Genomic DNA, 43,101 nt, shown 5'->3' on the forward strand with positions numbered 1-43,101 from the left:
ACAGATTCTGTCGTTGTCTCTTTTTTTAGAGCAGCAATCTGCTCTTTTAAATCGTTAATTTCATTTTGCATTTGTGTATTTGTTTTTTGAATCAAAGCCCCCAATGCAGAAATGCTGTTTTTTAGTTTGTCAATATTTTCGTTTTGTAGGGCAAAGTTAGAATCCATGTGCTTTTTAATTTCAGTTGATGTGGCATTGTTTTCACCTTGGACAGAATCAATTTTGCTTGTAAGATTTTGGATTCTTTGTATCTGTCCCTCAAAAATACTTTTTAAGCCTTCTTGCGATTCTTCTATCGTTTGGACTTTATTAGAAAGATTAAAAAGTTTTTCGTTAATGATTTGAGATTCACTCTTTGGCGGTGTGCTACCACCAGCATTAAAAGCTGATGGTTCTTGTCCAAGCAATAAACTAGTCGCCAATAAACTTGAAACAATTAATTTTTGCAATATTAAACCTTATGGCAACATTTTAAAAGTTACTTTTCTATTTTCAGCCCAGCATTCTTTAGTTTTAGCAGTACAAGTTGGTTTGCTTTCACCATAGCTTACGAGTATTGTTTTGCTTTCATCAACACCTTGAGCAACTAATGCGTTTTTCACTGCAACAGCTCTTTTGAGCCCTAAAGCATAGTTATACTCATCAGTTCCCCACTCATCAGTATTGCCTTCTACTCTCACATTTAATGTGCCCGCAGAAATAGAGGTTAAGATTCTTGCGTCTCTTTCTACAACAGATTGCATATCTGGACGCACGGTAAATTGATCAAAGTTAAAGAAAATATTGCGTAAGCCATCTTCTACATAGTTAATTCTTTCTTCAAGATTTACAAAATTATCTCTATTGTAATCATAACCGCTTCCATCACTTCCATAATATCTACCACTTTGTTGAACATTTGTGTCAGATTCTACATTGTTTTTGTTACTACAACCTGTTACCAATAATGCGGCTGCTAATGAGCCTAAAACTAGAAATTTTTTCATTTCTACTCCCTAAATTTGATTAAAAACGCGATATTATACCAAAAAAAATGTAATTTAGTATAAAAACTTTCTACCAATCCATAGATTGAATTGTGCCACCACTTAATGGGAAAAGCAAAGTTTTATTATAATTCAAACGAATAATACCAAGCGCGCTTTGATTACCCTCGTGTTTGACATACATAATCGTCTCACCATCTTTTGAGAAACGAGGCAATTGATTCACTCCATTGGCACTCAAACGACGAATAAAATCACTCTTGGTAGAAATCAAATAAAGATTGAAAGTATTGCGATTAAATTCATCACTTGTTTCGCGACTAGAATAGACGATATAGTTACCATATGCACTCGCTGCATTATTATTGCGTCCGTGATAAACCATTTGTTCCACTGTTCCGCTTACTTCCCCGCTTACAGGAATCGCAAAAACATTAGGATAGCCCAAGCGGTCAGAAATAAACATCACCCGACTTTCGTCTTCTATGAAATTCCCGCTTACATCAATGCCACTATAATTTGTAAGCTTCGTAACTTTTTTACTCGGTACATCATAAAGATAAATATCTGCTTGTTCATTAGGAGCCATTGTGAGGAGTAATTTGCTAGAATCACGACTAACATCTGAAGCCACTAACATACCATTACTCTCCAAAATTTTATGGTTTTGTCCATTCGTTAAATCAAATTTAAAAAGTGTGGGTCTATCTAAATATTTTGTATAATAAAAAGCATTTTGTGATTCGTTTGCCCATTTAGGAAAAATATTTAACCCCCCACTAATGATTTTTTGCTTATAAGTTAATGTGTAATCACTTATCAAAATTTCACTTTCGCCCGGAGTTGTATAATGTGAAAGAATCACCATTCTCTCCATCCAATCTACCTTAGGGGCTTTAATGTAATCATTGATGTCAATTGCCATTTTGTGCGCTAAAAAAGGATAAGATTCTACATTTGTGCTTTTATACTCTTTATTGAGAGCTAATAAGCCGGTATTTGCATCATAAAGTTGCAATTTTGCTTCCAAGTTTTCTTTTGTTACTTCCGCATTTACACGCGCAATGAGGTCAATTTTGCTTTTGCGGTATTCATCAAAATTTAATACCATTGCGCTCGAAACAGCTTCTGGAGATTCTTGTGTTGCAAAATGTCCTGTTACCTTTAAATCCGCAATGAGCATTTTAAAGATTCTTTGACTATATTCTCTTTGCGAATAATCTTTACCTGTATTTTGCACTAAAATATTAGGGAGATTCCCAAACTTTTTTACAACTTCTAGTGTCGCATCGATTGGTTCTGCCAATGCAAAACTAATACAAAACAACAAAAGATAAAATTTTTTCATCTTACACCTCGGTTTTAAAAGTTACCATAATATTGGTTTGAGCTCCACCTTCAAAGCGTGGAAATTCTTGCGTGCGCATTATATCCAAAAACTCTTGCAATGCTTTATCAAAATCTAAATTCCCCGATAATTGGATAATGGAATAAGAAAACTGCCCTAGTGCATTAATATTGATTTGCACTTCTGCTTTATGTTCTTGTAAGGTGCGCATAGGATTCCAATTTTGCGCCAAAATCTCTTGTACTTTAGCATAAAATTCATCGTATTCACCCTTTGGAGCAACGAAGCTTAAAGTTTTTTGAGTATCTAAATTTGCCATAATTTTTTCTAATTCACTGCTTAAATTTTCGCTTTGAGAACTTTGACTTGCTTTTTTCTTCTTGGCGATTTTATCGTTTTGACTTTGGGGTTTCAAGGCTTCTTTTTTGACAGGAATTTTAGAATCAATTTGTTTAAAAAGATCATTAATGCCCACACCACTATTTGCAGTTTTTGACACACTTTCTTTCTTGACTGGAATGTTCTCTACTTTTTTCTCTGCTTTCTTTTGGGCAATTTTAATTGTGTTTTTTGGCTGTATTTCCTCAATTAAATTAATGCTAAAAGTCGTTTCTTTATGAGAGGTATAAGCTTTAGGTGTTTTTTGGGCTACACTAAATTGCCAAACCAATAATGCAATCATTGATATATAGCTAAAAATAGCGATTCCGCCGCTTGTAAAAAATAAAATAATTCTAGCCATCAGTAACGAGTGAAACCCTTGTAAAACCTGTTTGCTTTGCAATTTTTAACACATAGATTACATCATCATATTTGAGATTCTTATCTGCTCTAATATAAACCTGCGTATTTTTATCGTAAGCATTCGCAAACATCACAAACACATCAGGAAAACTATCAAAAGTTAAAATATCATCTTTGAGATAAATTTTGCGTTCAATGTCCATACGAATTTCAATTTTAGAATCCTCTTGCATTGCTGCACTCTTTGAGCCTTGCGGGAGAGAAATTTCTTCTTGATAGACTATCACGGGAGCGGTTACCATAAGAATTGCCAACAATACAAGCATAATATCCACTAAGGGTGTGATATTCAAATCTGGCGTTTCGTCCCAATTAAAATGCGTTTTCATTTTATTTCAGATTTATAAATTTTTCGGAGAAATCAAGACATTAATTTGCAGTTGCAAATAAGTATTTAGCTCAAAAACTTTACGCTTGAGAAACAGATTAAAAGAATATGCAGGAACTGCGGTTAGAATCCCTGCCGCTGTTGCAACAAGTGCTTTTGAAATTACTGGGGCTATTACATCTAAAGTGGCTTTAGAATTTGTCCCTAGTTTAGAAAAAGCTTCTAAAATTTCTACCACAGTACCAAATAAACCAATGAAAGGTGCAGTAGAAGCTACGATTCCAAGAAAGGTTAAACCAATGGTTGCATCTTTGATTGCCTTATCTAATGAATATTGCAGCATAGGTTCTGTCAATTTTTTATCAATGCCAATGAGATTAGAACCCAAAAGAGAACTTTTTGGCAAAGTATTGCGTCCGCTTAGTAAAGTTTCAAGACATCTTTTTTCATTCCCTAATGCCATACTCAAAGAAAAATAGCGATAGAAAAAAATCCAAATAACTAAAATAAAATACAAAGAGAGCCAAGCTAGAACGACTATGGCAATTGTTCCATAGTCTCCTAGTAATGTAGCTAAATTCACAAAGAACTCTTTGCAGTATTTTCAATGCGAGAAACCACCATTGAAACTGCAAGATTATTATCTGTGGATTCTTCCAAAAGATTCTTCGCATTTGCAATGGCTTGTGCAATTTCACTTTCACTATCTCCGTTAATATCTACTGCCCCTTCAGCCAAGACATCAACACTTGTTTCATTGACTTTTGCATAGCCCCAATTAATGGCAACGATTTCTTTTTTATTATCTTTTTTCTCAATCTCTATCACACCTGCATTTAAAGTAGTTACAATGCCAATGTGTCCTGGCAAAACACCAAATTCACCCTCACTGCCCGGAAGAGTAACGCTTTTTACATCGTTAGAGAAAATTTTACCCTCTGGGGTAACAATATCTAATTTCAAGGTTTCCATTAAAGCTCCTTAGGCATTAGCTTTCATTTTCTCCGCTTTTTCAAGAACCTCATTAATGTTACCAACCATATAAAACGCATTCTCTGGAATATGGTCATATTTTCCTTCCAAGATACCTTTAAAGCCTTCTAATGTCTCTTGAAGAGTAACATATTTACCCGGACTTCCTGTAAAGACTTCCGCAACAAAGAATGGTTGAGATAAGAATTTCTCAATTTTTCTTGCTCTCTCAACGACTTTTTTATCTTCTTCAGAGAGTTCGTCCATACCCAAGATAGCAATAATATCTTGCAAGTCTTTATATTTTTGAAGTACTTGTTGCACATTAGTTGCTACTCTATAATGCTCTTCACCTACAACTTGTGGGTCAAGAATCCTCGAAGTGGAATCCAATGGATCTACCGCAGGATAAATTCCTTTTTCAGCAATTTTTCTGTTCAATACCGTCGTTGCATCAAGGTGAGCAAATACGGAAGCAGGTGCTGGGTCAGTCAAGTCATCTGCTGGCACATAAACTGCTTGAACTGAAGTAATAGAGCCTTTCTTGGTGGAAGTAATGCGTTCTTGCAATTTGCCCATTTCACTTGCTAATGTTGGTTGGTAACCTACCGCTGATGGGATTCTACCCAAAAGTGCCGACATTTCTGCTCCCGATTGTGCATAACGGAAAATATTATCAATAAACATTAACACATCTAGCCCTTTTTCATCACGGAAATACTCTGCCATTGTTAAACCTGTGAAAGCAATTCTATTTCTTGCGCCCGGTGGTTCATTCATTTGACCATAGCACAAAGCAACTTTATCTAAAACTCCGGATTCTTTCATTTCGTGATAAAGATCATTTCCTTCACGTGTTCTTTCCCCTACGCCTGCAAATACAGAATAACCACTATGCTTGAAAGCAACATTGTGGATAAGCTCCATAATAACAACTGTCTTACCAACTCCAGCACCACCAAATAAGCCAACTTTACCACCTTTAGAATAAGGCGCGAGCAAATCAACTACTTTGATACCTGTTTCAAACATTTCTGTTTTAGTGCTTTGGTCTTCAAAACTTGGAGCAGTTCTATGGATAGACCATTTTTCAGGGCTTTTTAATTCCTCTCCACCATCTACTACTTCACCAATAACATTAAAGATTCTCCCTAAAACTTGCTCACCTACTGGAACAGCGATTGGATTCCCTCTCGCAATAACTTGTTCGCCTCTTGTGAGTCCCTCTGTCATATCCATAGCAATTGCTCGCACTCTATTATCTCCAATATGTGCTGCAACTTCCAAAACCAATTTATGACTTCGCCCATCTACCGAGAAATCAATATCCAATGCTTCATTAATTGCTGGTAGATAAGAATCAAAATCTACATCTACAACAGGACCCATTACTTGAATGATTTTTCCTACCATATTTTCTGACATTTAATATACTCCTTATTTCATTGACTCAACGCCAGTATTAATCTCTACTAATTCTGTCGTGATTGCTTCTTGTCTTGCTTTGTTATAAGCAATTGTGAGAGTTTTTGCTAATTCTCCCGCATTGTTTGTTGCGGCATCCATTGCCTGCATACGTGCGCTGTGTTCTGCCGCTAGAGAATCTACAAGCGCATAATACATACTAAACTCAACATATTTGTTTGCCAATTCGTGCAAAATCTCATTTTCCTGCTCATTGGGTTCTACTTCTAAAACAGAGGTGCATTCTTTTGGCAAAACAATACTTTCAATTGGTAAAAGTTGGGAAACTTTCATCTCTTGTGAAATCATATTTTTGAATCCGTTATGTACCAAAATTACTTTAGAGGTAACTCCGCTCAAATAATCTGCAACTGCTTTGTTAATGAACTCTGCTGCTTGTGCATATTGTGGTGTAGCACTCAAGCCCACTACACTGTCCAATATCTCAATTTCATTAAATTTATAATATTCCACCGCTTTTTTACCAATTACACGCAAGCGCACTTTCATATTTTTGGTTTTATGTTCTGCGATAAGATGATTCACTTCTTTAATGGTATTGATATTGAATCCTCCGCACAAACCCTTATCCGCTGTTACTAGCACAATATCTACAAGCTTAGATTCTTCATTCCCTGCACTAAAATAGGGATTATCTTGCAAATTTTCACCACTTGCGACTTTTGCTTTAATTTCTGACAAGACTTCCACAATTTTATTTGCATACATTTTAGAACGTCTTGCCATTTCATCAGCTTTTTTCAATTTAGAAGTAGAAACAAGTTTCATTGCGCGTGTAGTTTTTTGAGTATTGAGAACGCTTGAAATCTTTTTTCTAATATCTTTTAGGTTGTTTCCCATAACAAACTCCCTATTTTACACTGCAAAACTAGACTTAAATTCCTCTAATGCTTTGCAAAGAGTCTCTTCAATATCTTTATCTAGCATTTTTTTGGAACGAATATCTTCGAAAATTTGCGGATATTTTGCTTCCAAGAATGGATACAAATCAGCTTCAAATTTTGTAATATTAGCTGTCGCCACATCGTCCATATAGCCTCTAGCACCAGCAAAAATAATCACAACTTGACGTTCAATAGGCAAAGGAGAGTAAGGAGGTTGTTTCAAAACCTCTACCATTCTTTGTCCTCTATCCAATTGCTTTCTACTTGATTCATCTAAGTCAGAAGCAAATTGAGCGAAAGCTTGTAATTCACGATATTGCGCTAAATCAAGTCTTAGAGTTCCAGAAACCTGTTTGGTCGCCTTAATTTGTGCAGCACCACCTACGCGAGATACAGACAATCCCACGTTGATTGCAGGACGAATCCCAGAGTTGAATAAATCTGTTTCCAAGAAAATTTGACCATCTGTAATAGAAATAACATTGGTTGGAATATATGCCGCCACATCTCCCGCTTGTGTTTCTATAATTGGCAGTGCTGTAAGCGAGCCAGCTCCAAGCTCATCACTTACTTTTGCTGCACGTTCTAATAATCTTGAGTGTAAATAAAACACATCACCAGGGAACGCCTCACGACCGGGAGGACGTCTAAGTATCAAAGACATTTCACGATAAGCCACCGCATGCTTACTCAAATCATCATAAACAATTAGTGCGTGTCTTCCATTATCTCTAAAATATTCTCCCATTGTTACACCCGCATAAGGAGCAAGATATTGCATCGCAGCAGAATCTGAAGCGGGAGCATTAACGATAATGGTATATTCCATTGCGCCGTGTTCTTCTAGTTTTCTAACTACTTGCGCAACGGTAGATTCTTTTTGACCAATTGCTACATAAATACAAACAACATCTTGTCCCTTTTGATTGATAATGGTATCAATCGCAACGGTTGTCTTACCTGTTTGTCTATCACCGATGATTAATTCCCTTTGTCCTCGTCCGATTGGCACAAGTGCATCAATTGCTTTTAAACCTGTTTGAAGCGGCTCATGCACTGACTTTCTAGCCATAATTCCCGGTGCTTTTTCTTCCATAAAACGATATTCTTTTGCTTCAATTGCGCCTTTTCCATCAATTGGTTCTCCAATAGCATTGACAACACGTCCCATTAGACCATCTCCTACGGGAACACGTAAGAGCTTTCCAAGACGTTTAACAGAAGAACCTTCTTTGATTTCCTTGCCAGCACCCAAAACAACAACACCTACACTGCCCTCTTCAAGACTTGACGCCAAACCTTTATCGCCTGTTTCAAACTCAACCATCTCATAGCTCATTGCGTTTTTAAGTCCATAAACTTTTGCAACACCATCGGCATATGCGATTACTTTGCCTGTTTCGGCAATATTTAAATCAAGTTCAAAATTATCAATTCTTTCTTTGATGATTGAACTAATTTCATCTGCTTGTAACTTTGCTACCACTATTACTCCTTATTTTAAAATTAAAATGCTTTTAAGATATGATTTCTTAAATCATTTGCAAATTTTTCTTGGGAAAAAGAAACTTCCACACCTAAATCTTCCACTACCAATTTAACTCCAGAATTTGCTACAATTTGCTGTTTTAATGAAAGATTTACACCAAGCTTTTTACTGAATTGGCTCTCAATTTCTTTCAACACTGCTTCATTATAGCTTTCACTCACGATAAGCTGTGCAATATATTCTTTATTTAAAGTAGCTAAATGAGACGATAATTCTCTATAAAGTTCTTCAAATAAATCTAAACGTTTGTGTTCTGCCAATGTTTTAATGAAATTAGACAATTTTGCACTTGCAGCATTATCTAAAATGTTTTTCAAAACAAATTCAGTTTTTTGCTCTTGCTCTACATAAGGAGATTCCACAATCTCTTTAAATTTTGCAATTCTATAAGCTCCTGCAAGCTTTCCTAAAGACTCTACAATCTCTTTTAATTCAGCTTCAGAAGTGGCTTTCGCTAATGCTTTAATATATCGTTTTGCAATTAAATCTTTCATCTTATGCAGCCTTTTTCAATAAAGATTGAATTAAAACTTCCTTACTCAAAGCAATGGAATCTTTGTTTAAAAATTCGGACAAAATCTCATCTACAATGATCTTCTCCGCCTTTCTTTGCTCAAAAGCAATATGCTCATTATATTGACGCACCAAATTCTCAAGCTCATTTTTTGTGCTTTCTTCAATCTTTTGCACAATGATAGCAGATTCCTTATGTGCAGCCTCTACAATATCTTTTGCAGTTTTTTTTGCTTCCTCTAATTGATTCATTGCTTTTTGCTTTGCTTTTTTAGAATCTTGCAACTTTTCTTGAATCTTTGCTAAAGAGTTTGCAATATCATCTCTACGCGCCTTAAAAACACCCTTAATTGCATCTGCTGCAAAATAATAAATCAGAGCAAAGAAAATCACAAAATTTATTGTTCTATGAATAATGTCAGTTTCCCCTCCATTGCCTGAAGCCAAAAGAAAACCGGGCACAAACAATAAAACCAAAAGACAAATCTTATTTCTCATCATCTACTCCTTATAGCTTTTCAAGTTTTGCTTTTAAGCTTGCTTTGAAAAGTGGAATTTCAGATTCCAAAGAATCTTTTAATCTAGCCTTTTCCTCTTGCAAACCCGCTACAAATACATTGTATTTTTGGGCTAACTCATCTTTTTTTTGAGAAATTTTCATTTCGGCAGTTTGCTTTGCATTTTCTTGTGCTTTATTTTTTATCAAAGCAGCTTCGGCTCTAGCGGCTTGCAAAATCTCATTAGCTTCTTTCTGCAAAGCCTTAATATCAGCTGTATTACCCTCTATCCCTTCGCTATCTTTTTTGATAGAAGCATCACGCGTATCCATAAACCCCAGCAAAGGTTTATAAAGTATGCGATTTAGCAAATAAATCAAAACAAGAAAAACAACAAAAACCAGTGCCATTACCCAAGGAGTTGGGATAATAGTCATTTGCACTCCTTTCTTTAAATCTAAAATACTTTTTATTTTATCACGACTTTTTCTAAGTTTTTCTTAAAAACTATGATTTGGTAAAAATTTGCTAAACTTTTCCACCTCCTCATCGTTACTAAACTCTACAACTAATTTATTTTTTAACAAATTAGCCTTAATGGATTTGGATTGCAAAATTTTACAAACATTTTTAAGCTTAGCCACAGAATCATAATTAAGGATATTTGATGATTTCAAGTCTTTTTTAATGTCTAAATTTTTAGAATCTTTCGTGTCTTCTTTAAAACTTTTGACAATTTTTTCTGTTTCATGCACGCTTAATTTTTGCCCTATAATAGAGTTTGCAACCAATATCTGCTGCTCTTTTGGTAATGTTACAAGCACTTTTGCGTGTCCTTGCGAAATCTTATTTTCTAAAATCATTGCTTGCACTTCTTGGTTTAGCTCCAAAAGTCTCAAAGTATTTGTAATTTGCGCACGAGACTTTGAAAGTCTTTTTGCAACTTCTTCGTGTGTGATTCCATAATCTTCAATAAGCTCTTTATAAGACTGCGCAAGGTCAATGGGGTTCAAATCTTCTCTTTGAATATTCTCAATCAAAGCCAATTCACGAAGTTTCTCTGCTTGCACATCTACAACAATTGCTTTAATGCTTTCCTTTTTTGCTAGTTTGCTTGCACGCAATCTACGCTCGCCTGCAATCAAAAAATAATGGTCTGCGTGTTTATCATCTTCGTAAATTAAAATAGGTTGGAGTAAGCCATGTTTTTCAATAGAAGTTGCGAGTTCTTGTAAGCTCGCATTGTCAAAGACTTTGCGGGGCTGCAATGGATTAGGTTTGATTTTGTCTAAATCAATTTCTACAACAAGTCCAGAATTGTCATTTAAATCGTTTTGATATGCTTCCTCTACTTCCCCTAGTATCGCACTTAATCCACGTCCTAAACCCACATTCTTTTTTTTTGCCATTAAGCCCTCTTTTCTAAAATCGCTCGTGCTAAATTTTGATATGCAATATTCCCCTGCGAACGCACATCGTATAAGATTACAGGCTTTCCAAAACTTGGAGATTCTGCAAGTTTAATGTTTCTAGGAATCGCAATTGCCTCTTTAGAATCATCTTCTTTAATCAATTGTCCATTGAAATGTTGGAGCAAATCCGCATAAACCTGACGAGAAAGATTATTTTGCGCGCTATACATTGTTGGCAACAATCCCTTAATCTCTAAAGTAGGATTGATTTCTTTTCGCAATAGCTTAATAGTATTGAGTAGCTGCGCTAAACCCTCTAAAGCAAAAAATTCACATTGAATAGGAATAATGACAGAATGCGCGGCACTCAAGGCATTGATTGTTAATGGTCCTAGAGCGGGTGGAGAATCTATAATAATATAATCATACACATCCATCACATCTTCAATTTTTCGTTTTAAAATCAACTCGCGTCCATTACGTTTTTGACTATAAAATTCTTTTTCAATCCCAACTAAGCCAATATTTGAAGGTGCTAAGTATAAAGTAGGAATTGAGGTTTTTTGGATAATTTGCGAAATCTTTTTCGTTCCAATCAGAACATGATAAATATTAAACTCAATGCTATTGCGATGGAATCCCAAACTCGTTGTAGCATTTGCTTGTGGGTCAACATCTACTAACAACACCTTTTTCTCTTCTACCGCAAGTGAGGCAGCAAGATTTACAGCTGTTGTTGTTTTCCCTACTCCTCCCTTTTGATTTGCAATACAAATCACTTCACACATTCTTTGCTCCAGTTATCTTAAACTATAAATCTTTTCGCCCTCCACAAGAATTGCCCCGTCCTCACAAAGCAAAGCATTGCGAAGAGAAATAATCTTCCCATTATGGTGAAAAGTATGATTGAAATTATTTGTAAATTCTAGCGAATATTTACTAAAAATTTGCTTCCAGCTAGATTTTTTTTTGTTATTTTCCAATCTTTCTATAAAAGATTCTAAAATTTTTTCTTTAGGGATTTTTATATCTAATGCTCCGAAATTTTGGCTTTCAATTTCCAAATTTAACCCGATTCCACAAAGGATTATCTCTCCTAATTTGGAACATAGAATCCCACCAACTTTTTGTTTATCAATATATAAATCATTGGGCCACTTTAACCAAATTTGCGAACCATTTTCTTGTAAAACTTCTTTAAATACAAATCCCATATAAATTGAAATAGATTCTAAAGGCAAGTCTTGCGGTAGTGAGTTTATCTGAAGTGCGAAAGAAAAATATAGTCCCTCTTTGACATTCTCCCACGCATTTCCTCTGCTACCGATTCCGCCACTTTGACGCTTTGCTACTACCATTATGGGCGGTTTTAATTCGCCTTTGCGAACCTTTTGAGACAAAAAAACTTGGGTAGATTCTATACAATCAAAATCTAAAATTTGCATTTATTCTAAAATATCTCCTAATTTTAGACGTTTCCCTTGTAAATATTGATAAGCACTAACAACCTTTTTTGAGGGGGCTTGCAAAGATTCTATCCAAACACTCCCCCTTTTGCAGCCTACTTTTATCCGCTCATCTGCAATTTGCAGAATCTCCCCTGAATGATTCTCACCCACAGATTCCGCAACTTTTACCCCTCTTAACTTTAATCCACTTTCCAAATAAATTTCGGGCCACCCCTCATAAGCAAGTGCTTTTCTCGTTAAAGAATCCGCATCATCAAAGGTTACTTTTCCCCATTCTTTTTTGATTTTCTTACAATAACTCGCCTCTGCATTGATTTGTTTTAAAGGCGCAATGGAATCCCATCGCTCCAAATACTCCAATATCAAGTCCGCAGCAGTTTCTGCTAGTTGTGAAAATAACTTTGGCGCATTTTGAAGTGTATTTTGGAATACTTTAAAGCCCAAAATATCCCCGCAATCTAATCCCTCATTCATTTGCATTGCAGTAACTCCAAAATACTTTTCATTATTTAAAATGCTTTGTTGGATTGGGCTTGCACCACGAAATTGAGGCAAAATAGAGGCGTGAAGGTTGATACAAGGAGCAAGATTCAATAGACTTTTGGGGAGGATTTTACCATAAGCCGCAACGATAATTTTGTCGCAAGAAAAATTTTTTAACTCCTTTGCAAAATTCTCATCTAATTTTTGGGGTTGCAAGATTGGAATCTTAGAGTCTTTTTCTAATAATAATTTTTTGGTCGCAGGAATTTGTAAGCGCATATTCCTCCCCGCTTTTTTATCCTCTTGACACACCAATGCACAAACTTGATGATGAGCCAATAAAGATTCTAAAATCGCCGCCGCATAATCTGGCGTTCCCATAAAAATCACTCGCATTGATTTCTTCCTTTTTAAATTATGGGATAATAGCAAATTTATATTTAACTTTAATTGGATTTTTACGGATTTTCAAACAATTTAGAATCCCAAATCGATTTTTATTTTCTTGTATTTACTCTTTGCATTAGTAAATTTCTATCAAATCAAATTCTTTGATAATTGTCTTTTTGGGTTTAAAAGGTGCGGCGAACTCATTGCCCACTTGATAAATCGGCAAAAGACTAGAATCATAATCAATAGAATTTTCCCCATAGGCGTAATAGTCTTTAGATTTGGATTGAGAATCTTTTGCGGGATTGGTCTGTACGAAATCTCTTGATTCTGCTAGAGTTTTTTCCTGATAGACTTTAGGAGTATTTTGAGAGATTCTAATACTTTCTTGAATCTCTTTTGATTTGAAATAAGATTCCAATTGTTTGACACGCAATGCAACTTCTTGATAATATTTTTCAGCTTGTATGTTGGCTTGCTCATTCTTTTGCCAACTATATCCTTTGTTATAAGACTTGATGATATTTTTCCAATTTCCTTTATGCTCTCTCTGCCAATATTTCAGCTCTGTAATCGCAATTTGTTCGGCAAAAGCATCGTTTTCAACGAGCATAGCTCCTACCATATTTTGCGTAAAACCATTTTGCTTTAATTGTGGATAACGATTAATGACGCCGGGAATATAAGCGTGAAAATTCCCCGCACTTGGGTCTTGAAAATTCATTTTGTATTCTCCTGCGCAGGATTCTTGCCAAGCAATAGCCGCAAGCGTTAAACCAAATCCATCTTGTTCCCCTGCGAGATAAGAGTGTAATAAAACCCTTTTTTGAGATTCTGAAAACTGATTCAAAGGAACACAAGAATTTTTAAATTCTACTTGCGGTAATGCAAAACTGATACTCACCAAAGCACATAAAATAAAAACAATGCGTTGCATAAAACTCCTTTTTAGAGATTCAGCAATTTTTGTTCCTTTATTTATGGTTTGCGATTCTTAGTTCAAAAGTTGCAATCGTGCCGTGAGTATCCAAACGATTTTGCAATGAAATACTTCCTCCTAGCGCATTTGCGGCATTTTTGGCAAGAAACAATCCAAGCCCTGCTCCGCTTTTGTTACCTGCGCGTTTAAAAGGAGCATAAATATCTTCTAATTCCGAATCAATCCCGCAACCCTCGTCCATTACAACAATGCGGAGTGTTTCTTGGTTGATGATTTGACTCGTCAATAAAACACTTTTGCCCTCGGGAGTAAATTTAAAGGCATTTTGTAAAAAGTTTTGTACAATTTGAGTTAGAAGCGTAGGCTTGATTGTAATTAAAAGCTCATTAGCGTCAAGATTGCAAACGAAATGTTTATTTTCTTTTTTGCTAAGAATCCGAAAATTATCCGCAATATTTTGCAAAATCTTATGCACATCTACAAGGCTGGATTTTTCAAATTGCGCACTCTCTTGTCTTCCCAAATCAAGCAAGGTTTTAATGATTGCATTCATCTCATTGATACTTTGGATATTTTCCTTTAATGCATTGACATATACTTCTTTTTCTCTCTCTTTAATTAGCGTTACTTCACACTTAGTTTTAATCACTGCCAATGGAGTTTTAAGCTCGTGTGCAATCCCAATGAATAATTGCTTCTGCCCTCCAAAATAGCTTTTAATCCGCTCTAAAAGATTGTTGATAGACGCAACTAATGGGTGAAATTCTAAGGGCAAACCCGCACTATTTAAGGATTCCAAATCGTGCTCTTTAAGCTTTCCAAGCGTGGTAGAAAGATTCTGAATTGGCTTATAGAGAATATTTGAAAAGGCAAGCGCAAAAAGTTGTATCAAAATCAATGCAAAAAAAACAACTAAAAGAATGCCTTTCAAGAGAGAATCTAAAAATACAACTTCTTGCGTAATGTCTTTTGTGATTTTCAGTGTCTTATTGGTTTGATAAGGGGAGGAGAGAGAATAATAAATGCGATTTTGAGATTTTGTTTTGGCATAGAGATTTTGCTGCATTTGCGTATCCAAAACCTCAATTTTCCAAACATCTCCTCCAAAAGGATTGGGGCTTTGGACAAAAAAACTTTGTCCGACATTATAATGAATGCTGCTTTTAAAAATATGATTTAACTGGCTTTGGAGGCTGTGTTTAATACGACCATAAGTATCAAAATAAAGATAGGTGTAAAGCGTGCTAGAGAATATCGCCAAAAGGGCGATAAAAGAAATCGTAATTTGCTTAGTATAATCTCCTCTTATACTCCTTTTGGATAGCAAAATCTGTAACCTCTGCGTCTAACTGTTTCAATCGTAGCAATGTTAAGGGGCTTGTCCATTTTTTGACGAATTTGATTAATAGCTACTTCAATAACATTAGGGGTTACAAGCTCTGGCTCTTCCCAAATCGCGTCTAATAATTGCTCTTTTGAGACAATTTGGTCTCTATGACGTGCAAGATGCGTAAGCACCTCAAAAGGCTTGCCTTTGAGTTCAATTTCTTGGTTTTTATAGGTGATTTTTTCTTCATCTGGATTAATGACTAAATCTTCAATCTCAATCAAATTTGTCCCACCAAAGCGCAAACGTGCCTCAATTCTTGCGACTAATACATTGAAGTCAAAAGGTTTGGCTAAAAAATCATCTGCCCCTGCTCTAAGTGCTTCTACTTCACTTTCTGCATCATCTCGCGCAGAAATAATAACGACTGCGGTGCGAGGGGATTTATTTTTAACCTGATTAATGATTTCAAGTCCGCTACCATCTGGCAACATCCAATCTGCAAGCACTAAATCGTAATTGCGAATACTAATATAATATTCCCCATCTTTTAAATTTTCTGCCACATCGGTTTGATAATTAAACTCGTTCAAACCCTCAGTGATTGTCTTATTAAGACTGATTTCATCTTCAACGATTAAGATTCGCATTCGTTTTCCTTATTTCTAATTTAAAAATTAGCGGAATTGTAGCATAGTTTTAGCTATTTTTAAACAAATTTTATAAAAGATTAAAAAGATTTGTTTTAACCACTTTTTTATATAAATTTCGCCCGAGTTTTCCCTTGAACAACCCTTATTCCATTTCACAAAACCCATTAAGGAGGGATAAATTTTAATGCAAGAGCTATTTTAATAAAACAATATTCTTGAGAATCTTGAGTCTTTCTCGCAAAACTCTTCGCAAAACCACAAGAAAATATCCAAAATCCTTCTTTGTATTTGGAATCCCCAAACGATTCTCCATATTAATCCTATCTTCTGCCTTGCGATAGCAATTAGGAGACTTTCCGGAGCAATCAATCATTCTTATTTTATCGCAAGACAAGATAAAATTACTATCCCAAATATCCCCCATAACCATATTATGCGAGTGCAACTCTTCTACTGCTTCTTTGATTTTTTGCTTTAGTGGTGCATCTAAGGTATTGATTTGCTCCCCCTTGATATATTCTACAATCATTACGAAAATCTTAGAATAGTTTATAAATTTTTTCTCCGCCAAAAAATAAAAATCATTGACTCTAAGACAACCCTCCTCTCTTACGCGTTTCGTTTCTAAAAAGAGATTCAAATAATAATCTCCTTTAAAAAACGACTTAAGAAATCGTTCGTTTTTTTTATCCTGTGGAGTGAATACTTTTAAAATATACTCCCCCCCCCGCTACTAACTAGAAAAACTTGCGTTTCTTTAGTGTTTTTAAATGTTTTTATAATTTTGAGAGAATGATGAATATAGTCCAAAAAGATTTTTTCTAAAAATTCATAGTCTTTTCGGACATATACTTGATAGGATTCTATTCTTTTGGCAATCATCAATTTCCTAAAATATCATCCAATATTCTTTTTGCCTTGCGTTGCTATATTTTGCGATTCTTTAAAACATCTGCAATCAAAAACGAAAGTTCTACTGCTTGGCTTGCATTTAGACGCGGGTCGCATTGTGTATTATAATTGCAACCCAAATTCTCTTCTGTAATCGCCTGCATACCTCCTACACACTCTGTTACATCTTCACCTGTCATTTCCAAATGCACGCCTCCAGCATAAGTGCCTACACTTTTATGGATTTCAAAAAATGCTTTTACTTCATCTAAAATACTATCGAAAGAACGTGTTTTATACCCACTACTCGCCTTGATGGTATTTCCGTGCATAGGGTCTATGCTCCAGACAATTTCTTTTCCTTCGTCTTTGACGGATTCCAATAATTTGGGTAATTTTTCTTTGATAGTTTTCGCACCCATACGAATAATAAGATTTAAACGTCCAGCTTCATTTTGCGGATTGAGAATCTCACAAATTCCTAGAACATCCTCTCTTGTGGCATTAGGTCCGATTTTCACACCCAATGGATTTCCTACACCGCGTAAAAATTCTAAATGCGCTCCATCAAGATTCCTTGTGCGCTCGCCAATCCACAGCATATGAGCCGAACAATCATACCATTGATTCGTTAAATGGTCTTTGCGCGTTAGAGCTTCCTCGTAATTCAAAAGTAAAGCTTCGTGTGAAGTAAAAAATTCTGTTTCGTGTAAGGTCGGGGTATTCTGTGCAGTGATTCCACAAGCTTCCATAAAAGCTAGGGCTTGCGTAATCTTATCCGCCATACTCTTAAAACATTCGCTTTGCGCATTGCTTGCGAAATTAAGATTCCATTTTTGCACTTGGTTAAGGTCAGCCAAACCACCTTGAGCAAAGGCACGGATTAAATTCAATGTAGCGGCTGATTGATGATAAGCTTGTAAGATTCGTTTAGGGTCTGCTTCTCTAGCCGCTTTGTCAAATTCAATACCATTGATAATATCTCCACGATAACTTGGTAGTGTAACACCATTAAAAGTTTCTGTGTCGCTAGAACGTGGCTTAGCAAATTGTCCCGCCAAGCGTCCGACTTTAACGATTGGACAAGAACCCGCATAAGTAAGCACAACTGCCATTTGTAAAATTACTTTGAACAAATCCCGAATCCGAATTGCATTAAAGTCTGCGAAACTTTCGGCACAATCGCCACCTTGAAGCAGGAATGCCTCTCCTTTGGAAACTTTTGCCAAATGAGTTTTAAGAGTTCTTGCCTCGCCTGCAAAAATAAGGGGGGGATATTTACTAATCTCTTTTTCAACCGCTTCTAGTGCGTTTAAATCTTTATAAGTGGGTTGCTGAAGGGCAATTTTACTTCTCCAGCTTTTGGGATTCCAATTTATATCTTGCATTGATTTTCCTAATAAATCTAAAATAAATTGGAAATTTTACCCAACAAATGATAAAACAACCCTTACCCGCTTATTTGCCCAAATACACTTGTCTTGGACGCGTAATTCTAGCATGTGGATTTTTCATATGTTCCATTACTTGCGCACACCAACCCGGCATTCTACCAATCACAAAAATAGGCGTAAAGAGCTGCACAGGAATCTTTAATGCAGTTAAGATGATTCCACTATAAAAATCTACATTGGGATAAAGGTTTCTTTCTTTGAAATAATCATCATTCAAAGCAACTTCCTCTAATTTCTCCGCAATCTCACTTAGACGCGCATTCATCGTAATCCCTTTTTGATTCAATTCATCTTTCAATGCCTTGATTGCTTTCGCGCGAGGGTCATAACTTTTATAAACGCGATGTCCAAATCCCATAAGTCTAAAAGGGTCGCTCTTATCTTTTGCCTTGGCGACAAATTTATCAACATTTTTTACATCGCCAATTTGTTCTAATTGCACCAAAACCTTTTCATTCGCCCCTCCGTGTGCTGGTCCCCAAAGCGCATTAATGCCCGCTGAAATTGCTGCATAAGGATGCACACCTGTGGAAGCAACATTACGCACAGTTGTCGTAGAAGCATTTTGTCCGTGGTCTGCGTGTAGAGTAAAGATTTTGTCTAAAGCCTCTACTTCAAGGGCTGAAATTTCTTCCTCTCCTTTAAGTGTGTGTTTAAGTTTTCCATTAGGATAAGCACGCAACATATAAAGGAAATTTTCTACATAACTACGGCTTACATCGGGATAAATAAAGGGCGTGCCGATTGAATTACGATAAGAAAACGCAACAAGCGTTGTAATCTTGGCGATAATCCTACGTGCCATTGTCTGATAGTCGCCCTCATCATTCATTTCTTTGTGGTCAAAATGAAAAGTAGAAAGTGCCGCAACAGCAGAACTTAAGTTTGCCATTGGGTGTCCGCCATCGGGAAATGCGTTAAAAATATTAATCAAACTTTCGTGCAAAAAAGCTCTATGACGCAATTCTAAATCAAATTCTTTGGATTCTTGCTCATTTTTGGGAGCTTCACCTGTGATAAGCAGCTTTGCCACATCGGTAAATTTATATTTTTCTACAATTTCTTCAACAGGGATTCCTTTATAAAGCAATTGTCCATTTTTACCATCTATGTAACTAATCGTGGATTCGCAACCTGCGGTTGAACCATAGCCTGGGTCATAAGAAAAAATATTTGCACGCTCAAACAATTTACTAAAATCTACAGCCTTAGGTCCTCGTGTGCAATCAATGAGATTAAAGTCAAACTTCTCACCTGTTTCATTGTTAATTAATGTTATTGTTCCCATACTTAACTCCTTGTAAAATCAAAATTTATCTATTTTAACCAACTTTTTAAAAAAAGTGTAAAAAATTTTTAAATTTCTACTAAAATTTTTCAAGCTGCTATTTTTTTACACATTATTAATTATAAATAATGTCTATTTCGCTACTTGGCTTAAAATCAAAAATCTTGGAATCTACTGCAATATTAACTTTCACATCAGAAAATATAATTTCAATTTTATTCCCTAATGCGTCATTAAAACTGATTTGTTTAGGGATTCCATTTTCTAAAAACAAATCATATTTTTGTTCCGAAATTATTGTTTCATAGTGATTTTCTGTTATTTTTTTAGCGTTTTTCAATAAATACAACAGATTCATATTTTCTTGCAATCGTGTAAAAATTGCTTGCTTTAGCTTTGGTTCATAAACAATCATTGTGCCTTCTTCTATAAAAATTTCTTTGGGGATTGGCATAACATAATCCCAACGCAATCTTGAGGGCGCAAGTGCTACAACTTTCCCTTTATAAACAATTTGATTTTGTGTATCTTCTTCACTAGAATATAAGGTTTGTGTGAAATCTGCACTGAAAGTTTTTATATCCTTTAAAGATTGTGCGTTACTAAAATCAGTCAAAAAAAACATTACGATTCCACATTTCAATAGAATCTTTAGCCAAGATTGAAATTTTTTGCACATTAAAATGCCTTTAATGTTTAGAATCTTTATGCAAGAAATACAATCCTATTGCGAGTGCTAAGATGGAAATAGCAAAAAACAGCATATCCTGTGTGCTTTTCATTCCCATATTAAGCACTTTGGAGAAAAACGCTACAATCAGAGCCATTACAATGACTTTTGCAAGCTTATCTTTGAGTTGGTCTAATGTATGGATTTCTAATACCTTAGAATTATTTTCATCTCTAATTTGAATTTTGGCAATAAACAATTCATAAAGCCCAAAAGCAAAAATCAATAAAACAACTGCAATCAAATATAAATCAACCGCCATAATAATGGAATTGAGCAAAAGATTATGAATATCCGCATTCGCCCCCAATGAGCCGATATAATACAAATAAGTTTGTTTCGCTGCCTTTAATATATCTATACTCGCAACGATAAACAACAAAGTAGAGCCAATGAGAGACAAAACAACAGCCAAAATGATAAAAAGCCGCGCATTCCACATTAATTTTTCAAAAATACTTCTCAAAAATATCCTTTAAAATAAAATGTCAAATTATACCAAACTTAATTGAATAAGCTTTTAGAATTTAAACTCATTGATTTTATTTTCCATTTCCACTGCTCTACTCTCTAGCTCATTGGAAACAGAGGAAATCCTATTCATTTCTTCTGCGATTCCTTCTAAATTTTGGTTTAAGGTTTTGTTGTTTTCCAAAAGCATTTCTGTGTCTTTGCTCAATATCAAAGAACTATCAATCGTTTCTTTTGATAAAGTGCTAATAATTTTGATTTTTTCTACCACAGAAGTAATGGCTTCTTGAATCGTTTGAGATTCCTCTACAATATGATAGAAACTTTTTGCATTTTGCGTGATTTGAGTGCTCACTCCATTGATAGATTGCACAATTGTGTTAATAATCGCATCAATTTCGTTAAGAGATTTTTGCGTTCTTTCTGCAAGTTGTCTTACTTCATCGGCAACGACAGCGAATCCTCTCCCGTGTTCTCCAGCTCTTGCCGCTTCAATCGCGGCATTTAAGGCTAAGAGATTCGTTTGGGAAGCAATATCATCAATTGCCCCTAAGATTCCTTTGATATTTTGCGCTTCTTTATCCAATAAAGCGACATTATGGACTAAATCCTCTTGTAATTGTGCATCTTGGGCAATCGTTTGTGTGAAGTTTATAATGGTATTTGAAGCATTGTCTAATTCTTCTTTTGCCGCAAGCACATCTTGCATTGTAGCATTTGTTTTTTGGATATTGTCCTCTAACTCCCTCTCAACTTCCTTTCCTGTCATTTCTGTTTTACTAGAAAGCTCGAATCCCTCTTGCGTGCGGACTAATACTTCTTTCGCACTATCAAGCAAATTTTGTGAAGTTTGTAAATTTTGCTTACTTTGTGGAGCTAGTTGTAAGAAAATCTGCCGAATCGCCTCAAGAAAATCATTCATCGCTTGATTGATGATACCTATTTCATCGGAGCTTTTTCCAATAACCAATTCTTTTCCAATATCTTTTGTGTTTTTTAGCTCTACTAAATATTTTCGCATTAGTCGGATTCTAAAGGTAATACTATGTGCAATCAGATAACCAACTGCTAGAGTAACGATTACGACAATACCTGCAACGCTAAGCATTAACCAAAAACTAAAAAAGTTCGCTTTTTCAATCCTAGAAATTTGCCCTATCAAATCTCCTGCTAATTTGTCTTCCACTTCTTTTAATAAATTGATTTTTTGCGTAATCGTGCTAAACCAATAGGTTGCCTTAACTCCAAATCCTCCCTCCATAAAATGTTCCATTGCTATTTTTCGCATTCTTTCTACTTCGGAGAAACTCTTATCCTCTGTCATTTTGAGATAATATTGATAATTTTCTTGACTAGCATAACGTTTAAAATCCTCCAAAAAGATATTTTGCGCTATGGTAAGAGCAATGAAGCGATTATAAATGCCACTTGCAAATTTATCTGCACTAAAGGTATTAGAAAGCACGGCTCGCTCTTGTCCAGCGTTTTCTTTGGCATTTAAGAAATTCACATAAGCGACTAAATTTCTTGTGATTTGGTCGTTCGTGCTAATATTAATGATTTCAACGATAGATTGAATATTTCGGGCAATCGTGCCGGTATAATACCCCAAAACATCGCCTACTTTGACATTTAAAGAATCCACGCCCTTACGAATCTCATTGATTTTGCCAATCGCATCTAAAGAAACTTGCAAAGAATCTTGCATATTTTTAGGATAAGTATGCAAATCAAACTCTGTTAGAAAACTATGCAATTCTTTGATTTTTTCATCACTTAGATTGCGTTGGTCTTGCAAAGCCTCTTTGAAATCTCTACCTTGTGAGCCGAGAAAACCAGCGGAAGTGCCTCGTTCTTTTTGTAATTCGTGAATCACAAGGGAAATCTTGGTTGCCAAAGTAACGCCGTGCTTTAACAATACGGATTCTTGTGCGATTTGATAACGCTCACTAATTAACACAATAGAAAAAACAATCAGGGTAATTAAGGGAATCAACATCAAACAAATTAATTTTATCCCTACTTTGAGATTATTTAAAATGGACATACTCTCTCCCTTTGCAAAGTCTATTTCATAATTTATTGTCGCAGTTAGAATTATTATACATTATTTTTAAAAAATAAGTAATACTCGGAAGTCAAATTTTTATATTTTTACAATTTTAATTTTAGTAATATTTTCGTTGATAATTTATGTTTGATAAATTTCCTAAGAAGGACTGATTAATGAAAAATTTGCTATCTACTTTGTTTGCTTGTGCGCTTTGTGCATTTTTGAATGCTTGCTCATCTACCGCACTCACAAATCGCCCGCAGCTTATGCTACTAGGTGCTCAAGAAGAGATTGCTTTAGGGGAGCAAAGTGCTCAAGAAGTCTTACAGCAATCAACATTAAGCACTGATATGCAGCAAACACAAATGGTTCAACGTGTCGGACAGAGAATCGCAAATGTTGCAGAGCGTCCAGATTTCACTTGGGAATTTTATCTCTTAGAAGAAGAGCAAGTCAATGCTTTCTGTTTGCCCGGTGGCAAGGTGTTTGTTTATACAGGATTAATGCCCTTAGTGGCTAGTGATGATGAACTTGCTGTGGTATTATCTCACGAAATTGCTCACGCAATTTTGCGACACGGGGCGGAGAGAATGAGTATGCAAACAATCCAATCTATTGGCGGGGGGATATTAGGAATCATCGTCAATGCGCAAGCACCGGGATATGGTAATTTGTTTAGCCAAGCATACAATCTAGGTAGCAATGTAGGCATAATGCTGCCCTTTAGCCGCTCTCACGAACTTGAGGCTGACAAAGCGGGCATTATGCTAATGAAAAAAGCAGGCTACAACCCGCAAGCCGCAATTAGTTTTTGGGAAAAAATGGCAGCCAATAAGGAGAAAAGCTCTTCGGATTTTCTTTCCACGCACCCTAGTGATTCCAAACGCATTAAAGAAATCAAGAAAATACTCATACAATAAAAGCAATGCGTCCTTGTGGGATTCTGCAAGTTTTCATTGCGAGAATGTAGCATTTCGTGGTAATTCTACTCTCGTCATTGCAAGCGGTTTAAAACTGCTTGGGAATCCCGCTTTTTGTCATTGCGAGAGGCTTTGCCTTGTGGCAATCTATAATCTTGTATATTTGCGATTTGCTCTGTCATTGCGAGCGTGATTTATCACGCGTGGCAATCCATAATCGGAATCTCGCCCTTGAATCTGCCTTTTGTTAGATTATAGATTGCTTCGTCTTTCGCTTCGCTCACTTCTCGCAATGACGCAGTGGCTTCAACGCTTCGGTAGTCTTGCAATGACGAATCCCGATTCCCTCACAATGAAAAAATTCCAAATTTAAAGTATATTCCATTGCGCCAATAGCGTCAAAAAGGAATTTTGGAGCGCATCTACTTCGCTTAAACGCACACATTCATTGAGAGAATGAATGCTATCATTACACACTCCACATTCCACGACACTAATCCCATATTCTGCGAAATATCGCGCATCACTCGTGCCGCCACTCGTGCTAAGCTCTGGAGCAAAACCATTTTGCCATTCCAATACTTTGGCGATTTTTTGCACAATCGGACTATCTTTATCCGTCAAAAAAGACTTGGAACTTTGGTTTAACTCCAAAGAATGCGGAACTTGAGCGAGCAAACTCTCCAAATATTCGCGCAAATCCTCTAAACGCGTCTGCGTAGAATTGCGCACATTAAACATAATTTTCAACTCATTAGGCGTAACATTGACGACTTCCAATCCTCCACGAATATCAGTAATTACAAGCTTGCTTGGCTCAAACTCTGCACTTCCCTTATCCAAATCCCACCCTGCAATCTGTGAAAGATAGGGTGCGATGAGCTCCACAGGATTCACGCATTTCTTGGGATATGCTACATGTCCTTGCTTGCCAAATACTTTTAAGATTCCATTGATAGAACCGCGCCTGCCTACTTTAATCATATCCCCGAATCTCTCCGCACTCGTGGGCTCGGCGACAATCGCAAAATCAGGCAACAAATCACGCTCTTTTAGGCATTCTAAGGTATATTTCGTGCCAAAAATCGCCGCACCCTCCTCATCACTCGTCAAAAGCACAGATACGATTCCGCTAAACCTTTGGCTTTGCAAATTTTGGAAATCTTTGAAACCCTGCAAATCCACAAACTCCCGAATCGCACAGACAAAAGCAGCTATCCCCGCTTTCATATCTTGCGCGCCCCTGCCATAGAGGAATCCCTCTTTTATGGTAGGCACGAAAGGATCGCTTGCCCAACCCTCACCCGGTGGCACGACATCAATGTGCCCTGCAAAACACAAATGCGTTTTCTTAGCCCTATGAGATTCCGTCTCCATAGAATCGCCACACTCCTCTCCCTCCGTCATCGCAAGAGGCTGCGTCTCATCGTAATCTTCCGCTTGCGATTCCGCATTGCCTGTATCATCTGTGCCCAAATCTTTATAAAGAAAAAGATTCTTTACGCCCTCTTTTTCAAACTCTAATACTTCAAAATCGTGTAAAATCTCTCTAATATACGCATAGATTCCGCATTCTTGCGGGGTGATAGTTGGATAAGTAATCAGCTGTCTTAAAACTTCTATGCTATGCGTCTGTGCTTTTGTTTGTGGCTGCATTTTAATCCTTTAAATCAATATTTGTAATTTGCGATTCTATCTTTAAGCTTTTATGCAAAGATTGAATCACACGCGTAAAATGAGCATAATCTATCTCCTCTCCTCTATGGGATTTAAGATATTTATCTAAAACCTGATAACCACCGATTTTATATGCCCAAACTTGCGCACTTACTTTTAAAAAATGTAAATTTTCATTGACAAAAAGCTTTTGTTCTTTTGGGTCATAGGCGATTTTTTCAATTTTGAGATTTTTATTTTCTGGGTCTTTGTATTTGGCTTCGCCGATTTGCTCACTCATTTCTTACCCCCTCATTTATATAAAGTGGAAAAACATAGCTCCCACTACCCACCAAATGCAAATCAATAATGTTTTGTGTGATGAAAATATTATTCATCTCTTGCAACTTGCACCCTCTATCACAGACTAAGCCTATATTCATATTTAAGCCTTTTGGTAGAGATAGAGAGGAAAGATTGTTCCTGCACCTGTATTGCCACCACCCATTAGCGATAAATCTACTAGAGTATTCGTTACTATCACACATTGCCAAGAACCGCTCATCTTGTATTGTCTTGCCACATTTAGCCCAATATTGCAAGTCATTCTCATCATTTTCTGCTCTCTCTCTCTCTCTCTCTCTTGTTGCGAATCTTGCATTAAATGCGTAAGCATAAGCTCTTGTCCTAACGCACTTAAGGCTAAAAATTTTTCTTTGGATTCTACAAAAGGAATCTTTGGGAAGTCAATTTTCAAAAAATCAATGTATTTTTCTCTATAATCTTTATGGAATAGCACCGCATAGATATAGCCTAAAATCTGCTCTGGGCTAAAATGTTCGTTGTATTTAGAATCTATAAACTCTCTAAATTCAGGCGTGAAGTTTTCTACCCATTGTCCTTGCTTAGAATCTGCATTTTCTTGTGAATCTTTTTTGTTCTTTTTGGGGCTTTTATCTTTGCTAGATTCTGTATTTTTGAGATAAAGGGGCATTACTTGCTCTCCGCCTCTGCGATAGAAATTAATATCTACCATTTTATCACTTATAGCAATCGTATTAATTTCATCATCACCCACAGCCGAGCTTTGCCTTGAAACAAGCAAGGCTACATTATCATCTTGCAAAAAATGTTGGAATACATCATAAACAGGATATGCCATAAACGCACGAGATTTATTGACATAATAAGTCCAACGCATATCAAAAGGACGATAATGGCATTGCATTATAAATTCATCTAAATTGTCTTTATTCTCTTTAATGCACTCTATTGCGGATTCTAATTTCCAATCCCTAGAATCCTCTCCAATATTATAGATTCTATATAATTCCTCTTTAGGCTTTGTAATAAAGTCTTGCAAAAGCTTTTTTATATTTTCTTTGGAATTTTGAAATACAATCTTATCTCTTTTGGAGCAGATTCCTACCCCTGAAACCTTAAATATATCCTTGACGCTAAAGCCCTTATCATACTCTGCCCTTAAACTTTCATTTTGTGGGATAAAAAGATAAAAGGGGGCTTTGGGCTGTAATGTAGCCCAAGCAATAGAATCTAAGGTGTTTTCATACAAAAAGTTTGTTTTATCGCTTCTTTTGCCATATAAATCATAGTGGTGAATTTGAGCGAGTTTTTGAGGTTTTTCATTAGAATCTTCGCTGTGTTGAGAACGAGAAATTCTAGTATCTTGCGTAAGATTTGAATGTTTTGCAAGGTGAGGCGATGGGAGTTTATCAGGCATAAATGACCGAGCCGAGCCACCGCAATCATTTAAAGATTGCGTAAGAGACGAATTTCTATTTTTCACAAAGATATTAATACTTACACCTTGCATAATGTCAAAGACATTTTCATCTTTGCTTCCATCGGGTGCGGCTTCCTTTTTCCTCGCATTGCCGTGCAAATCTAAAATATAGATTGTATCAAAGGTTTTTAGCAAGTGATAGCGCATACCGCGAAAGGTGGGATTATCTAAAAAGGCATTGTTAGAAATAAAGGCAAAGATTCCGCTATTTTGAGCTTTGATTTTGGATTCTGCAAAGCAGATAAACTTTACATAATCATCAAGTAGCCATTTGGGATTTTTCTCATTTTTGAGTTTTTTCTTTTCCAAAATTCTCTTAAAGGTAGATTTTTGATTTGCATCTTTTTTGGGATTTTGCAGATAAAAGTTGATTGTTTCTTGTTCACTTTTGCTCAAATGCGCCTCGCTTGGCTCTAAACCATAAGTGATACGCACATTATCCTCAAATAAGCCCTTGTTCGCACTTGCCCCACTATAAGGCGGGTTGCCTGTGATAATCAAAATCGCATTTTCTTTGATTCTTTGCGCTTCTTTAAACTCTTGTGCTAACTCTATCATTCCTGCAAAAAGATTACTTTGCTTATTTGCTTCATCTTTTTCTTTATTGGAATAAAGTGTGTTTGTTAGGCGGATATTAAGCGATTCATTTTCTTCCAAAGGTGCGTTAAACTCTTCTTTGAAACTTTGGGAAAGCTTTAAATGTGCGATTGTATAGGGAGCAATGAGAAACTCAAAGCCAAAGAATTGCTTTAAGAGATTTTTAGGCTCATATCTTACGCTATCTTTAGGTGTGGATTCTAAGGCTTTGCGGAAAGCTTCAAGCAAAAATGTCCCTGTGCCTGTGGCAAAGTCTAAAAGCGTGATATTGTCATTCTCTAAACTCGCACCCAAGCCATTTTGTAAGGTAAAATCTTTTTTAAGTGTAGAATCTATGGCATTAATAATAAAACTTACAACACTTGCAGGAGTGTAATACACACCGCGAATCTCACGCAATCTCGGGTCGTATTGAGAAAGAAAAGTTTCATAAAAGTGCAAATAAGGGTCTTTGTGTGTAAATTGTGTGGTGTAATGCCCTAACAAGTCTTTTTCACTTGCTTTGTTTAGCTCTTCTATAATGCTTGTAATGTCAATATGATTGATAATATACAAAATCTCCTCTATAAGCCATTTAATAGAATCCAAATCCTCTAAATTGTCTAAAAAGCCGCTCATCGCGCGGATAAGTGGGAAAGACTTGGGGATAAAGGCTTTGGCATTATAGAGGTCAATCTCCTTGTTGCTTGCGTTATTGAGTCTCGCAAGAAATAGGCTATAAGTGAGCGTTTGTGCGAGACTATCGGCAAATTCTGTGAAATCTAACTCTTTGTAAAGCTGCTCTTTAAAAGTTTCATAAAGGCTTGTAATATGCGTGTTTTCTTGCGCCTCTATTAAAGAATTTTTTAGAATCTGTGTGCGTTGAGCAAGAGCGTTAGCAAATTCTTGTGCAGTGATAATAGGCTTTGGGCTATAAGTAAAAAAGAGACTAAAAAGTTCGGTTAATTCTTTTTCTTTGGATTCTAAAAGTGCTTTGTTTTTAAGGGTAGCTTTAAGTTGGCTTAACTCGCAGATTCTGCATTCTTGCACAATTTGTGCCTTGCCCCCCCCCCCATTATTATTTGCAGAATTTTTGCGCACGAGGCAAAATCGCAAATAATCTGTAAGCATTAGATTATCGCTAAGTCGCAGATATTTTTCAATCTGGGGGCTTTGCGCCACAGAATCCAAATCTGCATTGACGCGTTTGTTTTCAATATAGCCAATGCTTAAGCCTTGATTTTGAATTAAGAAATCAGGCGCACCCCTGCCCTCCTTGTCGTTGTTTGGCTCGTGTTTGATTGTAAGGCTTTGCAGAGTTTTATTCTCTATCGTTAAGGATTCTTTGAGAGATTCTAAAAAATTCTGTAAATACGTGCGGTAGGTGTATTCTTTGTCTTGTGGTGAGATTCCCTGAATCTCGTTTAAATATTTCTTTAGCATTCTTCACCCTTTCACCGCAATAAAACTCGCAAAATTCACCCAGCGGAAAAGCGTCTCCACGCACTCAAATCCCGCCTTTAGAAACATTTCGCGATTCTCCGCCTCACTATAAGGCACAAGCACATTTTCTAATGCCTCGCGTTTGCGCGCAATCTCAAAGTCGCTATATCCTTGTTTCTTTTTGTTTGCCAAATAATAATTTATCATTTTGAAATCTAACTCTTTATGCGCCACCATTACCTTTTCTGAAGCGATAAAAATGCCTTTGGGATTCAGACAATCATAGATTTTTGCGACTAATTTTTCACGTTGGAGCGGGCGGATAAATTGCAAAGTATAATTGGCAATCACCACATCACTTTTAGGAAAATCCACCTCCAAAATATCGCCACAGATGAGGTTTGCGCTCATTTCATACGCACTAAGCTTGTTTTGTGCTTTCTCTAGCATAGATTGCGCATTATCTATCCCATAAAGATGAAGCGGAAACTTCGCTTTAGAAGCGATTTCTACGAGCATTGCTCCTGTGCTTGTGCCTAAATCTAAGAGTGTGGAATCTTTTTTCAAATACATTAACGCAAAATCTGCACAAAGCCCCAAAACTTCCTTGTAATAAGGAATCGAGCGGCTTACCATATCGTCAAACACCCCCGCCACTTTTGCGTCAAACTCAAACTGCTTTTCTTGCGCCTTTGCAAACACTCTATCCATTGATTTCCCCTTGCATTCTAGCGGCATTTTGTGATTCTATGCTTGATTGGGGGTTTTCTAGCTTCAAGACTTTATAAGCCTTTTGTATGTCTTTGTGGATTTGTTCCTTTAAATCACTTAAATTTTCAAAATGCTGATTCTCTCGCAAATATTTAATCAGAAAAAATCCCGCTTCTTGCTGCGTTACCTCTAGCTTAAGCCCTAGCAAATGCCCCTCAATCGCAAAAGCCTTATCTGTGCTCACACGATTCCCGATAAAAATGACTGCGGGATATTTTAGAGATTCTTTAGATTGTGCGCCTAATTGCACAAATCCAGCATAAACGCCTTCTTTGGGCAGTAGAAACTTATCGTTTTGGAGGTTAATGGTCGCCACAAGTTCCCTTGCGCCAATCCCCTGCCCGCGCACGATTCCGCCCCGAATCTCAAAGGGGCGTCCCAAAAGTTTGTTTGCTAGCTTCAAATTCCCATTAATTAGCAGCTCCTTAATCAATCCGCTATGCACGGAGAGTTTTTTATAAAAGACTTCCTCCACGACAACGACTTCACCCTTAAAACACCTCTCCAAATCAAAGGCGTAATAATGTCTATCTTTGCCAAAGCGAAAATCATAACCCACAATCAAACGCTTAAGATTAGGTAAAGATTCCAATAGAAATTCTACAAATTCTTTATCGTTTTTATTGCGCACGCATTCCAAAGGCAAATGAAAGATAGGATAAGAAGCATAAAAATCGCGATATTTCTTAGGTAGTAATTCTCCCTCGTTGTTTTCAACGCACAAAATCGCCCCTTGTGCGTCCAAACGCTCAAAAAGTGCCTTGTGCGCAATGTGCATACCATCAAATTTTCCAAGTGCAAGACTTGTAATTTTACGCGCCAAGCTTGATTCTTTGGCAAGCGATAAAAAATTCAACATTCCCTTCCTTTCCTTTGACTTTGGATTCCTCACAAACTAGGATCTTAAACTGCTCTTCTTCAAGCAAAGCAAGTGTGCTTTCTAATGCCCTCATTATGCTTTGCGATTCCATTAGCACGCCTTTTTTGTTGCGTTTTGCTTCAATTCCTACTTCAAATTGCGGCTTAAAAAGCAGAATCACTAACCCAGCCGCCAAAGTTTTAATTGCTTCTAAAATATCTTTCAAAGAAATAAAAGAAACATCGCAAACGACAAGGGGGAAAGTTTGCGATTCTTGATTGATTTGCTTAGCATACAAGCGAATATCGGTATTTTCATAGAATCGCACACGAGGATTATTCCTTAAGCGTGCGTGTAGCTGATTACTCCCCACATCAACACACACGATAGATTGCACACCTGCTTCCAATAAGACTTCGCTAAAGCCTCCGGTGCTCGCACCAATATCCAAAGCATTTAAAATGCCAAAATCCTGTATCAAATCTGGGTGAGATTCCAAAAAATAATATAATTTTTCCCCCGCACGACTCACAAAACACAAAGAATCCAAAAGCAAGAGGGAATCGGAAGCCAAAACCTCATAAGAGGGTTTTTTGCACACTTGATGATTCACGCAAACTTTACCTTTTTTGATAAGACTTTGCGCTTTGTTACGCGACTCACACAAGCCCAATTTCACACAAGCAATATCTAGGCGCGTTGCTTGTCCCTGCTGCAAATCTTGCAATTACTTCCCTTTAAGATCTTGTTTGCTCAAACCCTTAAAACCAAATTTCAAGGAATTTTTGCCAAATTTTGGGTGGCTTAGAATGAGTGTCAAACTATCTTGTATGCGTTTGTCTTGTGGCGCAAACTCAATCAAATAATATTCTCCCCAACGCATAGCATTTTGCTGCATAAAATCTTGCAAATCCTCTCTTTGCAATCTCGTGATTTTTATCGGAGATTCTCCATTGCTTAAGGTGAGCTGGTAATGATTCTCTAAAAACCCTAATGAATTTTGCTCGTTTTGATAAACATCTACAAAAAACACTTCTCCTTTTTCGTGGGGATAATGCTCCTCATCGTAAGCATTAAGATGCACTGCAATCAACACAATACGCGTAATGTCATCAAAGACTAATTCGCTTTTACGCGTTGCTTGAATATAAGATTCTTCAGGCTTAGAGGGGATTAATCTTGACTTAAAAGACTTGACATCAACACACCCACACAAAAGGATTAAAGAAACAACGAGATTAGCAAAGAATCGCACCGCTCCTTTTCTCATATTCCCACACCAATTTCATAATAAGTAAATCCTAAGTCCTTTAATCGTTTGGCATTATATTGGTTGCGTCCATCAAAAATAATAGGGAATTTCAAACGTTCTTTGATTTCTAAAAAATCCGGGCTTCTAAACTCTTTCCACTCTGTAACAAGCACCATACAATCGCAATTATCCAACGCGTCATATTTGTTTTTAGCATACAAAAGGTTTGGAACATTTTTAAGGTAGAATTTCTGCGCCTCTTGCATTGCCTTTGGGTCATAGACTTTTACCACTGCACCACGCGCAATCAATTCATTAATCAAGATAGCAGAAGTGGCTTCTCGCATATCATCGGTTTCTGGCTTGAAACTAAGCCCCCAAAGACAAATTTGTTTTTCGCTCAAATCATTTCCGAAATGCTGCACAATCTTTTTGCCCAAAATCCGCTTTTGCTCCTCATTCACTTGCTCTACTGCGTGAATGATTTTCGGATTCACCCCATTATCTAATGCAATCCTTGAGAGGGCTTTCACATCTTTTGGAAAACAACTTCCACCATATCCACAACCGGGATAAATGAAGCTATATCCGATTCTTTTATCACTTCCGATTCCTATGCGCACATCATTAATATTTGCGCCGACTGCTTCGCAAATGTTTGCCATTTCATTAATGAAACTAATCTTTGTCGCAAGCATAGCATTGGCTGCATATTTTGTCATCTCTGCACTTTTAATATCCATTACAATCAAGCGGTCGTGATTGCGACAAAAGGGCGCGTAAAGTTCTCTTAGGGATTCCTCTACCCAATCCTCCTCTACGCCAATTACCACGCGGTCTGGCTTCAAGAAGTCATTGAGTGCATCACCCTCTTTTAAAAACTCCGGATTGCTTGCCACACCAAAGGGAATCTTTTGATTGCGTCTTACCAAAGATTTGCTAATGATAGTTTTGACTTTTTGTGCAGTGCCCACAGGAACGGTAGATTTATCTACGATAATCAATCGCGATTCCATTTGTTCGCCAATTTCTTTTGCAGCATTGAGCACATATTGCAAATCTGCACTTCCATCTTCACCCATAGGCGTTCCCACTGCGATAAACACAATCTCACAATTTTTAAGTGCTTCTTTTAAAGAAGTTGTAAAATTTAAATTACCATTTTGATAATTTTTATTTACAATTCCTTCTAAACCCGGCTCATAAATCGGAATCTCACCCGCTTTAAGTTGCGTAATTTTAGATTCTATCACATCTACACAGACGACTTTATTGCCCATTTCTGCAAAACAAGCTCCACTGACTAAACCGACATATCCTGTGCCAATCATTGCTATATTCATAATAAATCACCTATCTTTAATAAAACTTTCGCATTTTAGCATAATCTTATCTCAAATAACAAAAACTGCAAAGGAAACTTAAAGCAAAATAAAATTATAATTTTTTATTTTAAACTTTATAAAACTTTGCAAGGTTTGATTATGGCGCGACATCTCTTAGAAACCAAAGATTTTAGTAAAGACGAAGTGGAACAAATTTTGGATTTGGCTCAAAGCTTCTTAGAATCCAAACCAAGAAATAGTTTGAATGGGCATATTGTCATTACAATCTTTTTTGAAAACTCTACCCGCACGCTTTCTAGCTTTGAGGTTGCCACTAAAAGACTTGGTGGGAGTGTCGTGCGTTTAGATGTATCTCGCAGCTCTACTTCAAAGGGTGAAACACTCTTTGACACCGCAGCGAATCTCAACGCAATGAATCCAAGTGCGATTGTGGTGCGGCACGGGAACTCTGGTGTGCCCAATATCCTCTCCCAATATGTTTCTTGCTCCATTATAAATGGAGGCGATGGCGCACACGCACACCCCACACAGGCACTCTTGGATTTGCTAACTTTGCGCAAGCATTTGGGCAATTTAGAGGGGAAAAAAATCGCAATTGTCGGCGATATTCGCAATTCACGCGTAGCCAATAGCAATATTGAACTTCTAGGACGATTCGGTATGGAAGTGATTTTGGTAGGACCTCCGCATTTTATCCCCAAAACCTCTTTGCGCCATTGTTTATTCTTAAAAGAAGTCATTGATGAAGTAGATGCGGTGATGAGCTTGCGCACGCAAACCGAGCGACATAATTGCCCAATTTATTCTAGTTTGAAAGATTATGCGAGTGATTATTGTATCACGCAAGAAACTTTTGGTAATCGTGATATTATTTTGCTTCACCCGGGACCCGTGCATCGCAACATTGATATTAGCGATGCGATGCTAAAGGACCCACGTTGTAAAGTGCTAGAGCAAGTAACGCACGGGGTAGCGATTCGTATGGCGGTTTTAGAGACACTCATTACGCACGATAGCAATGCAAAAATTCCTAAAAACTTCCCTTATTTTTAATTTGTGGTTATGGAATCTTTAATTATAGAGCTTGCTACTCTCTTTGTCGTTGGGTTAGTGGGTGCTCTAACGCCCGGACCGGATATTTTATTTGTGCTTAGAAATACCATAAACTTTGGTGCAAAAGTCGGCTTTTTTAGTTTATGTGGAATCTCTTGCGGTTGGCTCATTTTTATTGGTTTATTATATTTTGGATTCGCACATCTTATTAATGGCGCATTGCCGCAAGGAATCCTAAGCCTCATCGGTGGGTTCTATTTATTTTATATTTCCTTTTTGCTTTTAAAAAAGCCAAACAATACACTTGATTTTGACAAAAATACACCACAAAAAACAAAAGCAATATTCTATGATTTTATTCTCAAAGGATTTTTGCTAAACCTTTCTAATCCTAAAGCGATTCTATTCTTTGCCGTTATCATTGCCCCTTTTATGAACCATCATTTAGAACTTAGTCTTTTTGTGCTGCTTTGTGGATTATTTTCTGCATTTATTCTTGTGATTATTTTGGGTGTATTCTTTAGAAATTTTATTAGCAATGCACTCTTTGATAAGATTGACAAAGTTTGCGGAATTGTGTTTATTCTTTTTGGGATTCTGCTTTTTATTTCAAGTTACCAAAGTCTTTATCCTTTGGTTTTGGGTGAAAATTAATTTTTCAAATCTTGACAAGTATGTATTTTTAGATTAGAATTTCTTTATTACTTCATTATGAAATCAAGGAACTGCATAAAGGACTTCGTGGATTTTGACAATCCGAACTTTCCAATATTTTAAATTCTTTAAGAAACTTTTGCAAGGAATCCTAAATAAAATTTAAGGGGACAAATGAGCGAAAACAATCCAAACAAAAAAGAGCACAAAACTCGCACTCACACGCCTGTTGAGGGTTACACTATTGAAGACTTACGCGCCAAGCCTATCAATAAGCTTGCGGACATTGCCAAATCACTAGGCATTGAAAATGCACAAGAATTTTTGCGTCAAGATTTGATTTTTGAGATTCTAAAAACACAGGTAAGCAAGGGAGGATTCATTCTCTTCACAGGAATCCTAGAGATTACTTCAGAAGGTTATGGATTCTTACGCGCTATTGATGAAAACTTCTCTGGCTCGCAAAACGATGCGTATGTTAGCAGCACTCAAATTCGCAGATTTACTCTAAGAAATGGCGATATTATTACCGGACAAGTGCGCTCACCAAAAGACCAAGAACGTTATTACGCTCTCTTAAAAGTAGAAGCAATTAATTACCAATCTCCAGAGGAGATGAAAAATCGCCCGCTTTTTGATAACCTCACTCCTCTTTTTCCGACAGAACAAATCAGATTAGAATACAATAGCTTCAAAATCACAGGTAGAATGTTAGACCTTTTTGCCCCTATTGGCAAAGGGCAACGCGCATTGATTGTCGCTCCCCCAAGAACAGGTAAAACCGAGCTAATGAAAGAACTTGCTTATGGAATCACACATAATCACCCCGAAGTCGAGCTCATTGTCTTACTTGTAGATGAGCGTCCAGAGGAAGTTACCGATATGGAGCGGAGTGTCAAAGGTGAAGTGTATAGCTCTACCTTTGATATGCCAGCAAATAACCACACGCGAGTGGCAGAGCTTGTCGTAGAAAAAGCAAAAAGAATGGTAGAAATGGGCAAAGATGTCGTTATTTTGCTGGATTCTATTACGCGTTTAGCACGTGCTTACAATACCGCAACGCCAAGCAGTGGCAAGGTTTTAAGTGGGGGTGTAGATGCCAACGCTTTGCATAAACCTAAGCGATTCTTTGGTGCAGCAAGAAACATTGAGCAAGGTGGTAGCCTAACGATTATTGCCACAGCACTGATTGAAACAGGCTCAAGAATGGACGAAGTTATCTTTGAAGAATTTAAAGGAACAGGCAATAGTGAAATCGTGCTTGCGCGTCATATCGCAGAACGTAGAATCTATCCCGCAATGGATATTTTAAAGAGCGGAACACGCAAAGAAGAATTGCTTCTAGGAAGTGATAAGCTACAAAAAGTTTGGGTACTTCGCAATGCGATTCATCAGATGAATAATGAAATTGACGCACTGACTTTTCTTTATTCCCAAATGCAAAAGAGTAAAGACAATGAAGAATTTTTAAATATGATGAATAACGATGCGAAAGACTAAAAGATGATTCCGCAGAGAATTGGGGTATTTGATAGTGGGGTTGGCGGTATTAGCGTTTTAAAAAGCCTCATTGATTCGCATAATTTTAGTGAAATCATCTATTATGGAGACACTGCACGCGTGCCTTATGGTGTGCGCAGCCCAGAAACCATCGCACAATATTCTTTAGAGGCATTGGAGTTTTTCAAAAGCTTTGAGTTAGATTTATTGGTGATCGCTTGTAATACCGTGAGTGCTTATGGGCTAAAGGCAATGCAAGAAGTCGCACCCTGCCCCATTGTAGGCGTCATTGAGCCGGGCGTTTTAGCTCTTAAAAACAAAATTACTGATAAAGATTCTAAAATTCTCATTTTAGGCACAAAAGCAACAATCCAAAGCAACCTTTATAGCGAACTTCTAGCCTATGAGGGCTATCATAATACCTTTGGACTTGCAACAAGCCTTTTTGTGCCAATCGTAGAAGAAAATATCTTTGAAGGTGCAATCTTAGAAGCTACAATGACACATTATTTTACGAACTATTCCCTTACGCCAGAGGCAATTATTTTGGGTTGCACGCATTTCCCACTCCTTAAAGATTCTATTTCTAGGTATTATCATAACCAACCTTTGCTCATACATTCCGGAGAAGCCATTATGGAATACTTGCAAAATTCTTATATCTTAAAGTCTTTTGAGAATCCCCCAAAAGTTACATTTTATGCGAGTGATTCCGTAGAAAAACTAGAAAAGATTGCTAAAGTTTGGCTAAATGAAAACAAATAAAAAACATTTAGTCTTAGAGGATTTATTCAAACATTGCCAAAAACAAAGAAATTTCAAATTTCATAATGATTTAGTGAAAGAATTCTCCAAAAAACACAGCTTCGGTAATCCATTTGATGCAACAAAGCTAGATTCTAGCGACAAACTCCCCTTGCTTTTTAAAGAACAAAATCTATGCTTACTTCATCTAGGTGGAGGCTATCATCAGTTTATTGAAGGCATAAGCAAGCTTTATCACCCTTTTGAAAAAATGCAAGATTCTATAAAATGGCAATATAAAAAGAGTTTGCTTAATGAATACAATGATAGTGAAAGCAATATTTTAAGCGTAGCAAACAATCAAAGAATTTTGCACCATTTTTTATTTGGAGAGGATTTAGAGTTTGCAGATTTAAGTATTGAAAGTCGCCCCAAGACTTACTTCCCTCATCGCACAAAAGCAAGTTTAAAATATTTTTTTAATGAGCAAGAAATCCTAGCTACAAATCAGCAGATTGAAATTGACTTAACCCTTGAATTTAATGGCGTTATTGGCATATTTGAGGCAAAAAATGGAGAACCGAAAGATTTTAACATCTACCAAATTTATCACCCTTATCTTTATTATTACAATTCGGGTTTAGATTTCAAGCAAATTATTTGTGTGTATCTTGTGCGCAATAAAGATAGTCTCAAACTTTGGGCTTATACTTTTGAAAAACCTCTGCATTTGGATTCTATAAAATTTCTTAAATCGTATGAATACCAATTCATAAGGACTTAAATGCAGTTTAACAAACTTTATAATGAGGATACTTTACAGATTCTTAAATCCTTGCCTAATGAGTGCTTGGATATGGTCTATGGCGACCCAGATTACAATGTGGGCATTAATTACGATGGCTCTAAATACACACAAAAATGGGAGGATTATGTTGCGTGGTATTGTGAGTTAGCGAAAGAATCTATGCGAGTTTTGAAACCTAGCGGAAATCTTTTTATGATGAACTACCCAAAACAAAATGCTTATTTGCGTGTGCAATGCTTAGATTCCATTGCGTATGATGTGCAAGATTATGTATGGGTGTATAATACCAATGTTGGACATAGCAAAAGACGGCTTACAACTGCACATAGAAGCATACTTCACGCAACAAAGACAAAGGATAATCACTTCTATAAAGACAATATTGCATTACCTTACCAAAATCCGACTGATAAAAGAATCTTACAAAGACTAAAAGAGGGGCATAAGGGCAGAATGCCTTATTCGTGGTTTTATTTTGATTTAGTTAAAAATGTGAGCAAGGATAAGACTTTTCATTCTTGCCAAATACCGCTTAAACTTGTAGAAATGTTAATAAAGTCTTGCACAAATGAGGGAGATTCTGTGTTTATTCTCTTTGGTGGAAGTGGTGGCGAGATTGTGCTTTGTGAGAATCTCAAGCGCAAATGGCTAAGTTGTGAGCTACATAAGCCTTATTACGAGATGATTTTAAATCGGATTGAAAATAAAGGTGAGATTCAAGAACAATTTAAATTGTCAAATTTTCAAAAATCTAGCAATACACAAAAAAGCTTATTTGGCACAATCAATACTTAATCCTTAATCTTAAACAATCGTCAGAATAGAATCATAATTTTAGAATAAATAGTAACTCATATTCTTGCTCTACGAATATTTTTTGCCCAAATTCCACAAAAAAAGCTAAAATTTATTTTTATTTTGATACTTTATAAATTTTATAATACAAAGGTTTATCAAACCAAAAAATTTTAAGGAGATTCTATGCGAACAGCATGGGTAAAGCAACGAGAGAAAGACACAATTAAAACACAATTACATTATGCAAAGCGCGGAATCATCACTCCAGAAATGGAATATGTTGCCAATATTGAACATTTAAATCCAGAAGTTGTGCGCAAAGAAATCGCCAAAGGACGGCTCATCTTGCCCGCAAATATTCATCACACGAATTTAGAACCAATGGGCATTGGTGTTGCGGTGCGCACTAAAATCAATTCCAACATTGGAAGTTCCGCACTTGCAAGCTCTATTGATGAAGAAGTGCAAAAAACGCTTATCTCTATCAAGTATGGTGCAGACACCATTATGGATTTAAGCACGGGGGGCGATTTAGATTCTATTCGTCAAGCGGTGATTCAGAGTTCTAGTGTCCCCATTGGCACAGTGCCGATTTATCAAATCTTGCACGATGTCAAAAATGACATTAATGCCTTAAGCATTGACAAAATGCTAGAAGTTATGGAACGACAAGCCAAACAAGGCGTAAGTTATTTTACAATCCATTGTGGATTCCTCTTAGAACACATGCCAATGTTATCCAAACGCAAAATGGGTATTGTCAGTCGTGGCGGGAGCTTAATGGCTTCTTGGATGTTGCATTATCACAAACAAAATCCATTCTATGAAGCATTTGATGAGATTTTGGATATTTGCCAACGTTATGATGTTTCTTTAAGCCTCGGGGATTCTTTGCGACCCGGTTGTTTAGCGGATTCTAGTGATGAAGCGCAATTAGATGAACTCAAAGTAATGGGGGAACTCACTCTACGTGCTTGGGAAAAAGATGTGCAAGTAATGATTGAGGGACCGGGGCACACCCCAATGAATGAAATCGAACGCAATGTAGAATTACAAAAAGAACTTTGCTATGAAGCTCCCTTTTATGTTTTGGGACCTCTTGTTACAGATATTGCAGCAGGTTATGACCATATTGCCTCTGCTATGGGAGCGGCAATCGCCGCTTGGAAAGGCGTTGCAATGCTGTGCTATGTTACACCCAAAGAGCACTTAGGATTGCCTAATGCTAAAGATGTGCGCGAAGGCATTATTGCTTATAAAATCGCAGCTCACGCAGCCGATATTGCGCGTGGGCGCACCAATGCAAGATTAAGAGATGACGCAATGAGTAATGCACGTTATAATTTTGATTGGAATAAACAATTTGAACTTGCTTTAGACCCCGACCGCGCACGCGAATATCACGATGAGAGCCTGCCACAAGAAGTCTTCAAAGATGCGAAATTTTGCTCTATGTGCGGACCAAAATTTTGTAGCTATAAGATTTCGCAAGAAATCATTGAACAACACCAATAAAGGAAAACTATGAATCAAGAACAACTCGTTAATTTGTTAAAGGAAGTCATTTATCCAAACTTTGAAAAGGATATTGTTACTTTTGGATTTGTCAAAGAAACTCTTATACAAGGTGATTCTGTCGCTTTGCGCGTAGAGATTCCCTCCGCTTCTCCCGAAGTGGCACAGCAACTTAAAGACTCCATTACGCAAAAGTTAAATGCACAAGGTATTACTAAAATCAACCTAGACATTAAACAACCCAAACCGCAAGAGGAATCCAAGCCACAAGGCACAAAAAACCTAGCTCCACAGATTAAAAATTTCGTTATGATAAGCAGCGGTAAAGGAGGGGTGGGCAAATCTACAACAAGCGTCAATCTTGCTATTGCTCTTGCAATGCAAGGCAAAAAAGTCGCCCTACTTGATGCAGACATTTATGGACCTAATGTGCCTAGAATGCTTGGTTTGGAAAAAGAAAAGCCAGAAGTGGATCAAAATCTTAAAAAATTGATTCCATTGCAAGCCTTTGGTATTGAGATGATTTCTATGGGTGTGCTTTATGATGAGGGGCAAAGTTTGATTTGGCGCGGACCGATGATTATTCGCGCGATTGAACAAATGCTAAGTGATGTGCTATGGGGCAATTTAGATGTAATGGTAATTGATATGCCACCGGGAACAGGTGATGCACAACTCACCCTTGCACAAAGTGTCCCCGTAACTGCTGGAATCTCTGTTTCTACTCCGCAAAAAGTCGCTCTTGATGATGGTGCAAGGGCATTAGATATGTTTGCAAAACTCAAAATTCCTGTTGCGGGAATCATTGAAAATATGAGCGGATTTATCTGCCCGGGTTGTGGCACAGAATATGATATTTTTGGTAAGGGCACAACAGAGCAAGTCGCGAAAGAATTTAACACCAAAACATTAGCGCAGATTCCGATTGAACCTATCGTGCGTGAAGGTGGCGATAATGGCAAACCTATCGTATATTTTAAACCCGAATCCAAATCTGCTAAAGAATACCTCAAGGCAGCTAAAGAACTTTGGGATTTTATTGAGGAAGTCAATGCCAAAAAACTAGCCGATAATAGCACAATCCAACCTGTGGATAATGGCAAGTCTGCTTGCAGCAACTAAGCCTGTAAGACTTCTAAAAAACAAAAGCGACATTGCATTTTACAATGTCGCAAGTTTTAAAAGACGCCAAAACTCTGCAAAAACAATCAATATCCAAGATTCTCGCATAAAAACCATAATCAAAAATGAATTTTTAAGTCTATCATTAAAGAATAAATAAAACAAAAAACTATTAAAATACTGCTTTAAATTCATTATTAAGGCGCACTTAGTGGAATGCCAAACTCATTGCTTAGAGATTGTCCTACCAAGCTATACGATTAACTTTGGAGATTTACCCAAAATTACCCATAAAGGGAAAGTCCTCATCATCACAAACCCAAAGATTGCAGGGCTTCATTTGCAAACCTTACTTGCAAATTTAGAAGCAAAAGAAATCTACTGCCATACGATTCCAGATGGCGAAAGCTATAAAAACTTTAAAACCATCAATGGAATCTTAGAAGCAGCTTTCAATCATCGCTTAGATAGGCATTCCTTAATGATTGCCTTTGGAGGCGGAGTCATTGGCGATATGGTGGGATTTGCTTCAGGAATTTTTATGCGCGGCATTGACTTTATCCAGATTCCAACGACACTTCTAGCCCAAGTGGATTCTAGTGTAGGCGGAAAAACAGGCATTAATAACCATTTTGGTAAGAATCTTATTGGCTTGTTTCACCAACCCAAAGCAGTCTATATTGACCCCCAATTCTTAGAAACTTTACCCAAACGCGAATTTAACGCGGGAATGGCGGAAGTTATCAAAATGGCAGTATGCTTTGATAAAAACTTCTTCAACTCTCTGCAAACTATCAACATAACCGATAAAAACGCGCTACTAGAAATGATTTATCAGGCAGTGGGTATTAAAGCCAAAGTTGTAGCAGAAGATGAGAAAGAGCACGGAATCCGTGCAGCATTAAACTTCGGACATACTTTTGGACACATTATTGAATTGCAAAGTGGTTATGGACATTATCTACACGGCGAAGCAGTTGGCATTGGAATCGTAATGGCAAACAAGCTTGCCTTGAAGCTTCATCTTATCACACAAGAAGAATTTAATGCTATCTTGAGCTTACTGCAACATTATCAGATTCCAACAGAATATCAAATACAAGATATAGAATCTTTCTATCAAGCATTCTTTTTGGACAAAAAGAGCCTTAATAACAAGATTAAATTTGTCTTGCCTAACGGGATTGGCAATGTATGTTTCAAAGAAGATATTTCTAAAGAAATCATTTTGGAAGTTTTAGGTGAATTTGCCAAATGAGACAAATCAAATTATTTCTTTTAATTTTTGCTTTACTCACAAATACTCTAAGCAGTGAGCCAGTACAAGAAACAAAAACAATCAAGCAGCTAGAA

At 36.8% G+C, this 43,101-nt stretch carries 45 protein-coding genes and 2 pseudogenes; 10 read left to right on the forward strand and 37 right to left on the reverse strand.

The genetic code is table 11. The features are described from left to right. The 26 genes and pseudogenes from HDT10_RS04445 to HDT10_RS04570 form a co-directional block, all read right to left on the reverse strand. Nucleotides 1-449, reverse strand: a pseudogene (locus HDT10_RS04445) (hypothetical protein); the annotation flags it as partial. A gap of 9 nt (nucleotides 450-458) precedes the next feature. Continuing rightward, nucleotides 459-986 (reverse strand): OmpA family protein, encoded by a 528-nt coding sequence (locus HDT10_RS04450; RefSeq protein WP_290880460.1) that lies wholly within the window; start codon nucleotides 984-986, stop codon nucleotides 459-461. Nucleotides 987-1,056: 70 nt separating this feature from the next. Beyond that, nucleotides 1,057-2,334, reverse strand: coding sequence for a Tol-Pal system protein TolB (gene tolB, locus HDT10_RS04455; protein WP_290880463.1), 1,278 nt, complete (start codon nucleotides 2,332-2,334; stop codon nucleotides 1,057-1,059). Between the two features lies 1 nt (nucleotide 2,335). Next, nucleotides 2,336-3,076: an energy transducer TonB gene (locus HDT10_RS04460; protein ID WP_290880465.1), complete on the reverse strand. Its 741-nt coding sequence runs from the start codon at nucleotides 3,074-3,076 to the stop codon at nucleotides 2,336-2,338. Further along, nucleotides 3,069-3,467 carry a biopolymer transporter ExbD gene (locus HDT10_RS04465; protein WP_290880468.1) on the reverse strand — a complete coding sequence of 133 codons (399 nt, stop codon included), beginning with the start codon at nucleotides 3,465-3,467 and terminating at the stop codon, nucleotides 3,069-3,071. Before HDT10_RS04465 ends, HDT10_RS04460 begins: the two co-directional genes overlap by 8 nt. 12 nt (nucleotides 3,468-3,479) lie before the next feature. Further along, a complete protein-coding gene (locus HDT10_RS04470) occupies nucleotides 3,480-4,049 on the reverse strand; it encodes a MotA/TolQ/ExbB proton channel family protein (RefSeq protein WP_290880470.1) in 570 nt (189 codons plus the stop codon). Beyond that, the gene (gene atpC / locus HDT10_RS04475) at nucleotides 4,046-4,438 is read right to left on the reverse strand and encodes an ATP synthase F1 subunit epsilon (RefSeq protein WP_290880472.1); all 393 of its coding nucleotides are present in this window, start codon (nucleotides 4,436-4,438) and stop codon (nucleotides 4,046-4,048) included. Before atpC ends, HDT10_RS04470 begins: the two co-directional genes overlap by 4 nt. A gap of 9 nt (nucleotides 4,439-4,447) precedes the next feature. Beyond that, nucleotides 4,448-5,851 carry a F0F1 ATP synthase subunit beta gene (atpD, locus tag HDT10_RS04480; RefSeq protein WP_290880555.1) on the reverse strand — a complete coding sequence of 468 codons (1,404 nt, stop codon included), beginning with the start codon at nucleotides 5,849-5,851 and terminating at the stop codon, nucleotides 4,448-4,450. A gap of 24 nt (nucleotides 5,852-5,875) precedes the next feature. Then, nucleotides 5,876-6,763: an ATP synthase F1 subunit gamma gene (gene atpG, locus HDT10_RS04485; protein WP_290880475.1), complete on the reverse strand. Its 888-nt coding sequence runs from the start codon at nucleotides 6,761-6,763 to the stop codon at nucleotides 5,876-5,878. A 15-nt stretch (nucleotides 6,764-6,778) separates the two neighbouring features. Continuing rightward, nucleotides 6,779-8,293 carry a F0F1 ATP synthase subunit alpha gene (gene atpA / locus HDT10_RS04490; RefSeq protein ID WP_290880477.1) on the reverse strand — a complete coding sequence of 505 codons (1,515 nt, stop codon included), beginning with the start codon at nucleotides 8,291-8,293 and terminating at the stop codon, nucleotides 6,779-6,781. A 20-nt stretch (nucleotides 8,294-8,313) separates the two neighbouring features. Continuing rightward, complete coding sequence (locus HDT10_RS04495) at nucleotides 8,314-8,850, reverse strand: F0F1 ATP synthase subunit delta (RefSeq protein ID WP_290880479.1); 537 nt, start codon at nucleotides 8,848-8,850, stop codon at nucleotides 8,314-8,316. A gap of 1 nt (nucleotide 8,851) precedes the next feature. Then, nucleotides 8,852-9,367 (reverse strand): F0F1 ATP synthase subunit B, encoded by a 516-nt coding sequence (locus HDT10_RS04500; RefSeq protein WP_290880481.1) that lies wholly within the window; start codon nucleotides 9,365-9,367, stop codon nucleotides 8,852-8,854. A gap of 10 nt (nucleotides 9,368-9,377) precedes the next feature. Then, nucleotides 9,378-9,803, reverse strand: a complete 426-nt coding sequence (locus tag HDT10_RS04505) for a FoF1 ATP synthase subunit B' (RefSeq protein ID WP_290880484.1) — start codon at nucleotides 9,801-9,803, stop codon at nucleotides 9,378-9,380. Nucleotides 9,804-9,866: 63 nt separating this feature from the next. Next, nucleotides 9,867-10,775 (reverse strand): ParB/RepB/Spo0J family partition protein, encoded by a 909-nt coding sequence (locus HDT10_RS04510; protein ID WP_290880486.1) that lies wholly within the window; start codon nucleotides 10,773-10,775, stop codon nucleotides 9,867-9,869. Then, nucleotides 10,775-11,566 carry an AAA family ATPase gene (locus tag HDT10_RS04515; RefSeq protein WP_290880488.1) on the reverse strand — a complete coding sequence of 264 codons (792 nt, stop codon included), beginning with the start codon at nucleotides 11,564-11,566 and terminating at the stop codon, nucleotides 10,775-10,777. The genes HDT10_RS04510 and HDT10_RS04515 overlap by 1 nt, the downstream gene beginning before the upstream one ends. A gap of 12 nt (nucleotides 11,567-11,578) precedes the next feature. After that, on the reverse strand, nucleotides 11,579-12,223 hold the full coding sequence (locus HDT10_RS04520) for a biotin--[acetyl-CoA-carboxylase] ligase (RefSeq protein WP_290880491.1): 645 nt from the start codon (nucleotides 12,221-12,223) through the stop codon (nucleotides 11,579-11,581). Then, nucleotides 12,224-13,126, reverse strand: a complete 903-nt coding sequence (locus HDT10_RS04525) for a methionyl-tRNA formyltransferase (RefSeq protein WP_290880492.1) — start codon at nucleotides 13,124-13,126, stop codon at nucleotides 12,224-12,226. Between the two features lie 127 nt (nucleotides 13,127-13,253). Beyond that, the gene (locus HDT10_RS04530) at nucleotides 13,254-14,057 is read right to left on the reverse strand and encodes a hypothetical protein (RefSeq protein WP_290880494.1); all 804 of its coding nucleotides are present in this window, start codon (nucleotides 14,055-14,057) and stop codon (nucleotides 13,254-13,256) included. A gap of 37 nt (nucleotides 14,058-14,094) precedes the next feature. Further along, nucleotides 14,095-15,387: a HAMP domain-containing sensor histidine kinase gene (locus HDT10_RS04535; RefSeq protein WP_290880496.1), complete on the reverse strand. Its 1,293-nt coding sequence runs from the start codon at nucleotides 15,385-15,387 to the stop codon at nucleotides 14,095-14,097. Then, a complete protein-coding gene (hsrA, locus tag HDT10_RS04540; protein WP_115550652.1) occupies nucleotides 15,366-16,037 on the reverse strand; it encodes a homeostatic response regulator transcription factor HsrA in 672 nt (223 codons plus the stop codon). The genes HDT10_RS04535 and hsrA overlap by 22 nt, the downstream gene beginning before the upstream one ends. A 196-nt stretch (nucleotides 16,038-16,233) precedes the next feature. Further along, a pseudogene (locus HDT10_RS04545) lies at nucleotides 16,234-16,922 on the reverse strand (lipopolysaccharide core heptose(II) kinase RfaY). Nucleotides 16,923-16,966: 44 nt separating this feature from the next. Continuing rightward, nucleotides 16,967-18,319, reverse strand: a complete 1,353-nt coding sequence (locus HDT10_RS04550; protein WP_290880500.1) for a class II 3-deoxy-7-phosphoheptulonate synthase — start codon at nucleotides 18,317-18,319, stop codon at nucleotides 16,967-16,969. A gap of 70 nt (nucleotides 18,320-18,389) precedes the next feature. Then, nucleotides 18,390-19,673: a citrate synthase gene (locus HDT10_RS04555; protein WP_290880501.1), complete on the reverse strand. Its 1,284-nt coding sequence runs from the start codon at nucleotides 19,671-19,673 to the stop codon at nucleotides 18,390-18,392. A gap of 115 nt (nucleotides 19,674-19,788) precedes the next feature. Next, nucleotides 19,789-20,352, reverse strand: a complete 564-nt coding sequence (gene lolA / locus HDT10_RS04560) for a LolA-like outer membrane lipoprotein chaperone (protein ID WP_290880503.1) — start codon at nucleotides 20,350-20,352, stop codon at nucleotides 19,789-19,791. Nucleotides 20,353-20,362: 10 nt separating this feature from the next. Continuing rightward, entirely contained in the window at nucleotides 20,363-20,845 is a 483-nt protein-coding gene (locus HDT10_RS04565) for a YqhA family protein (RefSeq protein ID WP_290880557.1), read from the reverse strand. Between the two features lie 78 nt (nucleotides 20,846-20,923). Next, nucleotides 20,924-22,921 (reverse strand): nitrate- and nitrite sensing domain-containing protein, encoded by a 1,998-nt coding sequence (locus HDT10_RS04570; protein ID WP_290880506.1) that lies wholly within the window; start codon nucleotides 22,919-22,921, stop codon nucleotides 20,924-20,926. A gap of 179 nt (nucleotides 22,922-23,100) precedes the next feature. Here HDT10_RS04570 and HDT10_RS04575 point away from each other — a divergent pair, with 179 nt between their 5' ends. Next, nucleotides 23,101-23,847: a M48 family metallopeptidase gene (locus HDT10_RS04575; RefSeq protein WP_290880508.1), complete on the forward strand. Its 747-nt coding sequence runs from the start codon at nucleotides 23,101-23,103 to the stop codon at nucleotides 23,845-23,847. A gap of 197 nt (nucleotides 23,848-24,044) precedes the next feature. On the opposite strand, the gene HDT10_RS04580 is transcribed toward HDT10_RS04575, so the two are convergent. From HDT10_RS04580 to HDT10_RS04625, 10 genes are read right to left on the reverse strand one after another with little or no spacing between them, the layout of a single operon-like run. Next, nucleotides 24,045-24,176, reverse strand: a complete 132-nt coding sequence (locus HDT10_RS04580; protein WP_290880510.1) for a hypothetical protein — start codon at nucleotides 24,174-24,176, stop codon at nucleotides 24,045-24,047. 40 nt (nucleotides 24,177-24,216) lie between these two features. After that, nucleotides 24,217-25,503: a succinyl-diaminopimelate desuccinylase gene (dapE, locus tag HDT10_RS04585; protein ID WP_290880512.1), complete on the reverse strand. Its 1,287-nt coding sequence runs from the start codon at nucleotides 25,501-25,503 to the stop codon at nucleotides 24,217-24,219. Between the two features lies 1 nt (nucleotide 25,504). Next, entirely contained in the window at nucleotides 25,505-25,804 is a 300-nt protein-coding gene (locus HDT10_RS04590; protein ID WP_290880515.1) for a type ISP restriction/modification enzyme, read from the reverse strand. After that, nucleotides 25,797-25,946 carry an adenine specific DNA methyltransferase gene (locus HDT10_RS04595; RefSeq protein ID WP_290880518.1) on the reverse strand — a complete coding sequence of 50 codons (150 nt, stop codon included), beginning with the start codon at nucleotides 25,944-25,946 and terminating at the stop codon, nucleotides 25,797-25,799. Before HDT10_RS04595 ends, HDT10_RS04590 begins: the two co-directional genes overlap by 8 nt. A gap of 2 nt (nucleotides 25,947-25,948) precedes the next feature. Further along, nucleotides 25,949-29,326, reverse strand: coding sequence for a type ISP restriction/modification enzyme (locus HDT10_RS04600; RefSeq protein ID WP_290880521.1), 3,378 nt, complete (start codon nucleotides 29,324-29,326; stop codon nucleotides 25,949-25,951). Between the two features lie 3 nt (nucleotides 29,327-29,329). Beyond that, a complete protein-coding gene (gene cmoA, locus HDT10_RS04605) occupies nucleotides 29,330-30,037 on the reverse strand; it encodes a carboxy-S-adenosyl-L-methionine synthase CmoA (protein WP_290880523.1) in 708 nt (235 codons plus the stop codon). Beyond that, on the reverse strand, nucleotides 30,030-30,956 hold the full coding sequence (locus tag HDT10_RS04610; protein ID WP_290880525.1) for a bifunctional riboflavin kinase/FAD synthetase: 927 nt from the start codon (nucleotides 30,954-30,956) through the stop codon (nucleotides 30,030-30,032). Before HDT10_RS04610 ends, cmoA begins: the two co-directional genes overlap by 8 nt. After that, nucleotides 30,910-31,644 (reverse strand): TlyA family RNA methyltransferase, encoded by a 735-nt coding sequence (locus HDT10_RS04615; RefSeq protein WP_290880559.1) that lies wholly within the window; start codon nucleotides 31,642-31,644, stop codon nucleotides 30,910-30,912. The genes HDT10_RS04610 and HDT10_RS04615 overlap by 47 nt, the downstream gene beginning before the upstream one ends. A gap of 39 nt (nucleotides 31,645-31,683) precedes the next feature. Further along, entirely contained in the window at nucleotides 31,684-32,226 is a 543-nt protein-coding gene (locus HDT10_RS04620; protein WP_290880527.1) for a hypothetical protein, read from the reverse strand. Beyond that, nucleotides 32,223-33,551 (reverse strand): UDP-glucose/GDP-mannose dehydrogenase family protein, encoded by a 1,329-nt coding sequence (locus HDT10_RS04625; protein WP_290880529.1) that lies wholly within the window; start codon nucleotides 33,549-33,551, stop codon nucleotides 32,223-32,225. Before HDT10_RS04625 ends, HDT10_RS04620 begins: the two co-directional genes overlap by 4 nt. 141 nt (nucleotides 33,552-33,692) lie before the next feature. On the opposite strand from HDT10_RS04625, the gene HDT10_RS04630 reads away from it, so the two are divergent. The 8 genes from HDT10_RS04630 (at nucleotide 33,693) to HDT10_RS04665 (ending at nucleotide 41,748) form a co-directional block, all read left to right on the forward strand. Further along, nucleotides 33,693-34,607: an aspartate carbamoyltransferase catalytic subunit gene (locus HDT10_RS04630; protein WP_290880531.1), complete on the forward strand. Its 915-nt coding sequence runs from the start codon at nucleotides 33,693-33,695 to the stop codon at nucleotides 34,605-34,607. Between the two features lie 9 nt (nucleotides 34,608-34,616). After that, a complete protein-coding gene (locus HDT10_RS04635) occupies nucleotides 34,617-35,261 on the forward strand; it encodes a LysE family translocator (RefSeq protein WP_290880533.1) in 645 nt (214 codons plus the stop codon). 174 nt (nucleotides 35,262-35,435) lie between these two features. After that, a complete protein-coding gene (gene rho / locus HDT10_RS04640) occupies nucleotides 35,436-36,761 on the forward strand; it encodes a transcription termination factor Rho (protein ID WP_290880535.1) in 1,326 nt (441 codons plus the stop codon). A 3-nt stretch (nucleotides 36,762-36,764) separates the two neighbouring features. Further along, complete coding sequence (gene murI, locus HDT10_RS04645) at nucleotides 36,765-37,526, forward strand: glutamate racemase (RefSeq protein ID WP_290880537.1); 762 nt, start codon at nucleotides 36,765-36,767, stop codon at nucleotides 37,524-37,526. Continuing rightward, complete coding sequence (locus tag HDT10_RS04650) at nucleotides 37,513-38,289, forward strand: hypothetical protein (RefSeq protein ID WP_290880539.1); 777 nt, start codon at nucleotides 37,513-37,515, stop codon at nucleotides 38,287-38,289. The genes murI and HDT10_RS04650 overlap by 14 nt, the downstream gene beginning before the upstream one ends. Beyond that, entirely contained in the window at nucleotides 38,290-39,108 is an 819-nt protein-coding gene (locus HDT10_RS04655; RefSeq protein ID WP_290880541.1) for a site-specific DNA-methyltransferase, read from the forward strand. It begins immediately after the preceding gene. A gap of 186 nt (nucleotides 39,109-39,294) precedes the next feature. After that, nucleotides 39,295-40,626: a phosphomethylpyrimidine synthase ThiC gene (gene thiC / locus HDT10_RS04660; RefSeq protein ID WP_290880543.1), complete on the forward strand. Its 1,332-nt coding sequence runs from the start codon at nucleotides 39,295-39,297 to the stop codon at nucleotides 40,624-40,626. Nucleotides 40,627-40,635: 9 nt separating this feature from the next. Beyond that, entirely contained in the window at nucleotides 40,636-41,748 is a 1,113-nt protein-coding gene (locus HDT10_RS04665; protein WP_290880546.1) for an Mrp/NBP35 family ATP-binding protein, read from the forward strand. Between the two features lie 39 nt (nucleotides 41,749-41,787). On the opposite strand, the gene HDT10_RS04670 is transcribed toward HDT10_RS04665, so the two are convergent. Then, complete coding sequence (locus tag HDT10_RS04670) at nucleotides 41,788-41,943, reverse strand: hypothetical protein (RefSeq protein WP_290880549.1); 156 nt, start codon at nucleotides 41,941-41,943, stop codon at nucleotides 41,788-41,790. 16 nt (nucleotides 41,944-41,959) lie between these two features. Here HDT10_RS04670 and aroB point away from each other — a divergent pair, with 16 nt between their 5' ends. Beyond that, the gene (gene aroB, locus HDT10_RS04675) at nucleotides 41,960-43,006 is read left to right on the forward strand and encodes a 3-dehydroquinate synthase (protein ID WP_290880552.1); all 1,047 of its coding nucleotides are present in this window, start codon (nucleotides 41,960-41,962) and stop codon (nucleotides 43,004-43,006) included. Nucleotides 43,007-43,101 lie beyond the last annotated feature (95 nt).

The organism is Helicobacter sp. (genome assembly GCF_014799995.1).
In the GTDB taxonomy this organism is placed as follows: domain Bacteria; phylum Campylobacterota; class Campylobacteria; order Campylobacterales; family Helicobacteraceae; genus Helicobacter_D.

Coding starts and splice junctions, on each gene's coding strand:
- HDT10_RS04450 (WP_290880460.1), bottom strand. CDS start 986: ATGAAAAAATTTCTAGTTTTAGGCTCATTAGCAGCCGCATTATTGGTA.
- tolB (WP_290880463.1), bottom strand. CDS start 2,334: ATGAAAAAATTTTATCTTTTGTTGTTTTGTATTAGTTTTGCATTGGCA.
- HDT10_RS04460 (WP_290880465.1), bottom strand. CDS start 3,076: ATGGCTAGAATTATTTTATTTTTTACAAGCGGCGGAATCGCTATTTTT.
- HDT10_RS04465 (WP_290880468.1), bottom strand. CDS start 3,467: ATGAAAACGCATTTTAATTGGGACGAAACGCCAGATTTGAATATCACA.
- atpC (WP_290880472.1), bottom strand. CDS start 4,438: ATGGAAACCTTGAAATTAGATATTGTTACCCCAGAGGGTAAAATTTTC.
- atpD (WP_290880555.1), bottom strand. CDS start 5,851: ATGGTAGGAAAAATCATTCAAGTAATGGGTCCTGTTGTAGATGTAGAT.
- atpG (WP_290880475.1), bottom strand. CDS start 6,763: ATGGGAAACAACCTAAAAGATATTAGAAAAAAGATTTCAAGCGTTCTC.
- HDT10_RS04495 (WP_290880479.1), bottom strand. CDS start 8,850: ATGAAAGATTTAATTGCAAAACGATATATTAAAGCATTAGCGAAAGCC.
- HDT10_RS04500 (WP_290880481.1), bottom strand. CDS start 9,367: ATGAGAAATAAGATTTGTCTTTTGGTTTTATTGTTTGTGCCCGGTTTT.
- HDT10_RS04505 (WP_290880484.1), bottom strand. CDS start 9,803: ATGACTATTATCCCAACTCCTTGGGTAATGGCACTGGTTTTTGTTGTT.
- HDT10_RS04510 (WP_290880486.1), bottom strand. CDS start 10,775: ATGGCAAAAAAAAAGAATGTGGGTTTAGGACGTGGATTAAGTGCGATA.
- HDT10_RS04515 (WP_290880488.1), bottom strand. CDS start 11,566: ATGTGTGAAGTGATTTGTATTGCAAATCAAAAGGGAGGAGTAGGGAAA.
- HDT10_RS04520 (WP_290880491.1), bottom strand. CDS start 12,223: ATGCAAATTTTAGATTTTGATTGTATAGAATCTACCCAAGTTTTTTTG.
- HDT10_RS04525 (WP_290880492.1), bottom strand. CDS start 13,126: ATGCGAGTGATTTTTATGGGAACGCCAGATTATGCGGCGGCGATTTTA.
- HDT10_RS04530 (WP_290880494.1), bottom strand. CDS start 14,057: ATGCAACGCATTGTTTTTATTTTATGTGCTTTGGTGAGTATCAGTTTT.
- hsrA (WP_115550652.1), bottom strand. CDS start 16,037: ATGCGAATCTTAATCGTTGAAGATGAAATCAGTCTTAATAAGACAATC.
- HDT10_RS04550 (WP_290880500.1), bottom strand. CDS start 18,319: ATGCAAGATATAAATTGGAATCCCAAAAGCTGGAGAAGTAAAATTGCC.
- HDT10_RS04555 (WP_290880501.1), bottom strand. CDS start 19,673: ATGGGAACAATAACATTAATTAACAATGAAACAGGTGAGAAGTTTGAC.
- lolA (WP_290880503.1), bottom strand. CDS start 20,352: ATGTGCAAAAAATTTCAATCTTGGCTAAAGATTCTATTGAAATGTGGA.
- HDT10_RS04565 (WP_290880557.1), bottom strand. CDS start 20,845: ATGTGGAATGCGCGGCTTTTTATCATTTTGGCTGTTGTTTTGTCTCTC.
- HDT10_RS04570 (WP_290880506.1), bottom strand. CDS start 22,921: ATGTCCATTTTAAATAATCTCAAAGTAGGGATAAAATTAATTTGTTTG.
- HDT10_RS04575 (WP_290880508.1), top strand. CDS start 23,101: ATGAAAAATTTGCTATCTACTTTGTTTGCTTGTGCGCTTTGTGCATTT.
- dapE (WP_290880512.1), bottom strand. CDS start 25,503: ATGCAGCCACAAACAAAAGCACAGACGCATAGCATAGAAGTTTTAAGA.
- HDT10_RS04590 (WP_290880515.1), bottom strand. CDS start 25,804: ATGAGTGAGCAAATCGGCGAAGCCAAATACAAAGACCCAGAAAATAAA.
- HDT10_RS04595 (WP_290880518.1), bottom strand. CDS start 25,946: ATGAATATAGGCTTAGTCTGTGATAGAGGGTGCAAGTTGCAAGAGATG.
- HDT10_RS04600 (WP_290880521.1), bottom strand. CDS start 29,326: ATGCTAAAGAAATATTTAAACGAGATTCAGGGAATCTCACCACAAGAC.
- cmoA (WP_290880523.1), bottom strand. CDS start 30,037: ATGGATAGAGTGTTTGCAAAGGCGCAAGAAAAGCAGTTTGAGTTTGAC.
- HDT10_RS04610 (WP_290880525.1), bottom strand. CDS start 30,956: ATGTTGAATTTTTTATCGCTTGCCAAAGAATCAAGCTTGGCGCGTAAA.
- HDT10_RS04620 (WP_290880527.1), bottom strand. CDS start 32,226: ATGAGAAAAGGAGCGGTGCGATTCTTTGCTAATCTCGTTGTTTCTTTA.
- HDT10_RS04625 (WP_290880529.1), bottom strand. CDS start 33,551: ATGAATATAGCAATGATTGGCACAGGATATGTCGGTTTAGTCAGTGGA.
- HDT10_RS04630 (WP_290880531.1), top strand. CDS start 33,693: ATGGCGCGACATCTCTTAGAAACCAAAGATTTTAGTAAAGACGAAGTG.
- HDT10_RS04635 (WP_290880533.1), top strand. CDS start 34,617: ATGGAATCTTTAATTATAGAGCTTGCTACTCTCTTTGTCGTTGGGTTA.
- rho (WP_290880535.1), top strand. CDS start 35,436: ATGAGCGAAAACAATCCAAACAAAAAAGAGCACAAAACTCGCACTCAC.
- murI (WP_290880537.1), top strand. CDS start 36,765: ATGATTCCGCAGAGAATTGGGGTATTTGATAGTGGGGTTGGCGGTATT.
- HDT10_RS04650 (WP_290880539.1), top strand. CDS start 37,513: ATGAAAACAAATAAAAAACATTTAGTCTTAGAGGATTTATTCAAACAT.
- HDT10_RS04655 (WP_290880541.1), top strand. CDS start 38,290: ATGCAGTTTAACAAACTTTATAATGAGGATACTTTACAGATTCTTAAA.
- thiC (WP_290880543.1), top strand. CDS start 39,295: ATGCGAACAGCATGGGTAAAGCAACGAGAGAAAGACACAATTAAAACA.
- HDT10_RS04665 (WP_290880546.1), top strand. CDS start 40,636: ATGAATCAAGAACAACTCGTTAATTTGTTAAAGGAAGTCATTTATCCA.
- HDT10_RS04670 (WP_290880549.1), bottom strand. CDS start 41,943: ATGAATTTAAAGCAGTATTTTAATAGTTTTTTGTTTTATTTATTCTTT.